The organism is Labrys sp. E2SS-1L (genome assembly GCF_057073705.1).
In genome coordinates this window covers 799,553-854,401 of the sequence record NZ_CP172713.1, presented here as the reverse complement: position 1 = coordinate 854,401, position 54,849 = coordinate 799,553, and the positions used below count along the sequence as shown (strand labels likewise).

Genomic DNA, 54,849 nt, shown 5'->3' with positions numbered 1-54,849 from the left:
CGATGACAACGGTGGTGATGCCGCGGCGCCTCAGCTGCAGGTCGAGTTCGGTGCCGTAGAAGGCGCCCCATTGATGCTTGGTGATCCTGAGGTCGGAGGGGTCTGCAAGACCGTCGGCCAGATCCGCCCAGCCCTCGGGAAATCCGCCGGGCGGTATTCTCATGGGCTGGTCGACCGGTGCCTTGAGGGCATCGCCGCGATCGGCGGAGAAGGCGACATTGACAAGGATGACGGGCGCTCCGGCTGCCCGAAAGCGCCGGGCCAGTTCCTGCCCCTTGATCAGCACATCGGGGCCGGAATAGGGCTCGGCGGCCGTGCCGACAATTCCCTTTTGCAGATCGATCAAGATCAGAGCCGTCGTCGAGGCGGGCAGAGCGGGCATGGATTGATCCTTTTGCGGAGTTTTCGACTACCTCGCGCCAGGGTTGCATGATGGCGGGGAGATCGATATCTATTTGAGGAATTGCTCAAGCAGCGTATGTATTTGAGGATGGGCTCAAATTTGTCAAGCCAGAAACGCAAAACCTTGGCGCCCCAGCGCGAGGTCGGCCGGCAGCGCGTCGCCGAACTCCTGGAAGCGGCGGCGGAGGTGATCCAGGAGCGGGGCTTCGAGGCGACCACCATGGCGGAGATCGCCCTGCGCGCCGATGCCCGCATCGGTTCGCTCTATCGCTTCTTCCCCAGCAAGGACGCGGTGGCGGATGCGCTGATGGATCATTATGCAACGGTCCTTGCCGCTGCCTATGACGCCGTGCGCGATCAGGCGGCAGGCGCTACGCCGGAGCAGCTGGCGGACATCCTTATCGATCTCCTGGTGAAGCTTCATCCCCAGGCGCGAGCCGTTACGGCCCTGCTGGATTCCAGGACGGATTGGACGCAGATCCGCCTGCGCTTCCGCGCTCAGGCTCTAGCCGGCGTGCGCGCGGCGCTGATGGCCAACGCGCCAGGCCTGGCGGAGGCCGAAGCGGACGACATCGCCGCAGTCGTGCTCAACAATATGAAGACCATGGTCGGCATGATGCGCAAGGACGCGCCGACGACGCCAGGCGCGCCGGACCAGCTCAGATTGATGAACCGTCTCTATCTGGGGGCCAAGCTGACGCCGGCACGGCCATGACGATTGACAATCAAGACGAGGTGACGAACGGCAGAGCTCTCCCGTGGCGCAGGCGCGTCATGCCCATGAAATCTTAAGCCTCTAGCCTGATTTTGCTTGTCAACGCGACGGAACGCGCCGCAAGTACGATCCAGTTTGAGGATGCTGCGTCCATGCGTTCGAGAGTATTGCCCGTTCTGGCTTTCCTTGGCTTCGCCGCCGGCACGTTCATGCCCGGCTCGCGAGTGCATGCCGATGAACGTTCTCCCTATTCGGTGCTGAACTTTTCCTCACAGCCCGACGCCGGTCCGGACTGGATCGTGACGGTGGGGGTCGGGACGCAGTATGGACCGACCTATGAGGGAGCCTCGAAAACCAGCGTTACCGTGCTGCCCTCCGATTTCGACATCAGGCGAGCAGGGGAGGCACCCGGATGGGGCGCCCCCGATGACGCATTCTCGTTTTCGGTGTTCGAAAGCCATGGCTTTGCCATTGGGCCCGCTGCCGATTTCCGTGGCGGCCGCTCGCGATCGGATGAGCGGGACCTCACCGGCGTGCATACGGTGCCCGCGACGCTCGATGCCGGCCTGTTCATGGAATATTGGCTGATCGAGAATCAGCTCCGTGCCCGGGCGGAAGTGCGCCAGGCCCTGCGGGCCGGGCAAGGGCTGGTCGCCGATTTCTCGGCCGACTGGGTGCAGCCCTACGACGCCTTCACCTTTTCCATCGGTCCGCGCCTGTCGGTTGGCAACGGCACCTATATGCGCTCCTCCTTCGGTGTGACGGAGCGCGATGCCGCACGCAATGGCCAGGTGATCCCCTACGACCCCTCAGCCGGCATCAAGGCCTATGGTGCCCTGGCTTCGCTTTCCTACCAGTTTTCGCCGGCCTGGAAAGCGACGCTCTATGACAAATACGAGCGCCTGACGGGCGATGCCGCGGACAGCCCGGTCACGAAGCGTTTCGGTTCGCTCAACCAGAACACGGTCGGCCTCAGCCTGAGCTATTCCTTCGGCCTGAAATTCCGATAGGCGGGCGCAGCGCCATGGAAGAGTCGCGCGAGAAATCCGCCAGCACGGCAGGTGCGTGGTAGGAAGCCCTCAGTGCAAAGATCTGTGCCGCCCGATGATGGTGATCACTGGCCAGCGTGGGATTGAGTCATCGGACTTCCGTCAGTTTGAGACGGGCTTCAAGGGCTGCGTGTGCTTCCTTCCGCTCGCTGTAGCGATCGGTGAGGTAATCCGAGGCATCGCGCGTCAGCAGGGTGAACTTGACCAGTTCTTCCATTACATCGACGACGCGCTCGTAATAGGATGAGGGCTTCATACGACCGTCGGGCGTGAACTCCTCATAGGCCTTGGCGACCGAGGACTGGTTGGGGATGGTGATCATTCGCATCCAGCGGCCGAGGACGCGCATCTGGTTGACCGCATTGAAGGATTGCGAACCGCCTGAGACCTGCATGACGGCAAGCGTCTTGCCCTGGGTCGGGCGTACCGCTCCGATCGACAAGGGAATCCAATCGATCTGTGCCTTCATGATACCTGTCATGGCACCATGGCGCTCAGGGCTGCACCAGACCTGCCCCTCTGACCATTGCGACAGCTCCCGTAGTTCGCGGACCTTGGGATGATCTGCCGGCTCGGTGTCCGGCAGCGGCAAGCCATGCGGATCGAAGATCCGGGTCTCTGCGCCGAAATGCCTGAGGAGCCGTTCCGCTTCCAAGGTCAGCAACCTGCTGTAGGAGCGTTCCCGCAGCGAGCCATAGAGCATCAGGATGCGTGGCGGATGTCCCGACGCCTTCGGCCGCAGACGATCGAGCGAGGGGATTTGCACGCAATCAGCGGCGATGTTGGGCAGGTCGTTCGTCATCCATCGCGTCCTTCCGCTGCGGCCGCGGAGGAACCCCGCTCATACCAAGGCTTGGATCGATTCACGATCCACACCACGGACAGCATCACCGGTACTTCGATCAGCACGCCGACGACGGTTGCCAGGGCGGCCCCCGAGTTGAAGCCGAACAGGCTGATGGCGGCGGCAACGGCAAGCTCGAAGAAGTTGGAGGCGCCGATCAGGGCCGAGGGGCCGGCGACGCAATGCTGTTCGCCTGCGATGCGATTGAGCACATAGGCAAGCCCCGCATTGAAATAGACCTGGATCAGGATCGGTACGGCAAGCAGCGCGATGACCAGGGGTTGAGCGATGATCTGCTCGCCCTGGAAGCCGAACAGCAGCACCAGCGTGGCGAGGAGCGCCAGCAGGGAGAGGGGGCCGATGCGCGCGAGAAAATGGTCGAGCCCCGCCTGGCCTCCGGTGGCCAGCAAGCGACGGCGAAGCCACTGTGCCACCGTCACCGGAATGACGATATAAAGCCCGACCGACAGGACGAGCGTGCCCCATGGCACGGTGATCGCCGAGAGGCCGAGCAGCAGGCCGACGATCGGCGCGAAGGCGACGACCATGATGGCATCGTTGAGCGCGACCTGGCTCAAGGTGAAATGCGGCTCGCCCTTGGTCAGGTTCGACCAGACGAACACCATGGCGGTGCAGGGCGCCGCAGCGAGGATGATGAGCCCGGCGATGTAGCTGTCGATCTGGACAGCCGGCAGATAGGGCCGGAACAGCCAGCCGATGAACAGCCAGCCGAGCAATGCCATGGAGAATGGCTTGATGGCCCAATTGATGAAGAGGGTGACGCCGATGCCCCGCCAGTGCCGGCCGACCTCGCGCAGGGCGGCGAAGTCGATCTTCAGCAGCATGGGGATGACCATCAGCCAGATCAGCACGGCGACCGGGAGATTGACCTTGGCGATCTCGGCGGCGCCGATGGTTTGGAAGGCCGCCGGCATCAAATGGCCGAGTGCAATGCCGGCGAGGATGCAAAGGGCAACCCAGAGCGTCAGGTAGCGTTCGAATGTGGACATGTCAGAAACTGATCTTGCGGGTCATGAGCACCGCGCTGGCGGGGCAAAGCGATGACGCCTGGCGTGTCGCCAGGATCGCGATGGGCGCAGCTGCCCGCTCTACCGGCTTGAAGCCGACGCGAGAGAAGAAATCAGATGCCGATGTCGTCAGGAGCCAGGCTCGCTTTGCACCAGCTTCATAAGCCCGGTAGAGCAGCAAGGGCACGATGTTGCGGCCGATCCCCGTTCCTCTCGCCTCCTGCGGTACCACGACCGATCGGATCAGAACCTCGTCGCCCTGCAACTCATAGCCGCCAAAGCCGACAGGCTGGCCGTCGAGTGTGTGATAGGCAAAGAATCTGCTGCCTGGCTCGGCGAGGTCGTCGACCGGTAAGTTTTCCGCCTGGAGGGCGGCGACAAAGGCCGGATTGGTCGGAGCTGCGGCGACGTCCTTCAGGAAGGGAACACCTTCCTCCTTTTCGATCCTCGAGCGTGCCATTGCTTGAGGAAGGAGATCAAGCGCGACGTCGGACGGTCGGCAGAGCTTCACGCCAAGTGGACTGACAACGATGGGCCGGTTGATCAGGACGGGGTGTGCGATCATCGCATCCAGGAGCTGATCGTCGGTCAGATCAGGCGAATCCAATCCGAGTTCCGCATAGGGCGTGCCCTTCTGCCGGATCAGCGCTCGCACGCCGATACCCATTCGCTCGACGAGCCGAGCCAGCAGGGCCCGTGAGGGAGGCGTTTTCAGATATTCGATGACATGGGGCTCAGTCCCCCATTGCCGGATCAAGGCCAGTGTGTTGCGCGAAGTGCCGCAATCGGGATTGTGATAGATGACGATATCCATGCTGGCCGTCATGCCGCGCTGTTGCGGGGCGAGGTTGCCCCTTCGGATTGGCCGATTTCGATGAGCTGTGCGCGTAGGGATGCCTGATCCAGGCTGGCGACTGGCAGAGCGATGAAAGCACTGATGCGGTTTTTGAGAAAACGCAGCGCCGTGACGAACGCCGTTTCCTTCTCGATGTCGCTGCCCTCGACACGAGCCGGGTCCTCGATGCCCCAATGGGCCGACATCGGGTGCCCGGGCCAGACCGGACAGGTCTCGCCATGCGCGTCGTCGCAGACGGTGAAGACGAAATCCATCTGCGGCACATCAGGCCCGGAGAACTCGTCCCAGCTCTTCGAGCGCAGGCCTTCGATCGGATATCCAGCCCGTTCCAGGCAATGCAGTGCGAAATGATGGACGCTGCCCCTGGGCTTGCTGCCGGCCGAGAAGGCGTTGAAGCGGCCACGGCCATCCTTGCGCAGGATGCTCTCGGCCAGGATCGAGCGGGCCGAGTTGCCGGTGCACAGGAACAGCACATTGTAGATGTGCGAAGGCGCATGCGGGTCAGGCATGGGGGATATCCTTTCGAGGAGCACAGCACGCCGAGAGCGAGGCGACGGCGGGATTGCAGACTTCCGGGTGGCCCTGACAGCAGTCACGCATGAGGAATTCGATCAGGCCGGAAAGCGCCGGATAGGCCGCGCTGTAGAGGATCGAACGTCCCTCACGGCGCGATTCAACCAGACCGGCCTGCTCGAGGTGGCTGAGGTGAAACGACATGCGCGAGGAGGAAGCGCCGTCCATGGCCTCGCCAATCGCGCCTGCCGCCAAGCCGCCCGGGCCAGCCGTCACCAGCAGCTTGACGATCCTCAGCCGCGTTTCCTGGGATAGGGCGGCGAAGGCATTGAGGGCTTGCTTTTCGTCCATTTTTATCTCAACATCTCAAGACTCATTGAAATGATGGATACACCAACATGAACGCTTCTGCCAGCCCATTGACGATCGAATTTGGCGGCGATGCCTCGCTCGACGGTTTCCGAGCTGCGTTGAAGCCGCATGCCGGCAAGGGGCTGGTGCTGCATTATGGCGAGCGGACGATACGGCCCGGCTATCATGTCACCGAGGTCAAGGCGGGCTCGTTCGTCACCCTGGATTGTGGCGGCAATCCGGATGCCTGGCGAGAAACGATCCTGCAGGTCGAGGACATCGAGGCGACCGCCGACGGGGATTTCATGTCCGTCGCCAAATTCGAACGAATTCTGCAACGGGTCGCGGAAAGGCTGGAGCTCGAAGCGGATGCCCGGCTTACCTTCGAGGTGGGCCAGCCTGGCGAGCCCATGCAGATATTCGATGTCGGTGCACTTGAAATCGCCGGTGGCGAGCAGATCGTCCTCAAACTCGAAGGGCGCCCGGCAATTTGCAAGCCGCGCCATCGGCTCGAGCAACCGGCCGGCGCGACGGCGTGCTGCAGTTCGAAAGCAAGCGGCGGCGGGTGCTGCTAGCACTGCAGTTGCGTTTGCATGAAGGAGCACGGGAAAAGGGGAGTGTCAGCCTCCACAGCTCCATCAAGTGATGGAGCGGGGCTGACACTCCAAATCCCCTTCGAACAAAGAAGCAACTGTAGAGTACTAGGCCGAGCGCAGGCTTGCTCCGCATTTTTCAGAACGAGTTGACGATCCGGCCGGCTCGCATGTCGGTGATCATGGTGTGGGCGTGGTAGTGCATGGCGCATTTGATCGCGTAGATCTGCATTACCACCGGTGAGCGCCGGCGTTTGAGCATCGTCCACAGGCGCTGGCGATAGACCCGGCGCAGTTCCTTCTGGGGTACCCGGCGCATCAGGCGCAGGAAGATGCCGGCGGCCTCCAGCATCCACATCAGGTTGAGCCTTGCCAAACGCAGCGGATGGCGGCGCAGATGCCGCAGCCTCGAGCGTTCGGGCCTGATGCGCTCGTCGAGATAGAGGGCATCCAGGCGATCGAAATAGGCCTGGGGCTGGTGAAGATCGGCCATTACGTCCAGATAGCCGTCGCGCAACGCCTCGCGGCTGAAATTGAGGGGGATGACATTGGTGCCGTAGGGCTGCCGGTCGGCGAGGTCGAGGCGACCCTCCTTGGCGAGGCGGCTATAGAGCGGCGTCTTGGGAATGGCTGCGAGCATGCCCACCATGGCATTGACGATGCGCGAGTCCTTGATAAAGCGGCGCTGGGCCTCGAAGATGGTGGCATCGTCGCTGTCGAAGCCGAGGATCATGCCGCACCACACCTCGATGCCGCTGCGCTGGATGGTGTGGACCTTCTCCAGCATGGTGGCGCCCTTGCGCACGTTCTGCAGCTTCTTGGTTTCGCGCAGAGCCGCCTCGTTCGGCGTCTCGATGCCGATGAATACCACCCTGATATTGGCGTCGACCATCAGCTCCATCAGCTCGGCATCGTCGGCGAGGTCGATAGAGGCCTCGGTGACGAAGGTCATCGGATAGTCATGCGCGACCTGCCAGGCGATGACGTCACGCAGCACGTCCTTGATCGCCTTCTTGTTGCCGATCAGGTTGTCGTCGACGATGAAGGCGGTATCCATGCCTGTCGCCAGCAACGCCTCCAGTTCGGCGATGACTTGCCTGCTGGTCTTGATGCGCGGCTTGCGACCGAACACCACGATGATGTCGCAGAATTCGCAGGTGAACGGGCAGCCGCGCGAGAACTGCACGCTGCCGACGGCGTAGTCGTCCATCTTGAGAAGGTCGAAGCGCGGTACCGGCACCGTGCTCATGTCGGTTTTGTCGGCCTGTTCGTAGCGGCGGGCATGGCGGTTCTGGATCCAATCATCCAGAAAGCGCGGCCAGCTTTCCTCGGCCTCACCGACGAAGGTGACGTCGGCATCATCGCCGAAATAGTCCTCCCGCACGGTGATCCAGGGCCCGCCGACCGCCACGAAACAATTGTGGCGCTTGAGTTCGTCGAGGATCTCGCGCATGCGGAAACGCTGTACGATCATGCCGGTGAGGCCGATAATATCTGCCCGGGCGCAGAGCTCGTAGTCGATTGCTTCGACGTTTTCGTCGATCAGGGTCACGGTGTGTTCGGCCGGTGTCAGCGCTGCCAGCAAGGGCAGGCAGGCGACCGGCAGGTTGGCCTTGGCGTCGAACAGGGGTAGGGCATGTTCCAATCCCCAATAGGAAGCCTCGAAGCGCGGATTGATCAGCACGATATGGGCCATGGTCGTCACCGTTCAGTGGTGTTGAAGGATGTTCTTGCGGCTATTCCATCAGTTCGTTGCGTTCGAAGGTTTGCCCGGCGGCGAGCCGGGCGGCAGCAGTTGGCGCGCGCCGTCTCAGGCCGCGCTGTCGAGTTGCGTGTCTACATTTGTAAAATTGCCGGTGGCCGGTGGGTGCGCGGCGGCGATATAGTCGCGCGTCATCGGCAGGGCCTGGTTGGACTTGGCAAGCTGGATCTGGAACACCACGAGGTCTTCGCAGCGGAAGGCAACCTCGGCGGCGGCAAGGTAATATTCCCACATCCGGCAGAAACGAGCGTCGTAGAGCGCCTCGGCCTCGCTCCAGCGCGCCAGGAAGCGTTCGCGCCAGGCTCTCAGGGTTTCGGCGTAGTGCAAGCGCAGCACCTCCACATCGGTGACGATCAGCCCGGCGCGTTCGATGGCCGGCAGGATCTCCGAGAGCGAGGGAATATAGCCGCCGGGGAAGATGTATTTGTCGAGCCAGGGCGTGGTGAAGCCGGGTTCGGCCGAGCAGCCGATGGTGTGGAGCAGCATCACCCCATCATCGGCCAGGAGCCGGGCCGCCGTCCTGAAGTAGGTCTCGTAATGGGCAAGGCCGACATGCTCGAACATGCCGACGGAAACGATGCGGTCGAAATGCCCCTGGACACTGCGATAATCGATCAGGTCGAAATGGACGCGGCCTTCGGCGGCACCCTTGGGCCGCGCGCGGGCAAAGGCGAGTTGCTCTTCCGACAGGGTGACGCCGCGGACCTCGCTTGCACCCGCTTCGGCGATCGAGCAGGCGAGACCGCCCCAGCCCGAACCGATGTCGAGCACCCGGTGCTGCGGCCCGACTCTGAGCTTTGCGATGATATGCTGCTTCTTGGCAGCCTGGGCCTCCTCCAGGCTCTGGCCGGGATGTTCGAAATAGGCGCAGGAATATTGCCGGTCGGCATCCAGGAACAGATTGTAGAGGCGTCCATCGAGATCATAGTGATGCGCGACATTGCGCTTGGAACGGCTCGGCAGGTTGCGCAGCCGGAAGCGGCGCAGGGCGGCGCGCGTCCGGTCGATGAGGCGCGCGGGCAGGGGATGGGTCTGGTTCTGGCCCTCACGCAGGATGAGATGCACGAAATCATAGATCGAGCCTTGTTCGACCAGGAAGCGCTCGTCCATGTAGAGCTCGCCGAGCCGCATGTCCGGATCGGCCAGCAGGGCCGCCACGGCAGCCCGGTCCGTCAGGTGGACGGTGACTGGTTCGCCGCTGCCGTCGCCGAAGATGAGCCTGGTTCCGGCGGGTGTCACCACCGTCAGATTGCCGCGGCTGACGATCCTGGCGAAGGCCCAGCGCAGGATGCGGTCCAGGATGGAATCCATCTCATGATCTCCTATGGGGTGGCGCTAGGAGCGCGGCCCGACCGTCTTGGAGACGGTGATGTCGTATTTCTTCAACCGGTGCCAAAGGCTGCGTTCATTGATGCCGAGCAGTTCGGCTGCGCGCACCTGCACGCCGTCGGCCCGCTTCAGGGCCTCGACGATGAGACCGCGCTCGAAGGCGGCAGCTGCATCGTCGAGTTGAATGGGGAAGTCCTGCGCCGCGCCGTTACCTGGCTTTTCGGCGATGTAGGGCGGCAGGTCGGTGGCCGATATCACCGGGCCACGTGCCGAAATCAGCGAACGTTCCACGCAGTTCTGCAATTCGCGGATATTGCCGGGCCAGCGATAGGCGGCCAGCACGCGCACTGCATCGGGACTGAAACGGATGTCGCGCTTGCCGAGCGTGGGTGCGAGGTCGTCGGCGAAAAGATCGAGAAACAGCGGAATGTCCTCGGCGCGTTCGCGCAGCGGGGGCAAGGCAATCGGGAAAACGGCGAGGCGGTAATAAAGGTCCTCGCGGAACTTGTTCTCGGCCACCATCTGGGTGAGGTCGCGATTGGTTGCGGCGATGATGCGCACGTCGGCCGTGCGCGAACCCGTCGCTCCCACTGGCTCATATTGGCGTTCCTGCAGCACGCGCAGGATCTTGGCCTGCAGGTTGAGCGGCATGTCACCAACCTCGTCAAGGAAGAGAGTTCCGCCCTCGGCCTGGGCGAAGCGGCCGACACGGTTGCTGACCGCGCCGGTGAAGCTGCCCTTCACATGACCGAAGAACTCACTTTCCAGCAGCGCTTCGGGAATGGCGGCGCAATTGACGGCGACGAAGGGCTTGCGCTGGCGCGGGCTGTTGAAGTGGATGGCGCGTGCCACCACTTCCTTGCCCGAGCCACTCTCGCCGGTGAGCAGCACGGTGGTGCGCTGTTCGCACACTTCGCTGACCGCGCGCAGCACCTTCTGGAAGGCCGGAGACTTGCCCACCAGCGTGTCGAACTTGTAGCGCCCCGCCAGTTCCTGGCGTAGCCGTTCATTGTCGCGCAAGGCCTCGTGAAGGCGCAGCGCGTTGGCGAGGGTCGTCGCCAGTTCCTCCTGTTCGATCGGCTTGTCGATATAGTCGAAGGCGCCATCCTTGATGGCCTGGACCGCGTCGCGCACGGTCGAGTAGGCCGTCATGATCACCACAGGCATCGAGGGATGGCGACGGTGAATCTCGGCCAGCAATTCCTGCCCGCTCATGCCGGGCATGCGCAGATCGCTGAGCACGAGGTCGACGGGTTCTTGCTCCAGCCGCTCGAGCGCGGCAGCACCGCTGCTGGCGGTGAGCGGGCGGTAGCCCAGCCCCTCCAGCACGCCACTCAGCACGTCGAGCAGCTTCACCTCGTCGTCAACGAGCAGGATCGTTTGGGACATCGCCTGCCCTCCGTTGGGATGCGGGTATCACGAGTTCGAAAATGGCGCCGCCATGCGCAGCGTTGCGGGCCTCGATCCAGCCGCCATGGCCCTCGGCAACTGCGAAGACGCGGGCGAGGCCGAGGCCGGTGCCGCTGTCCTTGGTGGTGACGAAGGGATCGAAGATGCGGTCGATCAGGGTTGGCGGGATGCCCGGGCCATTATCGGCAAAGATGAAATGCACCTCGTCTCCTTCGCTGGCGATGCGGATATCGAGACGCGGGCGAACGGCAAGGCCGGGTGCCGTCGCCAGTTCGGGCATTCCTTCCATGGCTTGCAGGGCATTGAGCACCAGGTTGAGGCAGGCCTGGATCATCTGGTCGCGATCGACATGGATGCGGGCACCGCCGCTTTCATCCTCGACGTTGACAAGGATTTTCTGATGCTCGATCTCGCTCTGGCAACTGCCGAGAACCCGGTCGATCAGATCGACGGGAGCCAGGTCCATCATGCGCTGCGGCGGCCGGGCAAAGGCCAGGAAGTCGCGGATGAGCTGGTCGATGCGGCGGACTTCGTCGATGACATAACCGAGGCGCCGCGTTTCCACCTCGGTCAGATTGGCACCGTTCTGCAGGAGTTCGGCGGACGTCTTGATGATGCCGAGCGGATTGCGCACCTCATGGGCGAGGCCGGCGGCGACCTCGCCGAGCGTGGTCATGCGCTCGCGCCGTCTGAGCTTGGCCTCCATCTTGCGCAGACCCTCCAGCTGCTGGGCCATCGAGTTGAAGGCGGTGGAAAGCTGGCCGAGCTCGTCATGGCGGCGCGTCGGCACGCGTTGGGTGAAATCGCCCTTCGCGATGGCGTTGACGCCTTCCGCAAGGCGGATGACCGGGCTGGTGAGCAGGCGCGACATGATCAACCCGGCACCGAGCGACAGCAGCATGCCGAAGGCGAAGATGGCGATGAACAGGTTCTTGCTCGTCACCCAGTCGGCAATACCCGACTCCGAACTGAGGCCGCAAAACAGCACGCCGATGAGATTGTTGCCGTCACGGATCGGCGCATAGATGCCGATGGAGGTGTCTTCGTCGTCGATGTCGGCGGATGTATACTCGTCAGCGGCGTTGCCGGCGACTTCGGCCAGCGTTGCCGGGGGCAACGCCACTGAGGCTTGGCCGCCGGAGGCGTAGACCTGCGTGAACTGACCGTTGACCTTGTAGTAGAGGCGGACGGTCAGCGACGACAGCGCTCCCATATTGGCGACGAAGCTCTGGTCGACCAGCGTGCCGATCAGCACATGGTAGCGCTGGCCCTGATAGTCGAAGGTGCTGGAACCCGCTGCCATCAGGGTCGGCGTACCGTCGATCACGTCGAGATAGAGCTTCTGCCCCTCGCCGAAGGGCACGCTGGTGATGTTGGTGGCGGGCTTGGAGGAGAAGACGATCCTGCCTTCATTGTCGGAGATCAGCAGGAGGTCGTAGCCGAGCGCGTTGATCATATGCGACACTGCCGGCGGCATTTCTCGCGACTGCCCGGTGACGAGAGCGGTCAGGCTGCCGTTCTCGGCGAGCACGTCGGCGATGCTGGCAGTTTCCCGACGCTGGTCGAGAATGTTGGCCACGAAAAAGTGCGAGGTCTGGAACAGCCAGGCCTCGACATTGTCCTCGAAGGTGGTGGAGACGACCTGCGTGGCGAATTTGGTCGCGATCAGCATCGGGATGACGCTGATGATCACGAACACGCCGACGAGCTTCCAGCGTATCGACCGGCTCCACCATTTATAGAGAACGGTGAGCATCGTCACCCGTCGCCTCCTCCCATGACGACCACCCCCGCGACGATCAGGCCGATGCCGACCAGGCGCCAGGGTGTGAGCTCTTCACCAAAGACGTAGTGGGAGGCGATGGCAACCACCAGCATCACCACGGCGGTGAGGGGAAAGCCGAAGCTGAGTGGAATGCGATCGAGGATGACCATCCAGGCCGAGAAGGCACCGAGATAGCCGAAGACACCGACGATGACCCAGGGATTGCTCGCCGCTTGCATGAGCCAGGCAAGGCCGAAGGGCAGATGGGCCAGCGCCTCGCCACCGATCTTGAGGGCAAGCTGGGAGGTGGTCTCGAACACGAGCAGGAGCAGCCACGCAAACAGGGTATTGCGGTAGTCCGGGCGCATGGCGGATATCGCGTTGGTCATGCCGCTTCCTTCACGAGATTGGCGATCGCGGGATCGAAACGGTCCAACCGCACGAATTTGGCGACGACTTGCAATATGGTGTTAATTGCCGCGTTGCGATGGCGGAAATATTGCCAATTGGGCTGCAACCGGCAGCCGAGCCGCAGCTTGGGGCCGTAGAAGGCCTGGCCGCTCTGGTAGACGGGGATGCCGCGCTCGATGCAATAGCGGACATTGTGCAGCCAGCTGTTGAAGTAGAGATTGAATTTCGGAACGACGGCGTAGTTCATGCCGATATATTTGTCGATCAGGCGATCCGCGGTCTCGATCACGAAATTGAAGGCGACCAGCTCGTCGTCGTGCCAGTAGAGGAAGACACTGGCCTCCGGGGCGAGAAAGCGCAGCAGCTGCGGGAAATAGTCCGGCGGCAGATATTCGAACTGCAGGTCGCTATGGGCGACGGTCTGTTCATAGAGAGCCGACACTTCGCCGACCACGTGGTCGATATTACGGCGCTGCTCGACCCGGATATCCTTGAACGCCTTGAGCTTGCGCCGCATATCCTTGCGGGTGGCCTTGCTCAGGCTCTCGAGATAGCCGTCGAAACTGCCGTAAGGCAGGTCGAGCACGGCCGTGGGTAGGCCGGGCAGACGCGTGAAGCCGCTCGGCGCGAGCGCGCCTCGCCACAGGCCGTCGTCCCGGGCAGGAGCATCCTTGATGCCGAGCAGGCCGTAGCGCTTGGCCGCCCCGAATTCCTGCAGCGCGGTAACGATGCGCCGGAGCAGCGCCGGCCGCTCATAGGCCGGCACTTCCGGCGCGAAGCCGAGATGGCAGATTTCGGCGACCGGCGAGCCGAAGGCGATCAGGCGCAGCGACAGCAAGGCCGGCAGCAGGCGATGGATCTGGTTGGTGATCCGCTTCAGGACGCCCTGCACGGTGGTGTCGAGGCGATATTCGGTGCCGAAGGCTGGCACCACGGCGACCAGGCGGCCATTGTCGCGGATGGCCGCGTAGTACCAGGTGAAACCGGGCGGGCCAGCTTCCTCGCAGGCGCGATAGAAGGCCCAGTTCTCCGGGTCGGACGGAAAGCAGCGATTCCAGTCCGCACTGTCGAAGGCGGTGATCGAGTTTTCGACGACGGCGGTGAGCGTCATGATCGTCCTCGATTGAGCGCCAGGCTCAGGCTGGGAGCAGCAAGCCGGCGGGGCTCGGTACGCTTGAGAAAACCGACGGAATGATCGATCACCAGCTCACGTTCCTGGTCGAGCGTGATCATGTGGTAGCTGTTCTCCAGCAGGATCTTCTCGACATTGCCGCCAAGATTGGCCGCCAGGTAATTGGCATTGCGGATGCTGGTGACGTCGTCCTCGCGGGCATGCAGGACCAGGACCGGCATGCGCAAGGCGGGCAGGCGCGGTTTCAGGTCCCGGATGAGATAAAGAAGCTGGGCAAGGCTGCGGCCGGGCATATAGAGCAGGCCCGCCTCTTCGCTGCGGCCGGACTCCATGGCGGCCTGCACCCTGGCCCGCAGCCTGTCGTCCTTGATGCCGTAGGGAAAATTCTCGCGGAAGCGGAAGAAGCGCCCGAGCCCGAGCAGGATGGCCCCATGCAAAAGCACACTGCCGCGCGGCACGCTCCAGCCGTCATAGAACATAGTCGGCGAATAGAGCAGGCAGCCGGCCACCCGGTCGGACCGGTGGGATGCCACCAGTAGGGCTAGCAGCGCGCCCATCGACAAGCCGCCGACGAACACGGCGTCGTGGTCCTGGCGGATCCGGTCGAAGGCTTCGAGCGCGCTGGCGAGCCAGTCCTTCCAGCCGGTCGCGGTGAGGTCGGCCTCGCTGCCGCAATGGCCCGCAAGCTGCACGCCATAGACCGAATAGCCGGCCCTCACGAGACCCTTGGCGACCAGCTTCAACTCGGCCGGCGTGCCGGTGAGCCCATGGATCAACAGGATGGCAGTCGGGCCGCCGGCATAGTGAAAGGCATGGGGCTGGGCGGGAGCCGGCGAGCTTTCGGCCTCGGACTTGCCGATAGGGGTATGGACGTTCATGTCGAGGTCCCCACAATGGCGACGCCTACGGCGATGAGAGCGGTTCCAAGCCAGCGCCGGCGCGATACCGGTTCCTTGAGAATGAAGCGGCTGGCGAGCGCGATGCCGCAATAGGAGAGGCTCGCCAGCGGGAAGGCCACGCTCAGCGGCATACGCGACAGCACGAACAGCCAGGCGCCGATCTCGATGGCGTAGGTCGCCACGCCCAGCCAGATCAACGGCGTCGTCGTGACCTTGAGCCAGACCGGCCGCGAGGAATCCCCGCCCGTGACGCCATCGAGGCCCGCCTTGAAGCAGAGCTGGCCGACGACGTCGCACAGGATCGTGCCGAAGAGGACCAGAAGGGCGAAACCGTTCATAGGGCAGCCTCGAAGGCGGCGATCAGCCGCTCGTTGGTATGGGCATTGACGGAGAGATCGGGTTCGGCGTCGGAACGCGGCTGGTCGAGCCGGGCCTCGATGAGCTTGAAGGGATTGCGGTGGCGGATCGGCGCGTATTCGCCGCAGATATCGGCACCGACCACGCTGAAATTGGCTGCCAGGCGCCTGATGGCTTCGATCAGGCGTTGCAGCGGCAGTCCACCCTGGTCCCAATTGGTCACGGCTTCCGTCGGCGGCAGTACGTCCTTGTCGATGGTGATCCAGATCCGCTCGGTCGGCACACGCTCCATCAGGGCGCAAAGGAAGTCGCCCCAGTCCTGGTCCACCAGATTGTGCCAGCGGATCAGCCCGTCGGCGGCGACATGCCCGGCGCCGCTGCGGACGGCCTTGCGTGTTTCCGAGGGACCATGCCACCAGGGGAAGAGTTCCAGCCGTCCGTTCGATAGAGCCTCCAGATTGGCGCCCTTGCGATCTGGACGCACGAGATCGTCGCTGCAGGGGCCGATGGTGACGACGCGCTGGACATGCGGCAGGGCGAGCGCCTCGTTGACCCAGGATCCGCAATGGCGGCGGGGCATGGTCCAGCACCAGTCGGGGTGATTGTCGAAATGGAGCACGGTCAATGGCCCCGGAGCGGAGGCGATGAAACTGGCGGTAAGGTGATGGAAATCGCCGGAACCGACCAGCGTCAGCGCCGGTCTCGACGAGGCCGGCAGGCTGGCCCAGAAGCTCTCGAAGGCGGCATAGGCCTGGCGGCGTGCCCATAGACGCAAGGCCGGCCCAAGCGAGCGCAGGTCATGCAGGACAGCCTGGCCGGACTGCAGGCGCCGGGCGACCGGCCCCTGGCCGGGCAGGCTGCCGTCGAGATCCAGGACCCGGATCGGCATCATGGCAGCACCCTGCCGGGGATGCCGGCTTCCAGCAGGGCGGCTTGCTTTTCCTGTCCGAGAAAGGCGCCGCTGGGTGCGTGTGTGGGCAGGTCGGCCAAGCCGGCGGCGCCGAGGTTTGGCAGCCGCTCGGCCAGGAGCCGGGTGACCTCGGCAAAATCCGCATAGGGCAGGTGCACGATGCCGTTGGCCTGGCAGTGCTCCCGCAGGCCTGCCTTGGCAAAGACGAGATCGACGACCCCGGCCGCGCAGTAGTCGGAACGTCCGTCGCCGATCAGGATGGCGGTGTGCGCCTCCGCGGTGCCGGCCGAACGCACGGCTTCGCATTTGCAGGTTCCGGCCGCCGAATGACAGGCCGAGGAGGCATGCGGGCTGAGCATGGCATGACGATCCTCGGCCAGGAACATCAGGCGATTGGCGATAACCGGCAGGTCGCCCAGGCCGACGCGCGACAGGATGCGCCGGATGGCGTAATCGAGGCCGTCGCTGACGATGATCGGCTCGATGTCATGGTCTCGGCAGAAGGCGACGAAATCGACGAAACCAGGATCGATGTCGACGGCGTCGAGCAGATGATCGAGGGCAGGGCGGCTGCAATGCAGCAGCGCCACCTGGCGGGCCATGCAAACGGCGGAGCCGATCAGGCCCGCCTGCCATTGGGCTTCGATGTCGCGCCAGCCAGGTGTCGCAAAGGCTTCCAGCAGCACGTCGGTCACGTCGCTTGTCGCAATCGTTCCATCAAAGTCGCAATATATCCGATACGCCATTTCACGATCCGCCGGCAGAAGGTTTTGCCCCCTTCATCGCAAGATGCATGCCAGTCGGCTTTCTTGGGATCGCAGGCGTCCTCGTCCGCTTTTCTCTCGCTTCTCAAAGCAGTTGTTACGGCTTGTGGCGGCGAATGAGCGCAGGCGAGGGCACGGATCACCGGCCTTCCTCCAAATTGCGAGCTACAAGTTTTGTAGCTCGCGTCAGGAAATGTCGCGGCGCTGGCCGCCCTCCCATTCGCTGCTATGGCGCGCAACACGTCGAAAGTCGTGGCGGAATGCGGGCATTCGAGGCTTTGGCGATCTTGGCACGTTCCTTGCGGTTGGTGTGGCAGCCGCTCTGTGGGTCGCCGCAACCAGGCGACCGAACCAGGAACGTTCAAGATGCGCATTCTGCACTATTCAAAATGGGACTGGGTACCCGTCGTACTCGGGACCGCTCATTTCCTCGCCGTGATCGGGTTGTTCGTCGCCTTCCCGCATTTGTCCTGGTGGAGCTTCATCTGCCTGGCGCTGATCTATTCGCTATCGATATCCTGGAATATCAATAGTATATCCCACAACTTCATTCATAATCCGTTCTTCGCCAGTCAGACCCTGAACGTCGTCTTCAGCTTCATACTGTCGATCACGCTCGGCTTTTCGCAGGCCATGTACAACTTCGTCCATATGCGCCATCACAGCGGCAATATGGACAGGCCCGATGAAGCCGGAAAAACCATCGATTACCTGTCGATCTACAAGCATGGCCATGACGGCAAGCCCGAAAATGTCTGGGCCTATACTTTCCTCAGCTATTTTCGCGATGACCCGGCCGAGATCCTCCGGGCCATGGCGCTCAGGCGCCCGGGGGAAGCCCGACAGGCCAAGTTGGAACTTGTTGTGATGATCGGCTTTTATGTGGTGCTGGCGCTGCTCGACTGGCGCTTCATCGTCTGCATGCTGCCCTTCAACTATCTGGGCCAGTGCCTGTCATCCCTCAACGGCTATTACGAGCATTTCGGCGGCGACCCGGAAAAGCCGCTGGCCTGGGGCGTGAGCACCTATGAAAAGGTCTACAACTGGACCTGGATGAACAATGGCTATCACGCCGAGCATCATTACAGGCCCAAGGTCCATTGGACCAAGATGCCCGAGCTCCACCGCACCATTGCCTCGGAGCAGGAGCAGGCTGGCACGCGGGTGATCCGCCCGCCCCATCCCCTTGGCTTCCTCGACGCCGATCTGGCCCAGCACTGACGCACGCCCGTCGGCTCCCACGTGACGCGCCCGCCAAAACCCTCCTCAATCGAGACAATCCCGTGAATTACATCAGCCCCTCCCTCACGCGTACCACCACCAGCGCCTCCCTGTTCGAGACGGCGCGCCATGTCATTCCCGGTGGCGTGAACTCGACCGCCCGGGCCCAATGGTCAGGCTGGCTGCCTTATCCCCTGTTCGTCGAGAAGGGGGAGGGATCGCGGCTCGTCGATGTCGACGGCAATCACTACATCGACTATCTCCTCGGGCTCGGCCCGATGATCCTCGGGCATCGCCCGCCCCAGGTGACCCGGGCGGTCGTCGACTTCATCGAGCAGCGCGGCACCGTCTTCGCCTTGCCGACGGCCGACGAGGCGGTCCTGGCCGAAAAGATCGTGGCCGCGGTCCCCGGCGTCGAGCAGGTTCGCCTGTGCAATACCGGCACCGAGGCCGTGCTCTATGCCACCCGCCTGGCGCGGGCCTTCACCAAAAAGCGCAAGATCATCCGCTTCGAGGGCATGTATCATGGCTTTTCGGATGGGGTGTATTGGAGCAAGCATCCCCCCATCGACAAGGCCGGGCCCGATCATAGCCCCAAAGCGGTGGCCCAGGGTCCCGGCATGCCGCGCGGCGTGGAAGAGAACCTGATCATCCTGCCGTGGAACGATGCGCAGGTGCTGGCCGACGTTCTGGCCAAACACGGCGAGGAGATCGCCGGCATCATCACCGAGCCGGTGATGTGCAATACCGGCTGCATCCTGCCCAGGCCCGGCTACCTGGAAGCGATGCGCGATCTCGCCACCCGGCATGACGTCGTGCTGATCTTCGACGAGGTCATCACCGGTTTCCGGCTCGGCCTCGGCGGCGCCCAGGCGCGGTTCGGCATCCGGCCTGATTTGTCGGTGTTCGCCAAGGGGCTCGGCGGCGGCTTCCCGGTGGCGGCACTCGGGGGCAGGAAGGAGATCATGAGCCTGGTCGCCGACGGCACCGTGTCGATGGCCGGCACCTACACGGCCAATGGCATTGCGGTCGCTGCCGCCAATGCGGCTCTGGACGAGCTCGGCCAAAGCGGGGTCTATGAGCGACTGGATGCCGTCTCGGATGAACTGAGGACGGGGCTCGACCTCGTCCTGAAGCAAGCAGGGTTGCCTGCCTACACGGTCGGTCTCGGCCCCTTGATGCAGGTGTGGTTCGCCGACAAGCCGATCCACAATTATCGCGACGCCGAACGTTACGCCGACCAGGGCCTGTTCCGGCGCTGGTTCGAGGGCATGCTGGAGCGCGGCGTGCTCTTCCATCCCGGCGCTTACGAGAACCTGTTCGTATCGACGGCCCATAGCCGCGAGGACGTCGCGGTCACGCTGGCGGCCGCCAGGGATGTCGCCAGCGGCCTCGCGCGGACGATGTGATCGGTCGGGCCATCCGGTGGCTTGCACCTGGCGGCCGGCCGCTTCCGGCCTGCTGCCACGTGCGATGGATTAGCCTTGCATCGCGCCCTCGAACACGAGGGAGCGATGGGCGGATACGCCGGCCATTACGCCGGCAGCCGAAGCCATCGTGGCATTCGCCATCATGCTGGTGACGTCGCCGGCGGCAAAGACACCCTCGACGCTGGTACGCTTCTGGTCATCGACGCTGACGAGAGGCCCGAGGGGACCGTCCTCGATCCGGCAGCCGAGCTGTTCTGCCAGCGGTGACGTCAAGCAGGTTCGCGGCGCAGTGAAGATGGCCCCGACCGGCACCGTCAGGCCATTGGTGCATCGGACGGCCTCGATGGCCGTGCCGGTGCCGATGATCTCGACGGCCGGGCTCTGCTCGACCTTGATGTTGCGAGCGCGGAACAGCGGTAGGAGGTCCTCATCGGGCTCGAACCGCCCTTGGGTGAAATAGACCGTCGGGCCCCAATCCGACACCAGCACGGCCTGATGCGCCGACATCGGATGGTTGGCGATGACGCCGAGGCGGCGATCCGCGACTTCATAGCCATGGCAATAGGGGCAGCTGAAGATGGAAAGGCCCCAGCGCTCGCGCATGCCGGCGATCTCGGGCAATTCGTCCCCGACGCCGGTCGCCAGGATCAGCCGCCGCCCAAGGGCGATGCCCTTTTGCCCGAGGTCGACCTCGAAGACCGCTCCTTTCCGGCGTGCCTGTCGGGCTTGGCCGGCAAGGAAACCGAAAGTCGGATAGGCGGAGAGCTGAGCAAGAGCGGTGCCGATGATCTCGCGCGGCGGGCGTCCATCCTGGCCGAGAAAGCCATGGGCGCTCTCCACGAAGCGGTTTCGCGGCAGGCCGGCATCGATGAGCAGCACCCGGCGTCGAGCGCGGGCGAGCTGCATCGCCGCGGAAACGCCGGCAAAACTGCCGCCGATAATGATGACGTCGTGAGGGGAATGGTCGGCACGGTCGAGAGGCGACACAGTCATTGAAGTACCTTGAGTCCGGTGTTGAGAAACCTTTGCTGGCACGCCTGCCATATACGTATCATTGAAAGTTACATGATAGTTCGGCCGGCGAAGAACGCAACTTTTATTGTTACGAGATTCAATTCCGGTTATCACGGATAGCGGCAACCCATCATCGCCACGGTCCAGCGGCCGGTCGGAGATGCTGAAAGGAAAGGGGACCGAATGGCTCGCGATAGCCGGCTGTCACGCATGCTCCATGTGCTGCTTCATATCGATCAGGCCGAACGCGGGCTGACCTCGGACGAGATCGGCCGGATGCTCGACACCAATCCCGTGGTGATCCGCCGCACCATGGCAGGGCTGCGGGAGCAGGGCTATGTGACCTCGGAGAAGGGCCATGGCGGCGGCTGGAAACTGGCGCGGCCTCTCGGTGAATTCACCTTGCTCGATGTCTATGCCGCCATCGGCGAACCGCCCATATTCGCCCTGGGTCTCGCCGAGGACCACGCGCAATGCCTGGTCGAACAGGCGGTGAATGCCCGCCTCGACGATGCGCTCGGCCAGGCGCGCCAATTGTTGCTCGATCAGTTTGCCAAGGTAACGCTGGCGGATCTCTCCGCCGATTTCCACGTACGCCTGGCCGCTCATGGCGAGCGTCGGTGCAACGCGCATCGGGAGGAACGCTAGAAAGGCCTATTGCGCGAGAGGAGGGGTCAGCCCGCCTTCTCTGCATCCATCCGTCCCGGTGGGCTTCGGACGAATGTGTCCTGTGCGCCCAGCACGCGTCCGTCCTGGGCGCGAAGTTCGAGCCTGCGCACGGGGAGGGCGGTCTTCTTGTCCACCAGCAGTACATGCGCTTCGTCAGGCTCGAAGAAGAAATCCTCCCCCCATTGCCGCAGGGCGACCAGAACCAGGAACAGGCCGCGGCCCTTCTCGGTCAGAACATATTCGTGATGGGGGCCGCCATCGCTGGCAGGCACCAGATCCATGATGCCATGGCTCACCAGATTGCGCAGCCGCGCCGACAGAATGTTCTTGGCCAAGCCTAGATTCTTCTGAAACTCGCCGAACCGGCGCAGGCCATCGATGGCGTCACGCACGATCAGCAGCGACCACCAATCGCCGATCGCATCCAGCGGCCGGGCGACGCCGCACAGGGATTCCTGGTGGCTTATCCTCTTGGCCATGACATTCGTCCACCATTCTCGTCCGCGCTCTCGTTTCGGAATATAGAGGTTGCAAATTAAAACCGCAAGGTTTATCGAATCCATGGTTTCAATCTAAAACCATGGATATGGACATTCTCATGATCGAGGCAGAGGCCACCTTCGATAGGACCTTTCCGTTCGCCCCGCACTTCACTGACGTGGCTGGCTTTCGAATGCATTATGTCGATGAAGGACCCGGCGATGGCGAGCCCATCTTGTGCCTGCATGGCGAGCCGACCTGGGGCTATCTTTTCCGCAATCTGATTCCTGTGCTGAGCCGGACGCATCGCGTGGTCGTTCCCGATCACATGGGTTTCGGCAAGAGCGAGACGCCGCAAGGGCGCAGCTATTGGCTGCAGGATCACATCGACAATCTCGAGCGCTTCGTCCTTGCCCTCGATCTCGGCAACATCACCCTCGTCATGCATGATTTCGGCGGCCCCGTCGGCATGGGACTTGCTGCGAGGCAACCGCAACGGATCCGGCGGATCATCTCGGCCAATGGGCCGACGCCCTTCGGGCAGGCCGATCTGGTCGAACGCCTCACGGCCAATGCGCAGGTGTCGCCCTGGTTCCAGTGGATTGCTCGAGCCCATGCCGGGGGTGTGCTGACAGGGGTGCTTGGCCAGCTCGGCTTCAACATTTTGAGCACGTTGAAGCTGAACGGCTTCGAGAACAATGCCATTGTCACCGACGCTTGGCTCTCAGCCTATGGTGCTCCTTTTTCGGAGCCGGCCGAATGCCTGGGTGCAATCGGCTGGGCCGAGGGCTTTGCCCTGGGTATCCACCGCTTCGAGCAGCCCAGCCCGGCTGCCATCGAGATCATTCGCGACAAGCCTGCTTTGGCGATCTGGGGGGAGGCGGACCGCACGCTCCAGGCCGGGCATTTCCTGCCCTTGTTCTCCGAGCTTTTCCCTCGGGCGCCCATCGAGCGGCTGAAGGGAGTGGGACACTACTGCTTCGAAGATGCGCCGGACACCCTTGCCGATCTGATCGGCAATTTCATTTGCCGGTCGTGAGATCGCGTAGCAGTCGCGCGGTGACCACCCTGCAGTCCTATGGCTTAGCCGAGTGCGTAGGGTCTCCGCCGCGCGGGTGAGTGTCCACGCATGCGGGATGATCGGCTTGCCATATCAAGGTCATGCCTCCAGGCTAGAACGTCAGGATAGTTCCTTGATCCTTAGAATAAAAAATCCATGTAATGTATTGAGATATATGAATTAATGTGTGCTTCCTGCTGGATTGCGTTGGTGGTGAGACGGCCGACCCTCAATCCGGCAAGACAGCATCCGATCGTTTTTTCAACGATCCGATACCCGCCATGAGGAATTCGTCATGCCTGTCGGCCAGTATAAACTCCTCCTGCCATTCCTACCCCTTGCCATGCTTGCTCTGGCGGCTTGCGCCTCCAATGCCGCACGGCCGGGACAGCCTCCAGCCTGCGTGGCGGAGGCGGCGCAACGCCTGGTGGGTCAGCCCAAGCCAACCGATGATGTGGCCAGGAAACTGACCGGTGCCCAGATCGTGCGCCAGATCAAGCCAGGCCAGGCCGTCACCTTCGATTTTCGTCCGGACCGGGTCACCATCACCACCAACCCGGCGACCGGGCGGGTGGTCAGCGCCGGTTGCGGTTGATTGAAGGTCGCCCTTCCATCCTCTCGGAAGGGCACCGAGGCGATGGGCCGGTTACATCCAGCTCCGGCCGTCGCCGCTGGAGCAGCCATAAGGCGGCAAGCGGTCGCCGAAACGCTTTTGCAGCTGATAGCACCCCCATTTGCGCAGGGCCATCGGCATGCGGCTGTTGAGCTCGATGCCGACTTCGTCGAGCGGGTCCTTGGCGGCCGTCACATAGTCGTACCAGCGATAGCCGGCCGTGCCGACGATGGCGATGACGGCCACCACCACGATCATGATGAGTTTTCGCAAGATCAGCATATTGAATACCTATGGCCTAATGACATCGAAGGAGGGCTGGCTCAGTTTCCCGTGCCGAGCATGGAAGAACGGAATTTCTGTTGGAGGGCCATCACGGCCTGCCCCTTGGCGTTGAAATCGTTGAGCAGAGGCTGCAGGGACGCCAGGGTCTTCTGATCCTTGGCAGTGATCATCATGCCGGTGACTTCGAGCTTGTCCTTGTGGCTTGCGATGAAATCGGAGAGCTGCAACGCGGCGGCAATCATGTCCTGGACCGGCGGCAGCATCTGCTTGACGCTGCTGGCCACGTTCGTCACGTCCCGCTCATAAGCCTTGTCGAAAACGGCCTTGAGATCTTCGGGCTGCTTGAGCTGCGCCTTGGCGTCATTGGCCTTGGCAAGGGCCTGGTCGATGGCACCACCAAGCTCGCCGATGAGATTTTGTACGGCGACCAGATCCTCGCGTCGCGACGCCAGATCGCTCATCGAACGGATGGAGCCCTTCGCCATGATGGCGCTGAAGCGCTGCTGCAGATTGCCTGGCTCACCGGTCGGGCCTGCCGCAAAGTCGGTGATGATGGCATAGTCCTTGACGTAGGGGCCGAAGGCGTCCTTCTGATTGCCGCTCAATTGCGGCACATGAGCGCCCGGCTTGTCGAGGATGCGGGTCTGCAGGAATTCGATGAATTCCTTGCGCTGGCTGGGTTCCTGGTCACCGCAGGCCGAAAGGGCAAGGCAGAGCAGAATCCCCAGAAAGGCCAAGGGGCGGGCAAACGAGTTCATACTGTCGATTCCAGGCAATTCGAATTGAGTGATTTGAAGAGAAATTCCAGAAAGAACATTGAAATTATAGCAATTTCACCCTCTGGAGGCGGCGCGGACACGGTCGAGGGGGAGGAGGCAGGGCAAGCGTACCTAGCATGCCATGTCATTCATTCAAGCTTTGTGCGCTACCGGTTCCGCTTTCAGGTTTCAGCACCGGGCGACGCCTGAGCCCTGACGTCTGCTGAGTTGTTCATCGAACAAGAGCATATTGAGGCCTCCATGCACGACGACATCGCCGCGACATCGCTTTCCTCGACGGTTTCCGCTCCTGCGGCATGTTTCCTCAGCGAAATCTGGCGCGCGGTCGGCGGGGATCCGGCACATCTCCGCCATCTGGCGATAAACGGTACCGGCGCTCTGCCCTCGATATTCCACGTCACCGATCTCGCCAGCGCTGCCGTGGCGGCCGCTGGCCTCGCCGTCGCCGAGTTGGTATCGCTGCAACTGGGCAGATTCCCTGCCGTGCAGGTCGATCGACGGCTGGCCTCATTCTGGTTCCTTACCTCGTTACGGCCCCAGGGCTGGTCGATGCCGCCGCAATGGGATGCCTTAGCCGGCGATTATCAGGCGGCGGATGGCTGGATCCGGCTGCATACGAACGCCCCGCATCACCGTGATGCGGCCCTCGCCGTCCTGAAGACGCCAGCGGATCGCGAGGCGGTGGCTGCCGTGGTGAAGCAATGGCCGGCCGTGGCCCTGGAGACAGCCATCGTCGCCGGGAATGGCTGCGCCGCCGCCATGTACACGCTCGAACAATGGGTCGATCACCCACAGGGAAGGGCCGTCAATGCGGAGCCGCTGCTGCATCGTAGCAGCAGCATCGGCGGCAACCGACTGCGTGCGACATTGTCGGCTGGCCGGCCCTTGCAGGGTATCCGCGTGCTGGACTTGACGCGCATTCTTGCCGGGCCCGTCGCGACACGCTTCCTCGCCGGCTTTGGGGCCGAGGTCCTGCGCATCGATCCGCCTGGATGGGAAGAGCCGGTCACCGTACCGGAGGTGGTGCTCGGCAAACGCTGTGCCCGGCTCGACCTGAAAAACCCGGATGATCTGCATGCGCTGGAACGGTTGCTCACGCGAGCGGACATACTCGTTCACGGCTATCGGCCCGATGCCCTTGCCCGCCTCGGGCTTGGTTCTGCGCGCCGGCGCCAGCTCAATCCCGGGCTAATCGACGTCTGCCTGGACGCCTATGGCTGGAGCGGGCCGTGGCAGGGTCGCCGGGGCTATGACAGCCTGATCCAGATGAGCACGGGGATTGCCGACGCAGGCAGGCGGGCAGCAGGGCGCGATCGTCCGACACCACTGCCGGGACAGGCGCTCGACCATGCCACGGGCTATATCCTGGCGGCAGCGGCCATCCGCGGCCTGGTGGAGCGACTGCAGACGGGGCAGGGATGCGAGGTGCGGGGATCGCTGGCTCGGACCGCACGCCTCGTGGTTTCAAATGGAAACCAGTCAGTCGCTATGGAAGCGCCGGCATCCGAGCAACCCTCCGACTGGTCCGACATTGTCGAGCAGACAGGCTGGGGGCCGGCCCGGCGCATCCGCCCGCCGGTCGTGATCGCGGATAATCCCATGGCTTGGGACTTACCCGCATCGAAGCTGGGATCGTCTGTGGCGGCTTGGCTCGCCGACAAAGCCTGACGCATCAGCAGCACTGCGTTCGTGCCCGAACCCATGGCGCCGAAGATCCTGTTTCTAAAGCGTTTTGCGATTTGGTGGAATCACCAAGAATCGCAAAGGCGCCTTAGCCAATCCTTTGGATCGGCCTTGGGAACAAGGAGTTAGAGCAAATAGGCGTTCACACTTGATCGCGCTTTGCTCTAAGGCCGGGCCAGCGAGGCGCGCTTGTGCGCCGGATGATTCCAATAGGTCGTCTGGCCCTGATAGGCCGAGACGCCGGCAATGGCCGTGGTCACCATGGCCACCGCGAGTGTCGCGACGATGCAGGCGGCGAAACAGTACTGGCGACGGGCAATCCTCCGGCCAGCCTTCCCGGCCTGGGATTGTCCCTCGATAAGGTCCAGCAACGTTTCTTTCCGCACCAAGATCTCGCCCTCGAACTGTCGACATGACGTAACGACAAGGCAGAACGCGACAGGGCTCGTCAGTGCGATTTCGCACATTGCGATCATCACCCGATCACAACGGCTGGAAAAGCAGCCGGGACCCAGTCTGCGGGCGACGTTTTGGCACGGCACTACCGCGGACCCGCAGAGGCGCGAGTTCCCCTGGTAGCCTATCCTGGCCGCGATATCACGGCCCTTAAAAGCCCATGCCACCGCCGCCCGGCATGGCCGGTGGCGCCTCCTTGCCGGGCAGTTCAGCCACAAGCGCCTCGGTGGTGATCAGCAAGGCAGCGATCGACGCTGCACCCTGCAGGGCCGTCCGCACCACTTTGGCTGGATCGATCACCCCGGCCCGGACGAGATCCTGATATTCGCCCGTATAGGCATTGTAGCCCCAATTATAGCTGTCCTTTTCCAGAAGCTTGCCGATGATGATGCTGGCGTCGGCACCGGCATTCGCCGCGATTTGCCGGGCTGGCACTTCGATTGCACGTCTGACGATGTCGACACCGGTTTTTTGGTCGCTATTGCCCGGTTTCAAGCTGCCCAGGGCGCCGAGCGAGCGCAGCAGGGCCACGCCACCGCCGGGCAGGATGCCTTCCTCCACGGCCGCGCGGGTTGCGTGAAGCGCATCGTCGACCCGGTCCTTGCGCTCCTTGACCTCGACTTCGGTGGCGCCCCCCACCCGGATCACCGCCACGCCGCCCGCCAACTTGGCCAGGCGCTCCTGCAGCTTCTCCCGGTCGTAGTCGGAGCTGGTCTCCTCGATCTGGGCGCGGATCTGGCCGAGGCGGGCCTGGATCTCCGCTTTCTTGCCGGCGCCGTCGACGATGGTGGTACTTTCCTTCTCGATCACCACCTTCTTGGCCTGCCCGAGCATTGGCAGCCCGACATTCTCCAGCTTGATGCCGAGATCCTCGCTGACGACCTCCCCGCCGGTGAGAATGGCAATGTCCTCGAGCATGGCCTTGCGGCGGTCGCCGAAGCCGGGTGCCTTGACGGCGGCGATCTTCAGCCCGCCGCGCAGCTTGTTGACCACCAGGGTGGCGAGGGCCTCGCCTTCCACATCCTCGGCGATGATCAGCAAGGGGCGGCCGCTTTGCACGACGGCTTCGAGCAAGGGGAGCAATGCTTGAAGACTGGAGAGCTTCTTTTCATGGATCAGGATATAGGGGTCTTCGAGGTCGGCTCGCATCTTCTCGGCATTGGTGACGAAATAGGGCGAGATGTAGCCCCGATCGAATTGCATGCCCTCCACCACCTCGAGTTCGGTAGCCAGCGCGGTTGCTTCCTCGACGGTGATCACGCCCTCATTGCCGACCTTCTTCATCGCCTTGGCGAGGAATTCGCCGATCTCCGCGTCCCCGTTGGCCGAAATCGTGCCGACCTGGGCGATCTCGTCGTTCTTGGTGACCTTGCGGGCATGCGTTTTGAGATCGGCGACCACCGCGTCCACCGCCATGTCGATGCCCCGCTTGAGATCCATCGGGTTCATGCCGGCCGCCACCGCCTTGGCGCCTTCGCGGACGATGGCCTGGGCGAGAACCGTGGCGGTGGTAGTACCGTCACCGGCCGCGTCGGACGTCTTGGCGGCGACCTCGCGGACCAGTTGCGCGCCCATATTCTCGAACTTGTCGGCGAGTTCGATTTCCTTGGCGACGGTGACGCCGTCCTTGGTGATGCGGGGGGCACCGAAGCTCTTTTCGATGACGACATTGCGCCCCTTGGGACCGAGCGTCACCTTGACCGCATCTGCAAGCAGGTCGACGCCCTTCAACATCTTCTCGCGCGCTTCGGATGAGAACTTCACGTCCTTGGCAGCCATGACAATCCCTCCCTGGAATGGCTCGACCTTCGGCAAGACTGCGCTTTTTTGCGCTAACTTGTTGCTTTGACGCGGTTTTGCGACTTGGGAAATATCTTCATCGCATCGCGACATGCCCGAGCATGTTGCGATTTCTCCGAATCGATCTTTTCCACATTCCCTGTTTCGACGTGTCTTGTTGATGGAGAAGTCTATCAACTTTTTGGGGGAAACGCTTCAGTCTGGATATTGTTCTCGTTCAGTCGTTCCGTGGCGACCTTGTCTGTTCTGGCTCTCGAATTCCTGGTGGCGGAGGAGCAGGGGAGCGGGATCGTCCTCAACTGCCGGAAGGCAAAGCCGAAGGTGCAATGATCCTGCAAGGAACGCGGTATGACGATCTGTCGACGGGGAGAAGGCGGGATATTTCGCATTTCAACCGATCTGGCGGTTTGCCAAGCACGATCGAGGGTGTAATGCTGCCCGCATTCCACGACTCGCAAGCAACATACATTCCCGAATGAAACCCCCGTCCAAGCCTTTCTTCGTCGAGGTCAGGCGTTCGCGATCGATTCCGGCCCAGGCCTCTCCACCCGCGCGACCGACGTCGTCTTGGGAGGACGCGCCCGAGCCTGCCGGTGCGCGATCCAAGGCCTGGCAACATGCCGAGCAGTTCTTTCAGCCTCGAGCCACCGAGCCCGGGCCGTCAGAGCAGGAGCCCCTCGCTCCTGTTGAGCCTGTGCCCATTCCGGCCCAGGCCGTGGTCGAGCCCAAGGACGAGACTGCCCATGTCGAGGCGCGCGACGGGAAGGGCGATAAGAACACCGTCAAACGCAGTCGCAAAATGGCGAAAGCCCCGGTGCTGCCGCCGGAGGAAGCAAGGGTTATTCCGGTAAGGAAGGCACGCAGGAGCAAGGCATCGCAGGAAGAGCATCCCCCGGTGCATTCCCAGCTGGCTCCTGATGTGGCCCCCGGGAACGATCAGGAACCGCCATCTTCCAATCTGCCGGAAGAAGTCAAGACTGCTCCGCGCAAGAAAGCTCCCGCCTCGGAAACACCGCTGGATGAGGTTTCCTCCGAGGATGCGGCCGAAGCGGGTGCGCGCAGGCCTTTGTCGGCTCGCGCCGCTCGCTCCGCTGCCAAACCCGCGGAACGCTGGACCTGCCGGTTGCGGCATGTCCGCCGGAATCTGGGCTCTGGCCGCATCGGGCAACTGCGTCCGTAGCCCCGAAGGGGCATCGCCTTTTGACCGGGATGGCTGATACGAGTTATCGGCCTGGCAGGTCGCGCCGACCTGTGCCGATGCCGACATGGCTTGGCGGTGTACTAGGTCTTGGCCGTTCGGCAGCGCGGGGTGATGGTGCATACGGAACAAGGCATTCTCAAAGTCTCGATCGCCGTCACCATTTTCGTAGCCGGGTTCGGCGTGGTGTTCGGCCTGCTTTCTGGTTCCTTCTCCATCGTCTTCGACGGCGTCTATATGCTGGTCGACGCCAGCATGAGCGGCCTGGCGCTGATTGTGGCGAGCCTGATCGCCACCAATTCGTCCCCGGCCACAGCCGTGGGAAAGCTGCATGAGCGCTTCACCATGGGCTTCTGGCATCTGGAGCCGATGGTTCTCGGCCTCAACGGCGCCATGCTCATCGGGGCGGCCATTTATGCGATGATCAATGCCATCGGCAGTCTGATGGTCGGCGGCAGGGATCTCCAATTCGGATATGCCATCCTCTATGCCGCCGTGGCCTTGGCTGCCTGCATCGCCATGGCGGTGATCGAAACCCGGATGAACCGGACCATCCGCTCCGATTTCGTGGCGCTCGATGCCAAGGCCTGGATCATGTCAGCCGCGATCACGGGGGCGCTGCTTCTGGCTTTCTGCATCGGCTATGCGATCGAGGGCACGCGCTTCGACTGGCTCACCCCCTATGTCGATCCCGCCGTCCTGCTTCTGCTCTGCCTGGTCATCATTCCTCTGCCGGTTTCGACCGTCAGGCAGGCCCTGTCCGAGATCCTCCTGGTAACGCCGACGTCCCTCAAGGACCATGTCGACGCCGTCGCCAAGATCTTCGTCACCAAATACGGCTTTCTGACTCACAAAGCCTATGTCGCGAAGGTCGGCCGAGGTCGGCAGATCGAGCTCTATTTCATCGTGCCGTCCGGCCGGCCAGCCACACGCTTGGAGGAATGGGACCGCATCCGTGACGAGATCGGCGAAGCGATCGGCGGCGAAAGCCGGGATCGCTGGTTGACCATCGCCTTTACCACGGATGTCGAATGGGCCGTGTAGAACGGGCAGAGGATACCAGCGCCGCCTCTGCGAGAGCTGATCATATCTATAATTATGGTTTTATATCAATGAATTACATTGATATAATAATATTTTAGGTTGGATTTTCTCAAGCCAGGATCTTTGCCTTGAGCCAAAGGAAAAGCGGCAGGCGAGCCCATTGCCTGAGGCGGTCTGCATTCTCCATATCGGGAATGGGCTCGCGCAGGGCCGTAATCGCCAGGCCCGCCCGCGAGAGGGCAGAGACATAATTCTCAAGCGGTTGCGACCAGCCGGCAAAGTGCATGCGAAGTCCGTCATGCTCTTCTTCGCCTTCGAAGCGAACCCGGCCGTAATAGCTGCCTTCCAGGATGAAGGGCGCATCCGGCTCAGGGCCTGCGAAGCGGCCACGGTCCCGGAAGGGATGCACCAGCGATATCAGGAACTCGCCGCTCGGCTTGAGGACACGTCGGGCTTCGGCAACGGCCGCCGGTACATCCTCGACATCCATCAAGACATTGTAGGCCACCACCAGATCGAAGCTGGCCGCGGCAAACGGTAGTTTTGCAGCTCCTGCAACGGCGTAGGCGTCGGCTGATTCCGCCTGCCGCGCGGCATCGACCATCGGCGCCACGGCGTCCGTTGCCGTCACGTGGTAGCCCAGCTTGCGCAGTTCGCGACTGACCCGGCCTTCGCCGCAGCCTATCTCCAGAGCCTTGCCTTGCCCGGCACCGATGAAGGCAAGCAATGACTGGCGATAGGCCCAGAAAGCGTCATGGCCCGGCGATCGCGCCCAGGCGATCCACTGTTCGGCAATACGCGTCCAATGGGCCTCGTCCGCTGAACGGTCCATTTCGTCTCACTCCGATCAGATTGTGCTGATTCGAAGGAGCGAGCCTAAAGCAAAGTGCATTCGGGCGGGAAGGGCTGCACCTAACCCGCTGTTTCGGCACTTCTTTGTGCTCGATGACGGTGCATCGACACCTCCGGACAACCGCGCAGGCCTGGCGAATGATCCGTGCGGTTCTCTGCCCTTCTCGCAGACCAAGCGTCAAAGCAGCGCGGTTTCCGCATCATGCGACGAAATTGCTTGCGGGCACGACAGCGCTTGGCGCAAGGACAATCGGGAAACGGCCGGCCGTCATGGACTCCACGATGCAGCGGTCAAGTCTTGGCCACGAATCAGATCTTGGCCGCGAAATTGCTTGGGGGCAGCGGTCCATGGTTCAGGTCATCAGGCAATCGGGCGACGTATTGGTGCTCGGTGCCGGTATCGTCGGCGTCTCGGTTGCTCTGCATCTTCAGAAATTGGGGCGATCCGTCGTTCTCGTCGACCGCCGTCCTCCAGGCGAGGAAACCAGCTACGGCAACGCGGGCCTGATCGAACGGGCCAGCGTCATTCCCTATGGCTTTCCACGTGAGCTCTCGACGATTCTCCACTATGGGCTGAATCTATCTGCGGATGTGCGCTACCATTGGCGCTTCCTGCCCAAGGCCCTGCCGTGGCTCGCGCGCTTCTGGTGGGAGTCCTCGCCCAAGCGGCTGCGCCGGGCTGCCCTCGATATGCTGCCCCTGATCGAGCATTCGGTGGAGGAGCACGCCAGGCTGATGGCCGATGCCGGTATTTCCGAGCAATTGCGACCAACCGGCTGGATGGAGGCCTATCGCAGCACCGCGGCCTTCGAGAAGGCCTGTTCGGCGGCTAGGCAGCTCGACGAATTCGGCTTGCGCTACGACCTCCTTGCCGCTTCCGCACTGCGTGAGAGGGAACCGAGCCTGGCGGGTGTATTCGCGGGTGCGGTGCATTGGCGCGATCCCGCCACGATTGCCGATCCTGGCCGGCTGGTGAAGGAGTATGCTGCGCTTTTCGCCCGCAATGGCGGCAGCTTCGTCGAGGCCGACGCGACAGCCCTGCGGCAGGAAGAGGGCGGCTGGAGTCTGGAGACGCCGGAGCACCACTATCACTGCCGCGAAGCCGTCGTGGCCCTTGGGCCATGGTCGGACCGGCTCTACACGAAATTCGGCTATCGCGTGCCGCTTGCGGTCAAGCGCGGCTATCACGTGCATTTCAATCCGGCACCCGGCGCCGTCCTCAATCGGCCGATCGTCGACATCGAGCGTGGCTATCTGCTGGCGCCGATGACCCGGGGCATCCGGCTGACGACGGGAATCGAGTTCGCCGCACGCGATCACGCGCCGACGCCGGTACAGCTCGACCGGACCGAGCCGCATGCCCGCGAGGTATTTCCACTCGCGCAACGTGTCGAGGCTGCGCCCTGGATGGGATCGCGCCCCTGCCTGCCGGACATGCGTCCCGTGATCGGCCCGGCTCCACGCCACAAGGGCCTGTGGTTCGCCTTTGGCCACAACCATCATGGCCTGACGCTCGGTCCCGCCACGGGGCGACTGCTGTCGGAAATGATGGCGGGATTGCCCACTTTTGCCGATCCGACGCCCTTTGCAATGAACCGGTTCGGCTGAAAGACATAGGGAGTGCAGGCCGGCACCAGCGCCGTTCAGCCATGGGCCCGCTTTGCTCGAGGCGGCAAGGTGCTGCGGATCCTGGCAAAGAGGGCGGCTGGCAGAACCGGCTTGTGCAGCAGGGGGATGCCGCTGGCCTCCGCTTCGCGTAGCCGCTCGGGCGCGGTGTCGCCCGTGATGAGGATGGCGGGCAGGTCGGGGATCCGTTCCCGGAGGATGGCAATCGCTTCCGCGCCGGTTCGCTGCTCGCGCAGGCGGTAATCGCAGATCACCAGATCCGGTGCCATGCGGTCGAGGCAAAGCCGCGCCTGCTCGATGCCTTCCACGGCCTCGCACCGCGCGCCCCAGGTTTTCAGCAGGCGCAACATGCCCTCACGAACGGCTTCGTCGTCGTCGATCACGAGGATCCGGCACGGTGTGCCCAGCGTCGTGTGGTCGTTCGCGAACGCGGACGGCTCGGGATCGGCCTGCATGCCGGACTGCCCGGCTGCAAGAGGCAGAATAAGAGCGAATTTGCTGCCGCGGCCAACCACCGAGCGCAATCGCAATTCATGATTGGCGGCCCGGGCGAGACGCTCGGTGATAGCCAATCCCAGGCCGAGCCCCTTGCGGCGATCGCGCTCGGGATTGCCGAGCTGATGAAATTCTCGAAAAATTTCCTGCTGGTTGTCGGCCGCGATGCCGATGCCGCTGTCCCAGACCTCGACATGGACCTGGTCGGAGCGGCGCCGGCAGCCGATCAACACACCACCGCGTTCGGTGTAGCGAATGGCGTTGGAGATCAGGTTGCGCAGGATCAGCTCCACCAGTGCGGGGTCTGATTCCACCATCACATCGGTATCGCGCTGACGGTAGACGATGCCTTTTTCATCCGCCGACGGGGCAAGTTCGGTACCGATCCTGTTGAGCAGGGGCTGGAGTTCGAAACAGCGCTTGCTCACCGTGACCACGCCGGCTTCGAGCCGCGAGAAATCGAGCAGCGTGTTGAGCATGTCGCCCGAAGCACTCGAGGCGGCGCGGGCATTGTCCAGGATCTCGCGTTGCTGCGCCGTCAACTGGCCACGGGCGAGCACTTCCAGGAACAGGCCCTGGGCATGGATGGGTTGGCGCAGATCGTGGCTGGCGGCAGCCAGGAATTTCGATTTGGCCTGGTTTGCGGTTTCGGCCTCGAGGCGGGCGGCCTGGGCGATTGCCGTCTCCTGGCGCAGGCGCTCTACCAATTCGTTGTTCTCGAACCGCAGCTCCGCCAATTTCTGGAAGGTCTGCGACGCGCTGCGCGCCGAAGCGATGATGGCGATGCAGAACAATATGCTGCCAATCGCCATGCCCCAATACATGGGATCGCCGAGCGTGACCAATTTGAGGGAGAGCATGGCGATGAACACGACCGAATAGCCGACAAAGGCCGGCAGCACGGGCGCCATGAAGGAGAGGGAGCCAGCCTGGATGCCGGCCATGAAACACAGAAGCAGGGCGATGGCGAGGGGCGAAGCCTGATCAAAGGCGATCCAGGGCAATATGCCCCGCAGGACGCCGATCGCCGTGGCAAGCAGGACGGCATAACGCTGGTAGCGACCGGCCTCGGCAACAGGATCCGGACTGTCACGGAAGCGGTTGGCGAGCAGGCGCAGAAAAGGCACGGGAAGAAAAGCGCAGACTGCCCAGATCGCCAAGGGAAGCACGGGGGCATTCAGGGCGAAGATGACGGCCATCGCCGCATTGCCGATGCCGCCGATGATGAAGGCAAACGGAGCCGTGCCAAGCATGAAGCGAAGCTGCTCCGCAGCGATGCGGGCGGGAACCGGCTTGAACAGGAGCGCTGCCATTCAGCGTATCAGGCCGCGTTCGCGGGCCGTGGCCACCGCCTCCGCCCGGCTCGCCACGTCGAAAGCCGCCAGCAGGGCCTGGACGTGCACGCGTACCGTGTTTTCCGACAGGTTGAGGTGGCGCCCGATCACTTTGTTGGAATAGCCCCGGCCCAATTGGTCGAGAACCTCGTATTGGCGCGGCGTGAGCTGGGCCTGGCTTCTGGCGAGCGGATGAGCGATCTCGCTGGGGGCCGTCTCTCCTCGCAGGGCACTTTCGACGGTCGCGACGATACGATCGGTCGGCTCGGCCTTAGACAGGAAGGCCGCCGCGCCCTTGGCGAGGGCCTCCGCCCGAGTGCCGACATCGTCATGCGAGGTGAGGATGATCACAGGTGCGCCTGGCCAGCGTCGCCTGAACACGGCCAATCCTTCCATGCCGCTCAGGCCGGGCATCTCGATATCGAGCAATACCGCATGAGGCCGTATCTGGTCCTCGGCAATGGCCTGGGCGATCGAGGCGGCCTCGCGGATCATGGCGTGCGGCAGCCCTTGCTCGAGCACCAGGCGCAAGCCGGCGCGCAGGAGCGAGTGATCATCGATCAGGAGTAAGTGCAGCGGCGATGGGGCGTGCATGACACCCTACTTTAGGCTAGTTGCCGACCTTAGACCATTAGTCCATGCAGACTAGTCCAAGACAGACTATGGAAAATGAGCTAAGAGTTTTCTAAAGTCGCTTTGACCAACGGGTTGGAGTTGAGTGGAGCAACTTGGCGGGATTGGTCTCACGACGAGCTTGCCGGCCGATTGCGGCTAAGGCGCTTGCCGCAAGAGAATCGGATGGTTGAGGTTTTCACCTCGTCGATCTATCGCCGATCCGGGCCAAGCAGGCTGCATTCCCAATGGTAGCCAGCGTGACAGGGGGGCGCACTATGTACTTCGGCAATTCGCTGCCGAAGTTCTCATGGTCCATTTTCTTGCTGAAAGACTCCTCCCGTGGAACCGATCCCCACTTCCCATGCTCCCGAACACGACCGGCAGGGCGCGCCGTGGACGATTGCCGTCATCGATGACAAGCAACTCACCCGCAGCTGTCTGATACACAGCCTCGTCTCTGCTGCCCCTGCCTTTTCTGCCCTGGGATATGCCAGTCTGGCGGATTGGCACCAGAGTGAGGAAGGCTACGGCCCGTGCATTGTCCTGTTTTGCGTCACGGGTCAGAAGGCAACCGAGGCGGTCGTGGGGCTCGATCTCGATTTTGTGGCCCAACATTGCGGTGACGTTCGGGTGATCGTGGTTTCCGACATCGAGGATCCCCGGCTGGTCGTGGCGGCTCTCGGCAAGGGGGCACGGGGCTATATCGGCATGAGCTCCAGCCTCGATGTTGCCCTGGCGGCTATACGCCTGGTGGCGGCAGGTGGCATCTTCGTCCCGGCAAGCGGCCTGCTGCCGTCGAAGTCACGGGCTGGTTTCAGCGGAGAGGAAAGCCAGGACGAAGGCGTGTCTCGGCAGGCGGCCTTCACACCCAAGCAACTGGCGGTGATCCAGCGATTGCGCCAGGGCGAGTCCAACAAGATCATCGCCTACAAGCTCAATATGGAGGAATGCACCGTCAAGGTGCATATCCGCAACATCATGCAGAAGATCCGGGCGCGCAATCGCACGGAAATCGCCTATATGACCAACGATCTTTTTGACGGCGACGCCCACTGATCCAATCGGAAGGGGCAACCGAGTTCGGTTCCGGTCGCCGGGATCGGGGCGTTGCAGGCTTCAGAAGGCAACCGCCTCGACGATGCGGACACCGGATCGTCGGGCTCGCGCCACCAGATCTGCGCAATCCTTGCCGCCCGGAAAAGCAATCACCACGAAGGGCTCGTAGAAATTGAGCATGTGCTCGTTGCGCAGCGGTCCCGCGGATGTGCCATATCTGAGCCAGGACGCGCGCTCGACAATCGACCTGACCCGATGGGCGACGGCCCACTTGGTTGCCAGCAGGTCAGCGCCACGCTTGCCGGCATGAACGATACGAAATTCTCCCTCATCCGCCAGCAGGCGGTCCAGGATGGCGAAGACGCGTTGCTCATCGATGGTCTCGTCATCACCACAGACGAGCACGGTTCTGGGCTTGCCTGGCGGCAGGCGCGGGATCTTCTCGCCGGAAGGCTGCAGCAGCGAGAGATGTCTGTTGTGCATGTCGATCGTCATGAGTGCCACCGCCCGGACCTGTGACCGCTTTGAAGCGCAGTTTCTCTATTCTTCTTCGCGTTGATGCATTTTCTTGAGCAGAATTTCCCCGATCTCCCGGGGGGATGTCGCGGGTCCTGCCGTGATCCTTGATACCGAACCTGCATGTTGGCCGAAGACCGGCCTGTATCTGGTTCGGGTCAAACCTCTTGGCTCTTCCTTGCCCGCCATTAGATCAGCCACCGGCGTGACAGGGGTGTGATCCGATTGTCCGGAGCCCACTACCGCATGATAAGGCAAGGCGAGCGAAGGCGAGTCTCGTCGTGAAAGTGCCCCATCAGCGCCCAACTCTCATGCCACTCTGGCGGTGTCATCGAGATCTGATCTCTGTCATTCACCCCCCCCTCCATTGGTATCCGCCGCCCTTGCTGAGTATCGCCGACGCCCTCATTCACTCTCTGACATCCATCATACTCGCCCTGGCGGCCATCCGCGTGACGGGCATCATGGCCCTGGCAGTGGCCGGCTTGCTGGTGGTGGGCGTAGTAGCCACCACAATCCGGCGAAGAAGGCGCGGTTGAGGCACCGGCCGTCAGCATCCATGATTGAGCGTTACCGAATCCGCTCTTCGCCCGCCGGCTCGCGCTGATAGGTCGCCAGGACCTGCCGCAGCTTGCGCCCCAGCAACAGGAGAGCCGCCAGGCCGGCGCAAAGGCCTAAGCCGAAAGTGACGATCTGCAGCGCCGACAGCTGTCCATCGAGGCTCGCGCGCAGTCCCGCACCGGCAGCGACCTGCAGGGCGATGCCGGGCAGAATGCCAAGCCCGGTCGCGATCAGGAACGGGCCGAAGGCGGTCGAAGTCGAGCCGAACACGAAGCTCACCAGGCTCGATGGCGCAATCGGCGCGAAACGGCATAAAAGCACGATACGCCAGCCACTTATCCGAACAGCTTCACGAAGCGGCTCGAGCAGGCGCCAGCGCCGGGTGAGCCGGTGCCCGTAGCGGCGACCAACGGCGAGGCCGAGCCAGTAAGCCACGGATGCGCCGAGGATGGATCCGATCAGGGCAAGCGGGATGCCGTATAGACCATAGGCGGAACCGGCCACGATGCAAAGCGCGGGCCGGGGCAGCAGCGAGACCGCACTGACGAAGAAGAGCAGCAGCATCAAGGCTGCTCCCCACTCGCCGGCAAAGCTCAATAGATCCGCCTGCATGCCCAAACCAGTCCCGGTGTCGTTCGCCGTTCATATCGTGTCTCGGGCAGGATGCAACCTCGATGGCTTTTGCTCAAGAGACATTCACGCGGCCTGTGGCCGGATGTGAAAGCGATGCCGGCATCCAGGCAGCATGCCGATCATGCCTCGTGCCAACAAAGAACCCGGCGTGTCGGGCGCCGGGTCAAAAGTTGGTTGCTATGCCGCCGATTTGCGGCATGGGTGCACACTATTGTCAGACGATGTGACACAGCCGTGAAAGTACCGGCGCCAAGGCGTCCTGTAATCCGACAACCTTGCCAGGATTCGCAAATGCACATCGAAACAAAGGGTTAGGACCGGCAAGAGGCTGGTCCCTCTCTGGAACACAGCCGGTCAGAGAATGGTTTCGAGAATATCGGCCGCGTCGCCGATATCGGCCTGGACGGCACGAACCGCACCATCCCGATCTCCCGATCGCAGTGCGTCGACGAGGATACGGTGGTGTTTATTCGAGACGACGAAATTGCCGCGTTCCTGCAGCAGGTTGAAATAGGGGCTGACCTGGAGCCAGAGGGTCTCGATGATGCCGAACAGTGTCTCCGAGCCGCTCGCTTGGTAGATCTCGAAATGCAGCGCCCGGTTGGCGCGCAGATAGATCTTCCGGGCTTCCTTGTTCGGCTTGATGTTGTCCATCTCTTCGACCAGTTCGTCCAGCCGGGCGAGTGTTGCGGGCTGGAGGTTGGGCGCGGCCCAGGATACCGCCAATCCTTCGATTTCCAGGCGAGTGCGCGTCAGGTCGGCCAATCGTTCTCGGGTCAGATGCGGAATGCCGAGGCTTCGCCCGGCGACCACCGTGAGGGCCTTTTCCGCCGTCAGGCGTAGAATGGCCTCGCGCACCGGCATGGCGCTGACGCCGAAGGCATCCGCCAGCCACTGGATGGTAATCGACTGGCCGGGCGCCAGGTCGCCATTGAGGATCAGTTCCTTGGCCTGGCGATAGACGTCCTCCTGCATCGTGGCGCGCTGCACGCGGACGACCGAGAGCGGTTCTCGCGCCTTGGACCTGATTTCGCTCATGACACCTCCGCGTTGCAATCCCGGGACGGGATTCTCGTCTTGTAGGTCGGTTCGCCGTTCCAAGAAAGCGTCACCGGGCTTGCTAAAATTCTGATCTTTGATTTATGATCAAAAGTAGCTCACAGAAGCTGACTTATCAACGAGTCGAAGTGCCCGCCGCAACGAAGCGGGCTGACAGGGAGGGAAGAATGGGACTGGTGAAGCGCGGTGCTGCCCTGCTGGGCGCGGGACTGCTCGGCCTATGCGCCCTTGGCGGGCAGGCCGAAGCCAAGGACAAATACAAGATCTATCTGTCGATGAGCTATATCGGCAATGATTGGCAGGGCGAGGCCGCCAACATGGTCAAGGCCATGGCCGCCAGCAAAGAGATGGCCGACAAGGTCGATCTCCAGGTCCAGGTCGCCGGCCCCAATGCCCAGCGCCAGATCCAGCAGATCAACGCCATGGTCCAGGCCGGTGCCAAGGCCATCGTTGTTTTCCCGATCTCGCCCACGGCCTTGAATGCGGCCGTGAAGAATGCCTGCGGCAAGGGCGTGGTGGTGATCGCCTATGATGGCGAGATCACCGAACCCTGCGCCTACAACGTCACGATCGACCAGGCCGAGGCAGGGCGGGTCACGGCCGAATGGCTGGCCAAGAAACTGAACGGCAAGGGCAACATCATCGCCATCACCGGCGTGCCCGGCACCTCGGTCGATACGCTGCGCACCAAGGCAGCCAAGGAGGTGTTTGCCAAATATCCCGACATCAAGATCGTCAACGAAGCCGTCGGCATGTGGAGCCAGGCGGTGGCTCGCACCGAATTGTCCAAGATCATGGCCACCCGTAAATGGGACGAGATCGACGGGCTGTGGATGCAGGTGGGCTGCTATACCGCCAATACCATGCAGATCGAGGCCGGCGCGACCCCCGATAAGCTCAAGCCCTGTGCCGGCGAGGGCTCGAATGGCGGCCGCATCCAGATGCTGCCGGTGGGCACCGAGGTCGAAGGCGTCAACGGCACATATACCCCGATGGCTGCGCCCCGAATTTCCTATGCCTCGCCGCCTTACTCGGGTGGCCTGGCCCTGAAGCTTGCCGTCGCCAAGCTCGATGGCAAGGACATTCCCAAGCACACGGTGCTGCCTTTGCCGATCGTGACGAACGAGACGATCAAGCTCTGCCAGGAAGGCAGCTGGGCGGAGATGAAGGCCGGCTGTAACGCCTTCAAGCCCTCTCTGGTTTCCAACCCCGGCTGGTTCGCCTCGATCTATTCGGCCGAAACGCCCGAGCTCGGGCTGTCGGCGGCGCTGGTCGGCCAGCCCGAGAATTGAAGGCAGGGCGGTCCGCGCCCTCGTCCAAATCCGAGACTCTCCTTCTCCTCTTGCGGGAGAGGGAGAGACACCTTGTTGGTCTCGATGTGAGCCTCCCGGTCAGGATGAGGCGCGCAGATACCGCAAATGAGTTCAGGACCGGCTCGCATGTCATCCCCATCCGTTCAGACGGCTTTGCCGAAAACGGCGGTCGCGGCCCGCGATATCAGCCGTTCCTTCGGGCCGACCATCGCCGTCGACGGCGTCTCCTTCGAGGTCAGCGCCGGCGAGACCCATGCCCTGCTGGGCGAGAACGGCGCCGGCAAGTCGACGCTCGTCAAATTGCTGTCCGGCCTGATCCTGCCGAGTTCGGGCCATTTCGAGATCTTCGGCCAGCAGGCCATGCTTGGCAGCCCGCGCGCGGCCCATCGGCTCGGCATCCAGACCGCCTTCCAGGAATTGACCATCGTCAAGGACCTGACGGTGCTCGACAACATGCTGCTGCCTTATCCGCCGACCCTGCTCGGCCAGATCCGCCGCGCCGAGGCCCGCCGCCAGGTGGCTGAACATCTGGACGCGATCGGCCTTGCGGCGATCGACCTCGACACCGACCTGCGCGATCTCGATCTCAACCTGCGCCAGAAGATCGAGATTGCGCGCGCCTTGTTTCGCCGCCCCAGGATCCTCCTTCTCGACGAGCCGACCTCCACGCTCTCCGGCCGGGACATCGACTGGCTGGGCGGCCTGATCGACGGGCTGAAGCGCGATGGCGTCACGGTCGTCTTCATTTCCCACCGCATGGCAGAGGTGAGGGCCTTCTGCGATCGCGTCACGGTCCTGCGTGGCGGCAAGCATATCGCCACCGCCAGCCTTGCCGATGTCGCCGACGAGGACCTGATCGGCATGATCGCCGGCCGGGAGCTCGGCCGCTCCTTCCCGCCCAAGCCGCCGGTGCCCGCGCTGACCGGCGATCCCGTGCTTTCGGTAAACGGCCTCAATACACACAAGAGGCTCGAAAGCGTCGGCTTCGACCTGCGCGCAGGTGAGATCCTCGGCGTCGCCGGCCTCCAGGGCATGGGCCAGCTCGAGCTTTTCTCGGCCCTGTTCGGCATGGAGGAATATCGCGGCGAGATCCGCATCGACGGACAGCCGGTGACGCTGACTTCCCCGCGCGACGCCATCGAGGCGCGCATCGGCATCAGCCTGGTTCCCGAGGACCGCAAGACCGAAGCCCTCTTCCTCAAGCTCGACGGGCAGCGCAACGTCTCCCTGCCGGTGATCGAGCGCTATACCAGGTTCGGCCTGATCGACGAGGCCGGCGAGGAGAGGGATGTCGCCCGGGTCTTCGGCCGGCTCAACGTGCAGATGCGCGCGCTGTGGACCAGCGTGAAGTCCTTCTCCGGCGGCAATCAGCAGAAGATCGCCATCGCCAAATGGCTGTTCGCGCAAAGCCGCGTGCTGCTGCTGTTCGATCCGACCCGCGGCATCGACGTCGGGACCAAGCATGAGATCTACGCCTTGATCCAGCAATATGCCGCCGCGGGCGGCGCCGTCCTGTTCCATTCCACCGAGATCGCCGAGCTCGACCATCTCGCCCATCGCGTCCTCGTGCTCTATCGCGGCAAGGTTGCGGCCGATCTCACCGGCCCCGCGATTTCCGAGGACGCCATTCTGCGCGCCACGCTGGGCAGCGCTGCCACGATCCGGGAGGCATCATGAGCGCGGCCCAAGCCGATATGTCCCTCAAGCCGTCGCCCCCCAGGCGCGCGGTACTGCGTTGGGCGCGCCATCGAGGCACATTGATCGCCATCGCGGCTTTCCTGGTCTGCCTCGGGCTGATCCGCCTCGTCAGCGGATCCCTCAACTATTACGACATCTCGACCATCGCCACGGGCGGGGCGACGCTGGCAACGGCCGCGATCGGCCAGACCGTCGTGGTCTTGTCGGGCGGGTTCGACCTGTCGGCCGCCGCCGTGATCTCGCTGGTGAACGTCACACTGGCGAGCCACATGCAGGACGATCCATCCAGCATCCTCCTATGGTCCTGCGCCGGCATCGCCATCGGGGCTGCGGCGGGTGCCTTCAACGGCTTCTTCATCGCCTTCCTGCGTCTTCAGCCGATCGTCGTGACGCTTGCGACCATGTTCATCCTGCAGGGCGTGACGCTGCTGGTGATGGACAAGCCGGGTGGCCAGCTTCCCGCCGGGTTCAGTGCCTTCTTCACGGCGGACGTCATCCCCGACTGGCTGCCGGGCCCGGTTCTGATGCTCGTCCTCCTGGTGCTGGGCTGGTTTCTCCTCAAGAACACCATCTTCGGCAAGGCGATCTATGCCATCGGCTCGGACCGGGACGCGGCGCGGGCAGCAGGTCTCGACACCCGCCTGTGCGAGTTCTTCGTCTATGTCCTGGCCGGCGGGCTCTACGGTTTGGCCGGCGTGTTCATCAGCGCGCAGACCGGCTCGGGCGATCCGCTGGTCGGCAATCCCATGCTGCTGCAGATGTTTGCGGCGGTGGTGGTGGGCGGCACCTTGCTGGGCGGCGGGCGCGGCGGGCCGGTCGGCACCATCTTCGGCGCCTATGTGCTGATGATGGTGGTCAACATCCTGCTCGTCCTCAACGTGCCGGCCTTCTATTCCTCCGTGGTCGAGGGCACCATCCTGATCCTGGCGGTGTTGGGCGCTTCGATCACCCGCACCTCGGTGCTCGCCTCGACCTTGCGCCTCGGCGGCCATCGCCTGTCGGCCTGGCGTCAGGGGCGTCTGCCTCGGCAGCTGACCCTGCCGGAAACGCGGCTGCGGCTGCCGGACGAGCCCGCTCGAGCCGCACGATCTCAAGTCGCGCGTCCCAGCTTCTGGATCCGCCGCCAGGAGGATCTGCGCACCGTCCTGCCGGCCTTTGCCTGCTTTGCGATCGTTCTCGTCGTCAGCCAGTTCGTGCTCGGCAGCACCCTGCTGTCATGGGGCTACTACAATTCGCTGATCGTGCTGGCGAGCTTCCTGGCCATTCTCGCGCTCGGGCAGGGCAGCGTGATCCTCACCGGTGGCCTCGACCTCTCGCTGCCATGGACGATCGCCTTCTGCGGCATCGTCAGTGCCGGCCTGATGAAGGGATCTGACAGCGCCATGCTCTATGCCCTGCCTCTGGCTCTGGGGATCGGCACGTTCATCGGCCTCATGAACGGTCTCGGCATCGTGGCCCTCGGTCTGTCGCCGATCGTGATGACCCTGGCGATGAACGGCATCCTGCAAGGCTTTGCGCTCGTCTATTCCGGCGGCACGCCCGACGGCTTTTCGGCCCCCGGCCTGCGCTGGATTATGACCGGCCAGGTGATGGGCATGACACCGATCGTCCCCCTCGTCATCCTGTTCGTGCTCGTTGCCACGATCCTGCTGGGTCGCACGGCCTTCGGCCGGCGTGTCTACGCCATCGGCAACGGCATGCGTGCCGCCGAGCTTTCGGGCGTTCCCGTCGGGGCGACCCTCGTCAAGGTCTATATGCTGTCGGGTTTCTGCGCGGCGCTCGTGGGCTGCCTCCTCGCCGGCTTCTCCGGCCAGGCGAGCCTGGGCATGGGCGATGACTATCTCCTGCCTTCCATCGCCGTCGCCGTGGTGGGTGGCACACTGATCACCGGCGGGCGAGGGCGCTATATCGGCATGATCGGCGGCGTGCTGCTGCTGACGGCCTTGCAGACCCTGCTCGCCGGTACCACGCTTCCCTATGCCACACGCGCAATTCTCTATGGCGTGGTCGTGCTTTGCGCGGTTATCACATTGCGCGAGAAAAACACCTGAACATATTGCCATACAAGGAAATATCATGACTGGAATTGTCCTCAAGCCCGGTCTTCGGGTTCTCGTCACCGCCGGAGCTTCCGGCATCGGCCGCGCCATCGCCGACCTCCTGATCGACAACGGTGCCAGGGTGCATGTGTGCGATGTCGCCGAGCATCATCTTGCCGATTTCCGCAGCGCCCATCCCGGACACGGCGCCAGCCTGTGCGACGTCTCCGACGAGGAGGCGGTGGCCAGGCTGTTCGATGAGGTAAAAGCGGGCCTCGGCGGCCTCGACGCGCTCATCAACAATGCCGGCATTGCCGGGCCGACAGGCGGCGTGGAGGAGATCGCGCCCGCTGACTGGCGCCGCACCATCGACATCTGCCTCACAGGGCAGTTCCTGTGCACGCATCATGGCGTGCCCCTGCTCAAGCAGGCCGGCGAGGGTGCCATCGTCAACCTGTCCTCGGCGGCGGGGCGCTATGGTTATGCCTATCGCACACCCTATTCGGCTGCCAAATGGGGGGTGATCGGCTTCACCCAGAGCCTTGCCAAGGAACTCGGCCCCTCGGGCATTCGCGTCAATGCCATCCTGCCCGGCATCATCCGAGGCCCGCGCATGGAGGGGGTGATCCGCGACCGCGCCGCGCAGGTCGGCGTGCCCTATGAGGCGATGGAGAAGCAGTATCTCGATCGCATCTCGCTGCGCCGCATGACGGGCCCGGAGGATGTTGCGGCCATGGTCCTCTTCCTGTTGTCGCCGGCCGGCATCAACATCTCCGGCCAGTCCCTGGGCGTCGACGGCAACGTCGAATCCCTGTGAGCGCCCCCTCTCAGTCGGGAACATCCCCATGAAGACAGCCATCATCGGATCCGGTTTCATCGGCCGCGCCTGGGCCATCACCTTCGCCAGGGCCGGCCACGAAGTCAGGCTCTGGGACAAGGACGCCGACGCCCTGCCGAAAGCCCTGGCCTTCATCGAGGAGATGCTGCCGGATCTGGCCGCCAACGACCTATTGGGTGGTTCCGAGCCGGCCGAGGTTAAGGCGCGCATCCATATCGAGGCCGATCTTGCAGTGGCGCTCGATGACGTCGATCACGTCCAGGAAAATGCGCCCGAACAGGTCGAACTGAAGCGTACCCTGTTCGCCGATCTCGACAGGCTGGCACCCGCCAAGGCGGTGCTGGCAAGCTCGACCTCGGCGATCCTGCCTTCCGCCTTCATGGAGCATCTGCCCGGCCGCCAGCGCTGCCTCGTGTGCCATCCGATCAATCCGCCCTATCTGGTGCCGGCGGTCGAGGTCTGTCCCTCGCCCTGGACCTCGCAGGAGGCCATGGCCAAGGCTGCCGACTTCATGCGCAGCTGCGGCCAGTCGCCTTTGGTGATGAAGCGCGAGATCGACGGCTTCATCATGAACCGCCTGCAGGGGGCCCTGCTCGAGGAAGCGTTCCGCCTGGTTGCCGACGATATCGCCAGCGTCGAGGACATCGATATCGGCCTGCGCGACGGGCTGGCCTTGCGCTGGTCCTTCATGGGGCCGTTCGAGACGATCGACCTCAACGCGCCCGGGGGCGTGCGTGACTATGCCGAGCGCTACCAGGGCATCTACGCCAACATCTTCCCGTCGGTGCAGTACCGCGTCGATTGGGCCGGCCCCGTGATGGAGCGCATCGAAGCCGAGCGTAGCGCCCTTCTGCCACGCGACAAGCTCGGCGAACGCCAGAAATGGCGCGATCGCCAGTTGATGGCTCTCCGCGCCCACAAGCGCAAAGCCGCCAAGGACATTGGAAAGTGAGTAGACGGTATGGCCCGCAATAAAGTCATCATCACCTGCGCCGTAACGGGCGCCATCCACACACCGTCAATGTCGCCCCATCTGCCGGTGACGCCAGAAGAAATCGCCGATGCGGCTGTCGGCGCCGCCGAAGCCGGCGCGGCGATCGTGCATCTGCACGCCCGCAATCCGGTAACGGGCGAGCCCGACCAGACGCCGGAGGCCTTTGCGCGGTTCCTGCCCCAGATCAAGCAGCGCTCGAACTGCGTCATCAACCTGACCACCGGCGGCGCCCCGACCATGAGTATCGAGGAACGCGTGCGGCCGGCGGCGACCTTCGCGCCTGAAGTCGCCTCGCTCAATCTCGGCTCCATGAATTTCGGCCTGTTCGGCATGCTCGATCGCTTCACCGATCTCAAGCACGAGTGGGAGCGGACCTATCTGGCCAACAAGGACATCATCTTCCGCAACACCTTCGGGCAGATCGAGCACATCCTGACCACCTGCGCCGGCAACGACACCCGCTTCGAATTCGAATGCTACGACACGGCGCATCTCTACAACCTCAAATATTTCTTCGATCGCGGCCTGGTGAAGGCGCCGTTGTTCATTCAGACCGTGTTCGGCCTGCAGGGCGGCATCGGCGGCCATCCCGACGACGTCCTGCACATGAAGCGCACGGCCGACCGCCTGTTCGGCGACCAGTATCGCTGGTCGGTTCTCGGTGCCGGGCGCAACCAGTTCAACATTGCGGCGATGGCGGCCGCGATGGGCGGCAATGTCCGCGTCGGGCTGGAGGATTCGCTCTGGAACGGGCCGGGCGTGCTCGCCCGCTCCAATGCGGAGCAGGTCACCCGGGTCCGCCAGATCATCGAAGGTCTCGGCCTTGCCGTGGCGACCCCGGACGAGGCCCGCGAAATGCTGGGCCTGAAAGGCGGCCACGCCGTGAATTTCTGAGGCAGGCCGCCGGGAGGCTGAAAACCAAAGAACGGTTGAAGGAGAGGGAACAAGCATGCGTATCGAAGTCCTGCTGGATGTGAAGACCACGTTGGGGGAGGGGCCGCTCTGGGATGTCGAGCAGCAGCGCCTCTACTGGATCGACAGTTTCGACGGCCGCGTCTTCCGTGCTACTGCCGACGGCCGGGAACTGCGGGCCTGGGACGTGCCGCAGAAGATCGGCTCGATGGCGCTGCGCAAGGATGGCTCGGGCGCCGTCGTCTCGCTGGCGCGCGGCTTCCACCTCCTCGACTTCAAGACCGGGGACGTCGAACTCATCCACGATCCCGAGCCGGATCTGCCCAACAACCGCATCAATGACGGCAAGGTCGACAAGCGCGGCCGCTTCGTCGCCGGCTCCATGGACACGATGGAGGAGGGGCCGAACGGGGCGCTCTACAGCCTGTCGACGGATTTCAAGGTCACCAGGCTCGATAGCGGCATCATCTGCTCGAACGGGCCGTGCTGGAGCCCGGACGGTACCATTTTCTATTTTACCGACACCTGGTCCGGCGAGATCTCGGCTTATGATTACGATCAGGATACGGGCAGCGTGTCGAACAAACGAACCTTCGCCAAGGTCGACGGCTCCGGCGGTGGCGCGGCCGATGGCTCGACGGTGGACGCCGAGGGCTGCCTGTGGAATGCCCTGGTCTATGACGGCAAGCTGGTACGCTACCGGCCGGACGGTTCCGTCGACCGGGTGATCGAGATGCCGGTCAAGAAGGTCACCAGCGTGATGTTCGGCGGCCCCGATCTCGACGTGCTCTATGTGACCTCGATGGCCAAGCCACCCTTGCCGCGCTTCCCGGGTGACGGCGTGCTGCGAGGCAGCCTGTTCGCCATCCATGATTTGGGCATAAGGGGCATTCCCGAACCGCGCTTCGGCGGGTGAAGGGATCGGAAAACGGCGGGACGGGACGGCCCCAACCAGCAGCTTTCGCCGCAAGCGGGGCCAGCCTGCATCGTTGCCGACGAGTGTCGTTTTCTTGGCTGGCGGCCAGCTTGCTGAAGTTAAGGACGAGGATGATCCCGCGCCGATAAGCTGGCCCAGCCGGCGGACTCATGGGCCGCTGGGCAAGACTTTTCGTTATCCGAGCAGGGTGGAGATCCTTGGTTTAATTCTTTAAAAAATCTTTATACATCAATTTGATATTTTACATTCTTAAATCGATGACTTATCGGCTTGCCTTGAACGGACATCGAAGTCTTCCGACCCCTGCATCTGCAGCAGCCGGAAGACCTCGATGTCTATTGCGGGTGGCTAAAGTGAACGAGCCACCCGCAGACCCGGATGCTACTCTACAATCTGTACGATCCGACGGGTGCCGGGATCGACCAACACGACCTCATCATTGATGACCGTATATTTGTAGCGGACTTCGCCATAGTCGGCAGGTACGTCGTAGTATTCGACGCCCTCCTCAGGCAGGACGACGCCTACATTGAGAGGTTCTTCATAGCGATAGGAGGGGATATGCCGCTCGATCACATATTTGCGGAAGCGGGGGCGCTGTTCGATCCCCAGCAACCCGTTGATGCCGCCTGTCACGGCGCCGACCGTACCGCCGACGATACCGCCGATCGGCCCGGCATTGTCATTGCCGCGTTCCGCCCCTTCCTGGGCTCCGCCCATCACGCCTTGTGCCTGGGCAGCGGCCGGCAGCCATAGCGCCACCAAAGATATGCCAATCAAGTTCATCAACCTGCTTGTCATGACCTTTCTCCGTGGTTATCGAGTGTATCCACTCCAGATATGAGCAATACAACAACCCATGGCTGCAATTGTTCCCATATAATTTTGATGAAAATAGGAATTACGGCACGCGTCGCAAAATTATCTTTGATTTCTTAATGATGACACATTTCCGGTAAATGTGTGTCATTGAAGTATTCTGATGAATTCCAAGTTTTTTGAGATATGTAGATAGGAAATTCTTGTCGCCGCGCAGCCGTTGTGTCTTGCGGCCGCAGACGTGCGCCGATGGTTGTCCGAGTGTCGTGCGCATAACCGGATTCGTCATCGCAGCGGATGATCTGCCGGCGTCGTATGTGCGAAATCGCACATCCGCAGCATGAAATTACCCCTAAGGCTCCATGAAGTTTGGAGATCTGCTGGATAGCGGCAGTCTATTTTAAGGTAATATGGTAATGGGTGCTGCCGTGCTTTCCGATGCCTATAGGAGCGTCGACGTCGACCGTCTGCCAAGACTGCGCAATGAAGCCATGCGGCCGACTCCCGTTTCCGGTCCGATCATCACACCCCGGGTCGCGACGATCCCGATCCTCATCATCAGCGCCGCAACGCTGATCCGCGACTGCCTGGCGCGCTGCCTCGCCGAAGCCGAATTGAACTGCAGCACGAGCGGCTATGGATCTGTCGACGAATGGCGTCCGACGGACCCTGCCGCCCCCGTGACGATATTGCTGTGCGCGACTGGGGACGGCGCGACAGAACGCGCCATTTGCGACGACATTGCCCGGTTGCAGGCCAAGGCTCCCGACAGCCAGATCATCGTACTCTCCGATGTCGAGGACCCTGTTCTGGTCCGTCGCAGCCTCGAACAGGGTGCCCAGGGTTTCGTCGGCATGACCTTCAATCTGGACATGGCGGCCGCCGCCATTCGCCTGGTTCAGGCAGGAGAGAAGTTCGTCCCCGTCAGCAGCCTCCTGGCGGCGCAGGCCGCGCCCATGCCGGCTGCGGACAAGGGGCCACTCGGCCAGGCGCTCACCCAGCGGCAGATTGACGTCATCGACCGTTTACGCCGTGGCGAGTCCAACAAGATCATCGCTTTCAAGCTGGAGATGAGCGAGAGCACGGTGAAGATCCACATCCGCAACATCATGCGCAAGATCAAGGCGCGCAATCGCACGGAAGTGGCGATCCTGACCAAGGATCTGTTCAACTAAGCACAGGGCCTCGGCTCGAGCAAAACGCGTTCGTGCCTGGATGAATGCGCAAGACGGCAAGGCTCCCTATGGGAGCCTTCAGACCGCTGACAAACCCCGCCATTTTTGGCGGGGTTATTTTATGTGCCTGCTGCAAAGGTTTGAGTTATCGACTTTTTTGAGAAAGAGCCCTTTCAGGCTGGTGCTGACCTGTAAGCGGGAGCCAGCAGAGTGGCGATGCGCTTGATGTTCTGGGCGACAGCGGCCAGGAGGCATTGGCAGGCCACGCGTGTGAGACTTCGGAAGCGGGCATAGCGGTGGCCGTGCAACTGTTTGGCATCGGCGAAGGAACGCTCCACCGTCTCCTTTCGTCGTTTGTAGATCAGCTTGCCATAGGGCGTGAGGCGGTTTGCATCGGTGCGCTCGCGCGCTTCGTGCCAGACGTGCCGGGTGATGACGCGTCGGTTGTCGGCGGAGCGGGTGCATGAAGCCAGCAACGGGCAGGTGCGGCAGATGGCCGGATCGGAAGCGTACTGGCGATAGCCGTCGCGGTCTGTGGTGGCATAGGCCAGCAACTGCCCCTGCGGGCAACGATAGCCGTCCCGTTCCTCCTCATAGATGAACTGGCTCTTGCGCATCATGCCAGGCTTGGGCGGGTTGGGGGTACGATAGCCGGTCACACCCAGGATGGCTCGATCCTCCAATCCCTTGGCGATGCCAGCACTGGCATAGCCCGCATCCAGCCCTACCGCCTTCACCGGCAAGGCAAAGCGCTCGCGCTGGCGGTCGAGCCGGCCCAGATAGACGATGCTGTCATGCACATTGCCGGGTGAGGCAAAGGTATCGGTGATGATGCCGACCTTGCCGTCCACCGTGCGGTGATCGAGATAGAAGAAGCCTTTGGGCTTGCCATCGCGCACCATGTAGCCGCTGTCCGGATCCACCCGCGAGACCTTGGTCTGCTTCACCTCGGGCTCACGTTCGCGCACCGGCAGGGGGGCCTGGCCATGCGCCGCCCGCTCCGCCTCGACAGCCGCGTCCAGGGCTTGCCAGTAATCGGCTCGTGACTTGGCAACCTGGGCTAGGTCGAACTTCTTGGCGTTGGCATTCGCCTTCAGATGGGTGGAGTCCGTGTACAGCACCTTGCCATCCACAAGCCCATGTCCGATCGCCTGCTCCACGATGGCATCGAAGATGGCCTGAGCCACATCCGTGTCGTTGTAGCGCCGGCGCCGGTTCTGCGACAACGTCGAGGCGTCGAACACCGGCGCCATCAGCTTGAGCCCCAGAAACCAGCGATAGGCCACGTTCACTTCGATCTCGCGCACCAACTGGCGCTCCGAGCGGATGCCGAACAGGTAGCCGATGAACAACGCCTTGAACATCAAGGTCGGGTCCAGCGGAGGACGGCCATTGTCCGCACAGTAAAGCCCCGACACGCGATCATGGATGAAGGAAAAGTCGATCACCGCGTCGATCTTGCGCAGCAGATGATCCTTGGGAACAAGCGCATCGAGCGTAACCATCTCGATCGCCGTCTGCTCGGGGCCGGGTTTCTTCAACATGACCCACTGAATCAAAAACTGCTGACTAACGCTACTGGTTTGTCAGCAGTCTGAAGGCTCCCTATGGGAGCCTTTTTTGTCTGCCGGTGAGGTGTCGGGAACATGCCGCCTGATCGGGCGTTATGGGCAAGGGCGGTGCAGGTATCCACCATCACCGTCAAGGATCACCAGAACGGAGAACAAGATGGCCGACTCGATCTCCTCGGACGATGTGCGCAAGGAACTGGAAAAGCAGATTGCCGATCTCCGCAAGGAAATCAGCGCGCTTGGCAAATCCATCGCGGATCGCGGTGCCGAGACATTGGAACGCACACGCGAAGCGGCTTCCGAAGCCGTGGATCGGGCCAGAGGGCAGACGAGAGCCTCCTTCCAGCAGGCCCGCGAGCAGGCGCATGCCGTGACCGATGCGGCGAGGGAACATCCCGGCACGGCCGCGACGATATTGTCCTCGGCCGGCATTCTGGGATTCGTCGTTGGGCTCTTCGTCGGTGCGACCCTGCTCGGGAACGAGCGACGCTAACCTTCTGTCTATCGAGCAGGCGCCGCCACGACGTCCTGCAGCGGTTTCCGGTCAGGCTCGCTCATTTGTCAACCAGGGCAAAGCGCAGTCTGGCTGGTTCGCTTGCAGGCTCCGGCCAGCCCAGCGTCGAACTTGCGAAGGCGTGAAGGAGGGCCGCCAGCCGGGCACAAGGCTCGGAACTGGCGACGATCGCCCTGCCGGTGTCACGTGTGCCGACGCCAAACTGTACCTGGCACTGAAACTGTTCCGCATGGCCATCGAGCGTCCTGACGCTCAGCCTGCTCCTGGGCAGCAGACAGCGCCGAAGCCTCTCGACAGCATCGATGGAGGTGGTGAGCGCGTCAGGCTCGCCACAATGCGAACCATCGGCGGACGACAGGCGATGGTCGGGCAGGACGACCAGCCAATCGGCGAACATGCGGCCATTGAGATAACGAAGGCTCAAGCAGATATCGCGATCGAGCCATGGATCGCTCCTATCCAGCCGACTCGCCCTATCGGCAAATGAAAAAAGGGCGCGCACGTCGTAAGCTTGCATGGATCGGCACCTCGATGGTTGTCGGAGGCGAAACGGCGGCGGACAACAAAGGTTTCCTGCCTGCGACGAAGTGGAGCAAAGCCCGGGCCGCTTTGTGGTGCCGGCGGGAACCATGAACCCGGTTCGCAGGTTCAGCGCCAGGACAGTTCGATATCGAGGCCGCGGCCTTCGAGCAGGATCTGCGGCTTGCAAAGGAGAACAACATGCGCAGGCTTGGCTTTCTGGCTTCACTCGCGGGATTGGTCGCTATTGCCAAGCTGCTGGATGAAAATCATCGATTGCGCCAGGAAGTCGGGGCGCTGAAAGCGGCCGGCCGGCGCCGGGACATGGCAGCGCAGCCCGAAGATCCGTGGGACGCGGTCGATGAGGCGAGCGACGAGTCCTTTCCCGCCAGCGATCCTCCTGCTTTCACCGCGCGCCGCAGGACCTGAAACATGCGAGCACGGAAGCTCCGGCGCGAGCATCCGGGTGCGGGCCCTTTGGTGCGAGGCGTTTGGACGGTGATGCCCGCCGTGACGACCGCCATGTTGCGCAGATCCAGCAGGCCGCTCACCAGTAGGATCGCGGTCAGCCGGCGGCGTTCAGGCTGCAATGAGTCCCCGGCTGCAGACCGTTCGGAATGGCCGGCGGCGCCGATTACCCGGCATCCGATGCGCCATCCCATAATGAGGCTCATGACGGCACTCATGGTGTTCTCGATAAGATCTGGCATTTCGTGCTAGTCCGGGACCAGCGGATGATGGGAGTGACAAGCTTGGCGGGATTCGAATGGACTCGCTGATGACGGCCGCGGCCCGTGCGCTCGCTGCCGGCGACCCGCTCGGCGCCCTGAACCGGGTTGCCCTGCGTGACGACGCGCCGGCATTGGCCTTGCGGGGCATCGCTATGGCGCAGCTCGGCGACCTCGACCGTGCCCGAACCCTGATCCGAAATGCCGCGCGCGCCTTCGGCGCCAGGCAAGCCGTGGCGCGCGCGAGATGCATCGTCGCCGAGGCCGAAATCGCCTTCGTCTCGCGTGACCTCGGCTGGCCCGCCAAGGCCCTCCATACCGCACGCACGACGCTGGAGCAGCATGGCGATCGCGTGAATGCCGCTCATGCCAGATATCTCGAAGCCCGGCGCCTGCTGCTGATCGGGCGTCTGGATGCCGCCGAGGCGGAACTTGCCAATTTCGACCCCGCGCCGCTGCCGCCGGCCCTGAGGACGGCCCACGACCTGGTGGTTGCCGGCATTGCGATGCGTCGGCTCGAGACCCGGCAGGCCCGTACGGCGCTGGCACGGGCCGAACGGGCCGCAAGCGAGGCCGCAATCCCGGCGCTGGCGGCGGAAGTCGAAAGCGCCAGGCTGATCCTGGATACGCCGGCGGCCCGCCTGATCAGGGCCGGCGGCGAACGCCCGGTCCTGCTCGATGAAGTCGAGGCTTTGCAGATGTCGAAAGCCTTCATGATCGATGCCTGCCGCCATGTCGTGCGCAATGGCGACAAATCGACTTCGCTTGCCCGGCGACCGGTGCTGTTCGCCCTCGTCCGTGCACTCGGCGAGGCCTGGCCCCGCGATGTGACGCGCGACGAGCTGGTGGCGCGTGCATTCGGAGCCAAGTCGGCCGACGAGTCCCATCGCGCCCGCCTGCGGGTCGAAATGGGTCGCCTGCGTGCGACCCTGAGGGGACTGGCCACCGTCAATGCGACCAAGCGCGGTTTTGCGCTGGCGCCGAGCCGCACCGGCGAGGTCCTGGTGTTGGCCCGGCCGGTGGAGGAGAAATATGCGGCGGTGCTGGCATTTCTCTCCGATGGCGAGGCCTGGTCCAGTTCTGCCCTGGCGCTTGCACTCGGAGCCAGCCAGCGTACCGTGCAGCGTGCTCTCGACGAGCTCGCCTTGGCCGCCAAAGTGCAATTCTTCGGCCGTGGAAGAGCACGCCGCTGGGTGACGCCGCCGGTGCCGAGTTTCGCGACA

At 63.0% G+C, this 54,849-nt stretch carries 56 protein-coding genes (2 of these 56 only partly in view); 24 read left to right on the top strand and 32 right to left on the bottom strand.

The window, feature by feature from the left end; genetic code table 11:
- Positions 1-382: the 5' portion of a hydrolase gene (locus tag ACIGJE_RS29585; RefSeq protein WP_367624325.1), read on the bottom strand. It extends 188 nt beyond the left edge of the window; the window shows 382 of its 570 coding nt (coding positions 1-382); the start codon lies at positions 380-382; the stop codon falls past the left edge of the window.
- A gap of 120 nt (positions 383-502) precedes the next feature.
- Between ACIGJE_RS29585 and ACIGJE_RS29580 the strand changes: the two genes are divergently transcribed.
- A complete protein-coding gene (locus ACIGJE_RS29580) occupies positions 503-1,117 on the top strand; it encodes a TetR/AcrR family transcriptional regulator (RefSeq protein ID WP_415085975.1) in 615 nt (204 codons plus the stop codon).
- Positions 1,118-1,269: 152 nt separating this feature from the next.
- Positions 1,270-2,127 carry a MipA/OmpV family protein gene (locus tag ACIGJE_RS29575; RefSeq protein ID WP_415085973.1) on the top strand — a complete coding sequence of 286 codons (858 nt, stop codon included), beginning with the start codon at positions 1,270-1,272 and terminating at the stop codon, positions 2,125-2,127.
- A 127-nt stretch (positions 2,128-2,254) separates the two neighbouring features.
- On the opposite strand, the gene arsH is transcribed toward ACIGJE_RS29575, so the two are convergent.
- The 5 genes from arsH to ACIGJE_RS29550 are packed head-to-tail and all read right to left on the bottom strand — an operon-like array spanning position 2,255 to position 5,758.
- Positions 2,255-2,968 carry an arsenical resistance protein ArsH gene (gene arsH / locus ACIGJE_RS29570; protein ID WP_311944981.1) on the bottom strand — a complete coding sequence of 238 codons (714 nt, stop codon included), beginning with the start codon at positions 2,966-2,968 and terminating at the stop codon, positions 2,255-2,257.
- Positions 2,965-4,020: an ACR3 family arsenite efflux transporter gene (arsB, locus tag ACIGJE_RS29565; protein ID WP_367624328.1), complete on the bottom strand. Its 1,056-nt coding sequence runs from the start codon at positions 4,018-4,020 to the stop codon at positions 2,965-2,967. The genes arsH and arsB overlap by 4 nt, the downstream gene beginning before the upstream one ends.
- Before the next feature lies 1 nt (position 4,021).
- Entirely contained in the window at positions 4,022-4,864 is an 843-nt protein-coding gene (gene arsN2, locus ACIGJE_RS29560; RefSeq protein ID WP_483680355.1) for an arsenic resistance N-acetyltransferase ArsN2, read from the bottom strand.
- A complete protein-coding gene (locus ACIGJE_RS29555) occupies positions 4,861-5,403 on the bottom strand; it encodes an arsenate reductase ArsC (RefSeq protein ID WP_367624329.1) in 543 nt (180 codons plus the stop codon). The genes arsN2 and ACIGJE_RS29555 overlap by 4 nt, the downstream gene beginning before the upstream one ends.
- A complete protein-coding gene (locus ACIGJE_RS29550) occupies positions 5,396-5,758 on the bottom strand; it encodes an ArsR/SmtB family transcription factor (protein ID WP_367624330.1) in 363 nt (120 codons plus the stop codon). Before ACIGJE_RS29550 ends, ACIGJE_RS29555 begins: the two co-directional genes overlap by 8 nt.
- A gap of 47 nt (positions 5,759-5,805) precedes the next feature.
- Between ACIGJE_RS29550 and ACIGJE_RS29545 the strand changes: the two genes are divergently transcribed.
- Positions 5,806-6,333, top strand: coding sequence for a DUF6428 family protein (locus ACIGJE_RS29545; RefSeq protein ID WP_367624331.1), 528 nt, complete (start codon positions 5,806-5,808; stop codon positions 6,331-6,333).
- Between the two features lie 157 nt (positions 6,334-6,490).
- On the opposite strand, the gene ACIGJE_RS29540 is transcribed toward ACIGJE_RS29545, so the two are convergent.
- The 11 genes from ACIGJE_RS29540 to ACIGJE_RS29490 form a co-directional block, all read right to left on the bottom strand.
- On the bottom strand, positions 6,491-8,047 hold the full coding sequence (locus ACIGJE_RS29540) for a B12-binding domain-containing radical SAM protein (protein ID WP_415085969.1): 1,557 nt from the start codon (positions 8,045-8,047) through the stop codon (positions 6,491-6,493).
- A 114-nt stretch (positions 8,048-8,161) separates the two neighbouring features.
- On the bottom strand, positions 8,162-9,424 hold the full coding sequence (locus ACIGJE_RS29535) for a class I SAM-dependent methyltransferase (RefSeq protein ID WP_415085967.1): 1,263 nt from the start codon (positions 9,422-9,424) through the stop codon (positions 8,162-8,164).
- Positions 9,425-9,448: 24 nt separating this feature from the next.
- On the bottom strand, positions 9,449-10,831 hold the full coding sequence (locus ACIGJE_RS29530; protein WP_149249678.1) for a sigma-54-dependent transcriptional regulator: 1,383 nt from the start codon (positions 10,829-10,831) through the stop codon (positions 9,449-9,451).
- A complete protein-coding gene (locus ACIGJE_RS29525) occupies positions 10,806-12,608 on the bottom strand; it encodes a sensor histidine kinase (protein ID WP_367624596.1) in 1,803 nt (600 codons plus the stop codon). The genes ACIGJE_RS29530 and ACIGJE_RS29525 overlap by 26 nt, the downstream gene beginning before the upstream one ends.
- Positions 12,609-12,610: 2 nt before the next feature.
- On the bottom strand, positions 12,611-13,006 hold the full coding sequence (locus ACIGJE_RS29520; RefSeq protein ID WP_367624335.1) for an EamA family transporter: 396 nt from the start codon (positions 13,004-13,006) through the stop codon (positions 12,611-12,613).
- Positions 13,003-14,139, bottom strand: coding sequence for a GNAT family N-acetyltransferase (locus tag ACIGJE_RS29515; protein WP_415085964.1), 1,137 nt, complete (start codon positions 14,137-14,139; stop codon positions 13,003-13,005). Before ACIGJE_RS29515 ends, ACIGJE_RS29520 begins: the two co-directional genes overlap by 4 nt.
- The gene (locus tag ACIGJE_RS29510; protein ID WP_311945001.1) at positions 14,136-15,038 is read right to left on the bottom strand and encodes an alpha/beta hydrolase; all 903 of its coding nucleotides are present in this window, start codon (positions 15,036-15,038) and stop codon (positions 14,136-14,138) included. Before ACIGJE_RS29510 ends, ACIGJE_RS29515 begins: the two co-directional genes overlap by 4 nt.
- The gene (locus tag ACIGJE_RS29505) at positions 15,035-15,397 is read right to left on the bottom strand and encodes an EamA family transporter (protein WP_311945002.1); all 363 of its coding nucleotides are present in this window, start codon (positions 15,395-15,397) and stop codon (positions 15,035-15,037) included. Before ACIGJE_RS29505 ends, ACIGJE_RS29510 begins: the two co-directional genes overlap by 4 nt.
- A complete protein-coding gene (locus ACIGJE_RS29500; RefSeq protein ID WP_311945004.1) occupies positions 15,394-16,308 on the bottom strand; it encodes an arginase family protein in 915 nt (304 codons plus the stop codon). Before ACIGJE_RS29500 ends, ACIGJE_RS29505 begins: the two co-directional genes overlap by 4 nt.
- Entirely contained in the window at positions 16,305-17,021 is a 717-nt protein-coding gene (locus ACIGJE_RS29495; protein ID WP_483680351.1) for an MtnX-like HAD-IB family phosphatase, read from the bottom strand. The genes ACIGJE_RS29500 and ACIGJE_RS29495 overlap by 4 nt, the downstream gene beginning before the upstream one ends.
- Positions 17,018-17,233: a hypothetical protein gene (locus tag ACIGJE_RS29490; protein ID WP_367624338.1), complete on the bottom strand. Its 216-nt coding sequence runs from the start codon at positions 17,231-17,233 to the stop codon at positions 17,018-17,020. Before ACIGJE_RS29490 ends, ACIGJE_RS29495 begins: the two co-directional genes overlap by 4 nt.
- 223 nt (positions 17,234-17,456) lie before the next feature.
- On the opposite strand from ACIGJE_RS29490, the gene ACIGJE_RS29485 reads away from it, so the two are divergent.
- Together ACIGJE_RS29485 and ACIGJE_RS29480 are read left to right on the top strand one after the other, a co-directional pair.
- Positions 17,457-18,311, top strand: a complete 855-nt coding sequence (locus ACIGJE_RS29485; RefSeq protein ID WP_415085959.1) for a fatty acid desaturase family protein — start codon at positions 17,457-17,459, stop codon at positions 18,309-18,311.
- A 62-nt stretch (positions 18,312-18,373) separates the two neighbouring features.
- Positions 18,374-19,720 carry an aspartate aminotransferase family protein gene (locus ACIGJE_RS29480; protein WP_415085957.1) on the top strand — a complete coding sequence of 449 codons (1,347 nt, stop codon included), beginning with the start codon at positions 18,374-18,376 and terminating at the stop codon, positions 19,718-19,720.
- 69 nt (positions 19,721-19,789) lie between these two features.
- Here ACIGJE_RS29480 and ACIGJE_RS29475 read toward each other — a convergent pair whose 3' ends face one another.
- A complete protein-coding gene (locus tag ACIGJE_RS29475; protein WP_415085955.1) occupies positions 19,790-20,734 on the bottom strand; it encodes an NAD(P)/FAD-dependent oxidoreductase in 945 nt (314 codons plus the stop codon).
- Positions 20,735-20,938: 204 nt separating this feature from the next.
- Between ACIGJE_RS29475 and ACIGJE_RS29470 the strand changes: the two genes are divergently transcribed.
- On the top strand, positions 20,939-21,403 hold the full coding sequence (locus tag ACIGJE_RS29470; RefSeq protein WP_415085954.1) for an Rrf2 family transcriptional regulator: 465 nt from the start codon (positions 20,939-20,941) through the stop codon (positions 21,401-21,403).
- Positions 21,404-21,429: 26 nt separating this feature from the next.
- Here the strand turns inward: ACIGJE_RS29470 and ACIGJE_RS29465 are convergent, their stop codons facing one another.
- Positions 21,430-21,903 carry a winged helix-turn-helix transcriptional regulator gene (locus ACIGJE_RS29465; RefSeq protein WP_367624343.1) on the bottom strand — a complete coding sequence of 158 codons (474 nt, stop codon included), beginning with the start codon at positions 21,901-21,903 and terminating at the stop codon, positions 21,430-21,432.
- Positions 21,904-22,022: 119 nt separating this feature from the next.
- On the opposite strand from ACIGJE_RS29465, the gene ACIGJE_RS29460 reads away from it, so the two are divergent.
- Complete coding sequence (locus ACIGJE_RS29460) at positions 22,023-22,943, top strand: alpha/beta fold hydrolase (RefSeq protein WP_367624344.1); 921 nt, start codon at positions 22,023-22,025, stop codon at positions 22,941-22,943.
- A gap of 316 nt (positions 22,944-23,259) precedes the next feature.
- On the top strand, positions 23,260-23,559 hold the full coding sequence (locus ACIGJE_RS29455; protein ID WP_415085952.1) for an I78 family peptidase inhibitor: 300 nt from the start codon (positions 23,260-23,262) through the stop codon (positions 23,557-23,559).
- A gap of 51 nt (positions 23,560-23,610) precedes the next feature.
- Here the strand turns inward: ACIGJE_RS29455 and ACIGJE_RS29450 are convergent, their stop codons facing one another.
- Both ACIGJE_RS29450 and ACIGJE_RS29445 read right to left on the bottom strand, forming a co-directional pair.
- Positions 23,611-23,859: a hypothetical protein gene (locus ACIGJE_RS29450; protein WP_245196957.1), complete on the bottom strand. Its 249-nt coding sequence runs from the start codon at positions 23,857-23,859 to the stop codon at positions 23,611-23,613.
- A 41-nt stretch (positions 23,860-23,900) separates the two neighbouring features.
- Complete coding sequence (locus ACIGJE_RS29445; protein WP_311945111.1) at positions 23,901-24,620, bottom strand: DUF3053 family protein; 720 nt, start codon at positions 24,618-24,620, stop codon at positions 23,901-23,903.
- 261 nt (positions 24,621-24,881) lie between these two features.
- Between ACIGJE_RS29445 and ACIGJE_RS29440 the strand changes: the two genes are divergently transcribed.
- Positions 24,882-26,309, top strand: coding sequence for a CoA transferase (locus ACIGJE_RS29440; RefSeq protein ID WP_415085949.1), 1,428 nt, complete (start codon positions 24,882-24,884; stop codon positions 26,307-26,309).
- A 179-nt stretch (positions 26,310-26,488) separates the two neighbouring features.
- Here ACIGJE_RS29440 and ACIGJE_RS29435 read toward each other — a convergent pair whose 3' ends face one another.
- Both ACIGJE_RS29435 and groL read right to left on the bottom strand, forming a co-directional pair.
- Positions 26,489-26,695, bottom strand: coding sequence for a hypothetical protein (locus tag ACIGJE_RS29435; RefSeq protein WP_367624347.1), 207 nt, complete (start codon positions 26,693-26,695; stop codon positions 26,489-26,491).
- Between the two features lie 235 nt (positions 26,696-26,930).
- Positions 26,931-28,559, bottom strand: a complete 1,629-nt coding sequence (groL, locus tag ACIGJE_RS29430; protein ID WP_311945107.1) for a chaperonin GroEL — start codon at positions 28,557-28,559, stop codon at positions 26,931-26,933.
- Between the two features lie 736 nt (positions 28,560-29,295).
- Between groL and ACIGJE_RS29425 the strand changes: the two genes are divergently transcribed.
- Positions 29,296-29,760 (top strand): hypothetical protein, encoded by a 465-nt coding sequence (locus ACIGJE_RS29425; protein ID WP_415085946.1) that lies wholly within the window; start codon positions 29,296-29,298, stop codon positions 29,758-29,760.
- 132 nt (positions 29,761-29,892) lie between these two features.
- Entirely contained in the window at positions 29,893-30,822 is a 930-nt protein-coding gene (locus ACIGJE_RS29420; protein WP_376717800.1) for a cation diffusion facilitator family transporter, read from the top strand.
- 109 nt (positions 30,823-30,931) lie between these two features.
- On the opposite strand, the gene ACIGJE_RS29415 is transcribed toward ACIGJE_RS29420, so the two are convergent.
- Positions 30,932-31,654 (bottom strand): class I SAM-dependent methyltransferase, encoded by a 723-nt coding sequence (locus ACIGJE_RS29415; protein WP_311945103.1) that lies wholly within the window; start codon positions 31,652-31,654, stop codon positions 30,932-30,934.
- A 368-nt stretch (positions 31,655-32,022) separates the two neighbouring features.
- Here ACIGJE_RS29415 and ACIGJE_RS29410 point away from each other — a divergent pair, with 368 nt between their 5' ends.
- Positions 32,023-33,282 carry an NAD(P)/FAD-dependent oxidoreductase gene (locus ACIGJE_RS29410; RefSeq protein WP_367624350.1) on the top strand — a complete coding sequence of 420 codons (1,260 nt, stop codon included), beginning with the start codon at positions 32,023-32,025 and terminating at the stop codon, positions 33,280-33,282.
- Positions 33,283-33,317: 35 nt separating this feature from the next.
- Here the strand turns inward: ACIGJE_RS29410 and ACIGJE_RS29405 are convergent, their stop codons facing one another.
- Positions 33,318-35,108 (bottom strand): ATP-binding response regulator, encoded by a 1,791-nt coding sequence (locus tag ACIGJE_RS29405; RefSeq protein ID WP_311945100.1) that lies wholly within the window; start codon positions 35,106-35,108, stop codon positions 33,318-33,320.
- The gene (locus tag ACIGJE_RS29400; RefSeq protein WP_311945098.1) at positions 35,109-35,723 is read right to left on the bottom strand and encodes a response regulator; all 615 of its coding nucleotides are present in this window, start codon (positions 35,721-35,723) and stop codon (positions 35,109-35,111) included. It abuts the gene before it with no gap.
- Between the two features lie 360 nt (positions 35,724-36,083).
- On the opposite strand from ACIGJE_RS29400, the gene ACIGJE_RS29395 reads away from it, so the two are divergent.
- Positions 36,084-36,800, top strand: coding sequence for a LuxR C-terminal-related transcriptional regulator (locus ACIGJE_RS29395; protein WP_311945096.1), 717 nt, complete (start codon positions 36,084-36,086; stop codon positions 36,798-36,800).
- A gap of 60 nt (positions 36,801-36,860) precedes the next feature.
- On the opposite strand, the gene ACIGJE_RS29390 is transcribed toward ACIGJE_RS29395, so the two are convergent.
- The 3 genes from ACIGJE_RS29390 to ACIGJE_RS29380 all read right to left on the bottom strand — a co-directional run bounded on the left by ACIGJE_RS29390 (position 36,861) and on the right by ACIGJE_RS29380 (position 39,548).
- Entirely contained in the window at positions 36,861-37,295 is a 435-nt protein-coding gene (locus ACIGJE_RS29390; RefSeq protein ID WP_311945095.1) for an SLOG family protein, read from the bottom strand.
- 591 nt (positions 37,296-37,886) lie between these two features.
- A complete protein-coding gene (locus tag ACIGJE_RS29385) occupies positions 37,887-38,489 on the bottom strand; it encodes a TVP38/TMEM64 family protein (RefSeq protein ID WP_367624352.1) in 603 nt (200 codons plus the stop codon).
- A 375-nt stretch (positions 38,490-38,864) separates the two neighbouring features.
- Entirely contained in the window at positions 38,865-39,548 is a 684-nt protein-coding gene (locus ACIGJE_RS29380) for a GntR family transcriptional regulator (RefSeq protein WP_311945093.1), read from the bottom strand.
- Positions 39,549-39,736: 188 nt separating this feature from the next.
- On the opposite strand from ACIGJE_RS29380, the gene ACIGJE_RS29375 reads away from it, so the two are divergent.
- The 7 genes from ACIGJE_RS29375 to ACIGJE_RS29345 all read left to right on the top strand — a co-directional run bounded on the left by ACIGJE_RS29375 (position 39,737) and on the right by ACIGJE_RS29345 (position 48,279).
- The gene (locus ACIGJE_RS29375; RefSeq protein ID WP_415085942.1) at positions 39,737-40,861 is read left to right on the top strand and encodes a sugar ABC transporter substrate-binding protein; all 1,125 of its coding nucleotides are present in this window, start codon (positions 39,737-39,739) and stop codon (positions 40,859-40,861) included.
- A 147-nt stretch (positions 40,862-41,008) separates the two neighbouring features.
- Complete coding sequence (locus ACIGJE_RS29370) at positions 41,009-42,559, top strand: sugar ABC transporter ATP-binding protein (RefSeq protein ID WP_311945091.1); 1,551 nt, start codon at positions 41,009-41,011, stop codon at positions 42,557-42,559.
- On the top strand, positions 42,556-44,631 hold the full coding sequence (locus tag ACIGJE_RS29365) for an ABC transporter permease (RefSeq protein ID WP_415085940.1): 2,076 nt from the start codon (positions 42,556-42,558) through the stop codon (positions 44,629-44,631). Before ACIGJE_RS29370 ends, ACIGJE_RS29365 begins: the two co-directional genes overlap by 4 nt.
- Positions 44,632-44,656: 25 nt before the next feature.
- Positions 44,657-45,436: an SDR family oxidoreductase gene (locus ACIGJE_RS29360; RefSeq protein WP_367624355.1), complete on the top strand. Its 780-nt coding sequence runs from the start codon at positions 44,657-44,659 to the stop codon at positions 45,434-45,436.
- Positions 45,437-45,464: 28 nt separating this feature from the next.
- Entirely contained in the window at positions 45,465-46,409 is a 945-nt protein-coding gene (locus ACIGJE_RS29355) for a 3-hydroxyacyl-CoA dehydrogenase (protein ID WP_311945235.1), read from the top strand.
- Positions 46,410-46,418: 9 nt separating this feature from the next.
- Positions 46,419-47,345: a 3,5-dioxohexanoate:acetyl-CoA acetone transferase gene (gene kce / locus ACIGJE_RS29350; protein WP_311945237.1), complete on the top strand. Its 927-nt coding sequence runs from the start codon at positions 46,419-46,421 to the stop codon at positions 47,343-47,345.
- 55 nt (positions 47,346-47,400) lie between these two features.
- Positions 47,401-48,279: an SMP-30/gluconolactonase/LRE family protein gene (locus tag ACIGJE_RS29345; protein ID WP_311945238.1), complete on the top strand. Its 879-nt coding sequence runs from the start codon at positions 47,401-47,403 to the stop codon at positions 48,277-48,279.
- 402 nt (positions 48,280-48,681) lie between these two features.
- Here the strand turns inward: ACIGJE_RS29345 and ACIGJE_RS29340 are convergent, their stop codons facing one another.
- Positions 48,682-49,101, bottom strand: coding sequence for a DUF1236 domain-containing protein (locus ACIGJE_RS29340; protein ID WP_311945240.1), 420 nt, complete (start codon positions 49,099-49,101; stop codon positions 48,682-48,684).
- Between the two features lie 434 nt (positions 49,102-49,535).
- Here ACIGJE_RS29340 and ACIGJE_RS29335 point away from each other — a divergent pair, with 434 nt between their 5' ends.
- The gene (locus ACIGJE_RS29335; RefSeq protein WP_367624359.1) at positions 49,536-50,294 is read left to right on the top strand and encodes a response regulator transcription factor; all 759 of its coding nucleotides are present in this window, start codon (positions 49,536-49,538) and stop codon (positions 50,292-50,294) included.
- Between the two features lie 173 nt (positions 50,295-50,467).
- Here ACIGJE_RS29335 and ACIGJE_RS29330 read toward each other — a convergent pair whose 3' ends face one another.
- Entirely contained in the window at positions 50,468-51,838 is a 1,371-nt protein-coding gene (locus ACIGJE_RS29330; protein ID WP_311943922.1) for an IS1182 family transposase, read from the bottom strand.
- 184 nt (positions 51,839-52,022) lie between these two features.
- On the opposite strand from ACIGJE_RS29330, the gene ACIGJE_RS29325 reads away from it, so the two are divergent.
- Positions 52,023-52,358: an ElaB/YgaM/YqjD family protein gene (locus ACIGJE_RS29325; protein ID WP_311941369.1), complete on the top strand. Its 336-nt coding sequence runs from the start codon at positions 52,023-52,025 to the stop codon at positions 52,356-52,358.
- A gap of 61 nt (positions 52,359-52,419) precedes the next feature.
- Here the strand turns inward: ACIGJE_RS29325 and ACIGJE_RS29320 are convergent, their stop codons facing one another.
- Positions 52,420-52,803 (bottom strand): hypothetical protein, encoded by a 384-nt coding sequence (locus tag ACIGJE_RS29320; RefSeq protein ID WP_367624360.1) that lies wholly within the window; start codon positions 52,801-52,803, stop codon positions 52,420-52,422.
- A 296-nt stretch (positions 52,804-53,099) separates the two neighbouring features.
- Here ACIGJE_RS29320 and ACIGJE_RS29315 point away from each other — a divergent pair, with 296 nt between their 5' ends.
- Positions 53,100-53,327: a hypothetical protein gene (locus ACIGJE_RS29315; RefSeq protein WP_311941363.1), complete on the top strand. Its 228-nt coding sequence runs from the start codon at positions 53,100-53,102 to the stop codon at positions 53,325-53,327.
- Positions 53,328-53,664: 337 nt separating this feature from the next.
- Positions 53,665-54,849, top strand: the 5' portion of a protein-coding gene (locus ACIGJE_RS29310; RefSeq protein ID WP_367624361.1) for a helix-turn-helix domain-containing protein. The gene runs 30 nt beyond the window's last position; 1,185 of the gene's 1,215 nt are visible here — the first part of the coding sequence; the start codon lies at positions 53,665-53,667; the stop codon falls past the right edge of the window.

Bases quoted from the DNA above. Each gene is read 5' to 3' on its own strand.
- ACIGJE_RS29575 (WP_415085973.1), top strand. From the start codon at position 1,270: ATGCGTTCGAGAGTATTGCCCGTTCTGGCTTTCCTTGGCTTCGCCGCC.
- arsH (WP_311944981.1), bottom strand. From the start codon at position 2,968: ATGACGAACGACCTGCCCAACATCGCCGCTGATTGCGTGCAAATCCCC.
- arsB (WP_367624328.1), bottom strand. From the start codon at position 4,020: ATGTCCACATTCGAACGCTACCTGACGCTCTGGGTTGCCCTTTGCATC.
- arsN2 (WP_483680355.1), bottom strand. From the start codon at position 4,864: ATGACGGCCAGCATGGATATCGTCATCTATCACAATCCCGATTGCGGC.
- ACIGJE_RS29555 (WP_367624329.1), bottom strand. From the start codon at position 5,403: ATGCCTGACCCGCATGCGCCTTCGCACATCTACAATGTGCTGTTCCTG.
- ACIGJE_RS29550 (WP_367624330.1), bottom strand. From the start codon at position 5,758: ATGGACGAAAAGCAAGCCCTCAATGCCTTCGCCGCCCTATCCCAGGAA.
- ACIGJE_RS29545 (WP_367624331.1), top strand. From the start codon at position 5,806: ATGAACGCTTCTGCCAGCCCATTGACGATCGAATTTGGCGGCGATGCC.
- ACIGJE_RS29540 (WP_415085969.1), bottom strand. From the start codon at position 8,047: ATGGCCCATATCGTGCTGATCAATCCGCGCTTCGAGGCTTCCTATTGG.
- ACIGJE_RS29535 (WP_415085967.1), bottom strand. From the start codon at position 9,424: ATGGATTCCATCCTGGACCGCATCCTGCGCTGGGCCTTCGCCAGGATC.
- ACIGJE_RS29530 (WP_149249678.1), bottom strand. From the start codon at position 10,831: ATGTCCCAAACGATCCTGCTCGTTGACGACGAGGTGAAGCTGCTCGAC.
- ACIGJE_RS29525 (WP_367624596.1), bottom strand. From the start codon at position 12,608: ATGCTCACCGTTCTCTATAAATGGTGGAGCCGGTCGATACGCTGGAAG.
- ACIGJE_RS29520 (WP_367624335.1), bottom strand. From the start codon at position 13,006: ATGACCAACGCGATATCCGCCATGCGCCCGGACTACCGCAATACCCTG.
- ACIGJE_RS29515 (WP_415085964.1), bottom strand. From the start codon at position 14,139: ATGACGCTCACCGCCGTCGTCGAAAACTCGATCACCGCCTTCGACAGT.
- ACIGJE_RS29510 (WP_311945001.1), bottom strand. From the start codon at position 15,038: ATGAACGTCCATACCCCTATCGGCAAGTCCGAGGCCGAAAGCTCGCCG.
- ACIGJE_RS29505 (WP_311945002.1), bottom strand. From the start codon at position 15,397: ATGAACGGTTTCGCCCTTCTGGTCCTCTTCGGCACGATCCTGTGCGAC.
- ACIGJE_RS29500 (WP_311945004.1), bottom strand. From the start codon at position 16,308: ATGATGCCGATCCGGGTCCTGGATCTCGACGGCAGCCTGCCCGGCCAG.
- ACIGJE_RS29485 (WP_415085959.1), top strand. From the start codon at position 17,457: ATGCGCATTCTGCACTATTCAAAATGGGACTGGGTACCCGTCGTACTC.
- ACIGJE_RS29475 (WP_415085955.1), bottom strand. From the start codon at position 20,734: ATGACTGTGTCGCCTCTCGACCGTGCCGACCATTCCCCTCACGACGTC.
- ACIGJE_RS29470 (WP_415085954.1), top strand. From the start codon at position 20,939: ATGGCTCGCGATAGCCGGCTGTCACGCATGCTCCATGTGCTGCTTCAT.
- ACIGJE_RS29465 (WP_367624343.1), bottom strand. From the start codon at position 21,903: ATGGCCAAGAGGATAAGCCACCAGGAATCCCTGTGCGGCGTCGCCCGG.
- ACIGJE_RS29460 (WP_367624344.1), top strand. From the start codon at position 22,023: ATGATCGAGGCAGAGGCCACCTTCGATAGGACCTTTCCGTTCGCCCCG.
- ACIGJE_RS29455 (WP_415085952.1), top strand. From the start codon at position 23,260: ATGCCTGTCGGCCAGTATAAACTCCTCCTGCCATTCCTACCCCTTGCC.
- ACIGJE_RS29450 (WP_245196957.1), bottom strand. From the start codon at position 23,859: ATGCTGATCTTGCGAAAACTCATCATGATCGTGGTGGTGGCCGTCATC.
- ACIGJE_RS29445 (WP_311945111.1), bottom strand. From the start codon at position 24,620: ATGAACTCGTTTGCCCGCCCCTTGGCCTTTCTGGGGATTCTGCTCTGC.
- ACIGJE_RS29440 (WP_415085949.1), top strand. From the start codon at position 24,882: ATGCACGACGACATCGCCGCGACATCGCTTTCCTCGACGGTTTCCGCT.
- groL (WP_311945107.1), bottom strand. From the start codon at position 28,559: ATGGCTGCCAAGGACGTGAAGTTCTCATCCGAAGCGCGCGAGAAGATG.
- ACIGJE_RS29420 (WP_376717800.1), top strand. From the start codon at position 29,893: ATGGTGCATACGGAACAAGGCATTCTCAAAGTCTCGATCGCCGTCACC.
- ACIGJE_RS29415 (WP_311945103.1), bottom strand. From the start codon at position 31,654: ATGGACCGTTCAGCGGACGAGGCCCATTGGACGCGTATTGCCGAACAG.
- ACIGJE_RS29410 (WP_367624350.1), top strand. From the start codon at position 32,023: ATGGTTCAGGTCATCAGGCAATCGGGCGACGTATTGGTGCTCGGTGCC.
- ACIGJE_RS29405 (WP_311945100.1), bottom strand. From the start codon at position 35,108: ATGGCAGCGCTCCTGTTCAAGCCGGTTCCCGCCCGCATCGCTGCGGAG.
- ACIGJE_RS29400 (WP_311945098.1), bottom strand. From the start codon at position 35,723: ATGCACGCCCCATCGCCGCTGCACTTACTCCTGATCGATGATCACTCG.
- ACIGJE_RS29390 (WP_311945095.1), bottom strand. From the start codon at position 37,295: ATGACGATCGACATGCACAACAGACATCTCTCGCTGCTGCAGCCTTCC.
- ACIGJE_RS29385 (WP_367624352.1), bottom strand. From the start codon at position 38,489: ATGCAGGCGGATCTATTGAGCTTTGCCGGCGAGTGGGGAGCAGCCTTG.
- ACIGJE_RS29380 (WP_311945093.1), bottom strand. From the start codon at position 39,548: ATGAGCGAAATCAGGTCCAAGGCGCGAGAACCGCTCTCGGTCGTCCGC.
- ACIGJE_RS29375 (WP_415085942.1), top strand. From the start codon at position 39,737: ATGGGACTGGTGAAGCGCGGTGCTGCCCTGCTGGGCGCGGGACTGCTC.
- ACIGJE_RS29370 (WP_311945091.1), top strand. From the start codon at position 41,009: ATGTCATCCCCATCCGTTCAGACGGCTTTGCCGAAAACGGCGGTCGCG.
- ACIGJE_RS29365 (WP_415085940.1), top strand. From the start codon at position 42,556: ATGAGCGCGGCCCAAGCCGATATGTCCCTCAAGCCGTCGCCCCCCAGG.
- ACIGJE_RS29360 (WP_367624355.1), top strand. From the start codon at position 44,657: ATGACTGGAATTGTCCTCAAGCCCGGTCTTCGGGTTCTCGTCACCGCC.
- ACIGJE_RS29355 (WP_311945235.1), top strand. From the start codon at position 45,465: ATGAAGACAGCCATCATCGGATCCGGTTTCATCGGCCGCGCCTGGGCC.
- kce (WP_311945237.1), top strand. From the start codon at position 46,419: ATGGCCCGCAATAAAGTCATCATCACCTGCGCCGTAACGGGCGCCATC.
- ACIGJE_RS29345 (WP_311945238.1), top strand. From the start codon at position 47,401: ATGCGTATCGAAGTCCTGCTGGATGTGAAGACCACGTTGGGGGAGGGG.
- ACIGJE_RS29340 (WP_311945240.1), bottom strand. From the start codon at position 49,101: ATGACAAGCAGGTTGATGAACTTGATTGGCATATCTTTGGTGGCGCTA.
- ACIGJE_RS29335 (WP_367624359.1), top strand. From the start codon at position 49,536: ATGGGTGCTGCCGTGCTTTCCGATGCCTATAGGAGCGTCGACGTCGAC.
- ACIGJE_RS29330 (WP_311943922.1), bottom strand. From the start codon at position 51,838: ATGTTGAAGAAACCCGGCCCCGAGCAGACGGCGATCGAGATGGTTACG.
- ACIGJE_RS29325 (WP_311941369.1), top strand. From the start codon at position 52,023: ATGGCCGACTCGATCTCCTCGGACGATGTGCGCAAGGAACTGGAAAAG.
- ACIGJE_RS29315 (WP_311941363.1), top strand. From the start codon at position 53,100: ATGCGCAGGCTTGGCTTTCTGGCTTCACTCGCGGGATTGGTCGCTATT.